General features: G+C 69.9%; 51 protein-coding genes, 1 pseudogene and 1 riboswitch (1 of these 53 running past the window's edge). Of the genes and pseudogenes, 17 read left to right on the plus strand and 35 right to left on the minus strand.

Annotation, left to right across the window (positions count from 1 at the left end):
- Window positions 1-313: the 3' end of a formate--tetrahydrofolate ligase gene (locus OXS27_RS12935; protein WP_267356524.1), read on the plus strand. The gene continues 1,361 nt to the left of window position 1, outside the view; only the last 313 of its 1,674 coding nucleotides appear in the window; its start codon lies off the left edge, out of view; the stop codon is at window positions 311-313.
- A 126-nt stretch (window positions 314-439) separates the two neighbouring features.
- Here the strand turns inward: OXS27_RS12935 and OXS27_RS12940 are convergent, their stop codons facing one another.
- Together OXS27_RS12940 and OXS27_RS12945 are read right to left on the minus strand one after the other, a co-directional pair.
- Window positions 440-1,807: an 8-oxoguanine deaminase gene (locus OXS27_RS12940; protein WP_267356525.1), complete on the minus strand. Its 1,368-nt coding sequence runs from the start codon at window positions 1,805-1,807 to the stop codon at window positions 440-442.
- 151 nt (window positions 1,808-1,958) lie between these two features.
- The gene (locus OXS27_RS12945) at window positions 1,959-2,141 is read right to left on the minus strand and encodes a DUF305 domain-containing protein (RefSeq protein WP_267356526.1); all 183 of its coding nucleotides are present in this window, start codon (window positions 2,139-2,141) and stop codon (window positions 1,959-1,961) included.
- 82 nt (window positions 2,142-2,223) lie between these two features.
- Here OXS27_RS12945 and OXS27_RS12950 point away from each other — a divergent pair, with 82 nt between their 5' ends.
- Window positions 2,224-2,736, plus strand: coding sequence for a MarR family transcriptional regulator (locus tag OXS27_RS12950; protein ID WP_243923048.1), 513 nt, complete (start codon window positions 2,224-2,226; stop codon window positions 2,734-2,736).
- Window positions 2,733-3,440: a response regulator gene (locus OXS27_RS12955; RefSeq protein WP_243922992.1), complete on the plus strand. Its 708-nt coding sequence runs from the start codon at window positions 2,733-2,735 to the stop codon at window positions 3,438-3,440. The genes OXS27_RS12950 and OXS27_RS12955 overlap by 4 nt, the downstream gene beginning before the upstream one ends.
- 137 nt (window positions 3,441-3,577) lie before the next feature.
- Here the strand turns inward: OXS27_RS12955 and OXS27_RS12960 are convergent, their stop codons facing one another.
- From OXS27_RS12960 to rho, 11 genes are all read right to left on the minus strand, one after another.
- Window positions 3,578-5,281, minus strand: coding sequence for an EAL domain-containing protein (locus tag OXS27_RS12960; protein ID WP_346733004.1), 1,704 nt, complete (start codon window positions 5,279-5,281; stop codon window positions 3,578-3,580).
- Between the two features lie 572 nt (window positions 5,282-5,853).
- Window positions 5,854-6,090: a hypothetical protein gene (locus tag OXS27_RS12965; protein ID WP_243922995.1), complete on the minus strand. Its 237-nt coding sequence runs from the start codon at window positions 6,088-6,090 to the stop codon at window positions 5,854-5,856.
- A gap of 110 nt (window positions 6,091-6,200) precedes the next feature.
- On the minus strand, window positions 6,201-7,028 hold the full coding sequence (locus tag OXS27_RS12970) for a hydratase (protein WP_267356528.1): 828 nt from the start codon (window positions 7,026-7,028) through the stop codon (window positions 6,201-6,203).
- Window positions 7,029-7,073: 45 nt separating this feature from the next.
- Window positions 7,074-7,952, minus strand: coding sequence for a TIGR01459 family HAD-type hydrolase (locus OXS27_RS12975; RefSeq protein ID WP_267356529.1), 879 nt, complete (start codon window positions 7,950-7,952; stop codon window positions 7,074-7,076).
- Between the two features lie 131 nt (window positions 7,953-8,083).
- A complete protein-coding gene (locus OXS27_RS12980) occupies window positions 8,084-9,274 on the minus strand; it encodes a PHB depolymerase family esterase (protein WP_267356530.1) in 1,191 nt (396 codons plus the stop codon).
- 175 nt (window positions 9,275-9,449) lie between these two features.
- Complete coding sequence (gene dnaQ / locus OXS27_RS12985) at window positions 9,450-10,172, minus strand: DNA polymerase III subunit epsilon (RefSeq protein WP_267356531.1); 723 nt, start codon at window positions 10,170-10,172, stop codon at window positions 9,450-9,452.
- A gap of 365 nt (window positions 10,173-10,537) precedes the next feature.
- Entirely contained in the window at window positions 10,538-11,176 is a 639-nt protein-coding gene (coaE, locus tag OXS27_RS12995; protein WP_267356533.1) for a dephospho-CoA kinase, read from the minus strand.
- 26 nt (window positions 11,177-11,202) lie between these two features.
- Window positions 11,203-12,051 carry a shikimate dehydrogenase gene (locus tag OXS27_RS13000; RefSeq protein WP_267356534.1) on the minus strand — a complete coding sequence of 283 codons (849 nt, stop codon included), beginning with the start codon at window positions 12,049-12,051 and terminating at the stop codon, window positions 11,203-11,205.
- Complete coding sequence (locus OXS27_RS13005) at window positions 12,048-13,049, minus strand: cation diffusion facilitator family transporter (protein WP_267356535.1); 1,002 nt, start codon at window positions 13,047-13,049, stop codon at window positions 12,048-12,050. Before OXS27_RS13005 ends, OXS27_RS13000 begins: the two co-directional genes overlap by 4 nt.
- 12 nt (window positions 13,050-13,061) lie before the next feature.
- On the minus strand, window positions 13,062-13,673 hold the full coding sequence (locus OXS27_RS13010; protein WP_243923011.1) for a Maf family nucleotide pyrophosphatase: 612 nt from the start codon (window positions 13,671-13,673) through the stop codon (window positions 13,062-13,064).
- Between the two features lie 346 nt (window positions 13,674-14,019).
- On the minus strand, window positions 14,020-15,369 hold the full coding sequence (gene rho, locus OXS27_RS13015) for a transcription termination factor Rho (protein ID WP_267356536.1): 1,350 nt from the start codon (window positions 15,367-15,369) through the stop codon (window positions 14,020-14,022).
- Between the two features lie 431 nt (window positions 15,370-15,800).
- Here rho and OXS27_RS13020 point away from each other — a divergent pair, with 431 nt between their 5' ends.
- The 3 genes from OXS27_RS13020 to OXS27_RS13030 all read left to right on the plus strand — a co-directional run bounded on the left by OXS27_RS13020 (window position 15,801) and on the right by OXS27_RS13030 (window position 18,470).
- Window positions 15,801-16,304, plus strand: a complete 504-nt coding sequence (locus tag OXS27_RS13020) for a DUF3429 domain-containing protein (protein ID WP_267356537.1) — start codon at window positions 15,801-15,803, stop codon at window positions 16,302-16,304.
- Between the two features lie 302 nt (window positions 16,305-16,606).
- A complete protein-coding gene (gene hisS / locus OXS27_RS13025; RefSeq protein WP_243923017.1) occupies window positions 16,607-18,154 on the plus strand; it encodes a histidine--tRNA ligase in 1,548 nt (515 codons plus the stop codon).
- Window positions 18,155-18,221: 67 nt separating this feature from the next.
- Complete coding sequence (locus tag OXS27_RS13030; protein ID WP_243923019.1) at window positions 18,222-18,470, plus strand: hypothetical protein; 249 nt, start codon at window positions 18,222-18,224, stop codon at window positions 18,468-18,470.
- 163 nt (window positions 18,471-18,633) lie between these two features.
- On the opposite strand, the gene OXS27_RS13035 is transcribed toward OXS27_RS13030, so the two are convergent.
- Entirely contained in the window at window positions 18,634-19,917 is a 1,284-nt protein-coding gene (locus OXS27_RS13035) for a histidine-type phosphatase (RefSeq protein ID WP_267356538.1), read from the minus strand.
- Between the two features lie 467 nt (window positions 19,918-20,384).
- Between OXS27_RS13035 and OXS27_RS13040 the strand changes: the two genes are divergently transcribed.
- Both OXS27_RS13040 and hisG read left to right on the plus strand, forming a co-directional pair.
- Window positions 20,385-21,524, plus strand: a complete 1,140-nt coding sequence (locus OXS27_RS13040; protein WP_243923023.1) for an ATP phosphoribosyltransferase regulatory subunit — start codon at window positions 20,385-20,387, stop codon at window positions 21,522-21,524.
- The gene (gene hisG, locus OXS27_RS13045; protein ID WP_267356539.1) at window positions 21,521-22,516 is read left to right on the plus strand and encodes an ATP phosphoribosyltransferase; all 996 of its coding nucleotides are present in this window, start codon (window positions 21,521-21,523) and stop codon (window positions 22,514-22,516) included. Before OXS27_RS13040 ends, hisG begins: the two co-directional genes overlap by 4 nt.
- 37 nt (window positions 22,517-22,553) lie before the next feature.
- On the opposite strand, the gene OXS27_RS13050 is transcribed toward hisG, so the two are convergent.
- The 3 genes from OXS27_RS13050 to OXS27_RS13060 form a co-directional block, all read right to left on the minus strand.
- Window positions 22,554-22,901 carry a lysozyme inhibitor LprI family protein gene (locus OXS27_RS13050; RefSeq protein WP_243923027.1) on the minus strand — a complete coding sequence of 116 codons (348 nt, stop codon included), beginning with the start codon at window positions 22,899-22,901 and terminating at the stop codon, window positions 22,554-22,556.
- Between the two features lie 83 nt (window positions 22,902-22,984).
- Window positions 22,985-23,416, minus strand: a complete 432-nt coding sequence (gene hemJ / locus OXS27_RS13055) for a protoporphyrinogen oxidase HemJ (RefSeq protein ID WP_243923029.1) — start codon at window positions 23,414-23,416, stop codon at window positions 22,985-22,987.
- A gap of 7 nt (window positions 23,417-23,423) precedes the next feature.
- Window positions 23,424-24,551, minus strand: coding sequence for a uroporphyrinogen decarboxylase (locus OXS27_RS13060; protein ID WP_243923031.1), 1,128 nt, complete (start codon window positions 24,549-24,551; stop codon window positions 23,424-23,426).
- Window positions 24,552-25,015: 464 nt separating this feature from the next.
- Here OXS27_RS13060 and OXS27_RS13065 point away from each other — a divergent pair, with 464 nt between their 5' ends.
- Complete coding sequence (locus tag OXS27_RS13065) at window positions 25,016-25,846, plus strand: pyruvate, water dikinase regulatory protein (protein WP_243923033.1); 831 nt, start codon at window positions 25,016-25,018, stop codon at window positions 25,844-25,846.
- A 133-nt stretch (window positions 25,847-25,979) separates the two neighbouring features.
- Here the strand turns inward: OXS27_RS13065 and crcB are convergent, their stop codons facing one another.
- The 10 genes from crcB to OXS27_RS13115 form a co-directional block, all read right to left on the minus strand.
- Entirely contained in the window at window positions 25,980-26,369 is a 390-nt protein-coding gene (crcB, locus tag OXS27_RS13070; protein WP_243923035.1) for a fluoride efflux transporter CrcB, read from the minus strand.
- 85 nt (window positions 26,370-26,454) lie between these two features.
- Window positions 26,455-26,527: riboswitch (Fluoride riboswitch) on the minus strand.
- Window positions 26,528-26,590: 63 nt separating this feature from the next.
- On the minus strand, window positions 26,591-27,100 hold the full coding sequence (locus tag OXS27_RS13075) for a hypothetical protein (RefSeq protein WP_267356540.1): 510 nt from the start codon (window positions 27,098-27,100) through the stop codon (window positions 26,591-26,593).
- A gap of 176 nt (window positions 27,101-27,276) precedes the next feature.
- On the minus strand, window positions 27,277-27,702 hold the full coding sequence (locus OXS27_RS13080) for an EF-hand domain-containing protein (RefSeq protein WP_243923039.1): 426 nt from the start codon (window positions 27,700-27,702) through the stop codon (window positions 27,277-27,279).
- Window positions 27,703-28,101: 399 nt separating this feature from the next.
- The gene (locus OXS27_RS13085; protein WP_346733005.1) at window positions 28,102-29,331 is read right to left on the minus strand and encodes a hypothetical protein; all 1,230 of its coding nucleotides are present in this window, start codon (window positions 29,329-29,331) and stop codon (window positions 28,102-28,104) included.
- 230 nt (window positions 29,332-29,561) lie between these two features.
- A complete protein-coding gene (locus tag OXS27_RS13090; protein ID WP_243917696.1) occupies window positions 29,562-30,482 on the minus strand; it encodes a tetratricopeptide repeat protein in 921 nt (306 codons plus the stop codon).
- Window positions 30,483-30,495: 13 nt separating this feature from the next.
- Window positions 30,496-31,425 carry a VWA domain-containing protein gene (locus tag OXS27_RS13095; protein WP_267356541.1) on the minus strand — a complete coding sequence of 310 codons (930 nt, stop codon included), beginning with the start codon at window positions 31,423-31,425 and terminating at the stop codon, window positions 30,496-30,498.
- A 292-nt stretch (window positions 31,426-31,717) separates the two neighbouring features.
- On the minus strand, window positions 31,718-32,752 hold the full coding sequence (locus OXS27_RS13100) for a VWA domain-containing protein (protein WP_243917539.1): 1,035 nt from the start codon (window positions 32,750-32,752) through the stop codon (window positions 31,718-31,720).
- A complete protein-coding gene (locus OXS27_RS13105) occupies window positions 32,749-33,225 on the minus strand; it encodes a DUF4381 family protein (protein WP_267356542.1) in 477 nt (158 codons plus the stop codon). The genes OXS27_RS13100 and OXS27_RS13105 overlap by 4 nt, the downstream gene beginning before the upstream one ends.
- Before the next feature lie 24 nt (window positions 33,226-33,249).
- A complete protein-coding gene (locus OXS27_RS13110) occupies window positions 33,250-34,110 on the minus strand; it encodes a DUF58 domain-containing protein (protein ID WP_267356618.1) in 861 nt (286 codons plus the stop codon).
- A gap of 182 nt (window positions 34,111-34,292) precedes the next feature.
- On the minus strand, window positions 34,293-35,294 hold the full coding sequence (locus OXS27_RS13115; RefSeq protein WP_267356543.1) for a MoxR family ATPase: 1,002 nt from the start codon (window positions 35,292-35,294) through the stop codon (window positions 34,293-34,295).
- Window positions 35,295-35,529: 235 nt separating this feature from the next.
- Between OXS27_RS13115 and OXS27_RS13120 the strand changes: the two genes are divergently transcribed.
- The 4 genes and pseudogenes from OXS27_RS13120 to OXS27_RS13135 all read left to right on the plus strand — a co-directional run bounded on the left by OXS27_RS13120 (window position 35,530) and on the right by OXS27_RS13135 (window position 39,063).
- Entirely contained in the window at window positions 35,530-36,240 is a 711-nt protein-coding gene (locus tag OXS27_RS13120; RefSeq protein ID WP_243917545.1) for an MgtC/SapB family protein, read from the plus strand.
- Between the two features lie 355 nt (window positions 36,241-36,595).
- The gene (locus OXS27_RS13125) at window positions 36,596-37,075 is read left to right on the plus strand and encodes a hypothetical protein (protein WP_267356544.1); all 480 of its coding nucleotides are present in this window, start codon (window positions 36,596-36,598) and stop codon (window positions 37,073-37,075) included.
- Window positions 37,076-37,082: 7 nt separating this feature from the next.
- Window positions 37,083-38,267, plus strand: a pseudogene (locus OXS27_RS13130) (HAMP domain-containing methyl-accepting chemotaxis protein); the annotation flags it as partial.
- A gap of 109 nt (window positions 38,268-38,376) precedes the next feature.
- The gene (locus tag OXS27_RS13135) at window positions 38,377-39,063 is read left to right on the plus strand and encodes an SDR family oxidoreductase (RefSeq protein WP_243917549.1); all 687 of its coding nucleotides are present in this window, start codon (window positions 38,377-38,379) and stop codon (window positions 39,061-39,063) included.
- Window positions 39,064-39,075: 12 nt separating this feature from the next.
- Here the strand turns inward: OXS27_RS13135 and OXS27_RS13140 are convergent, their stop codons facing one another.
- The gene (locus tag OXS27_RS13140) at window positions 39,076-39,408 is read right to left on the minus strand and encodes a hypothetical protein (RefSeq protein ID WP_267356545.1); all 333 of its coding nucleotides are present in this window, start codon (window positions 39,406-39,408) and stop codon (window positions 39,076-39,078) included.
- Window positions 39,409-39,694: 286 nt separating this feature from the next.
- Between OXS27_RS13140 and OXS27_RS13145 the strand changes: the two genes are divergently transcribed.
- From OXS27_RS13145 to rnhA, 4 genes are all read left to right on the plus strand, one after another.
- Window positions 39,695-40,540 (plus strand): NlpC/P60 family protein, encoded by an 846-nt coding sequence (locus OXS27_RS13145; protein ID WP_267356546.1) that lies wholly within the window; start codon window positions 39,695-39,697, stop codon window positions 40,538-40,540.
- A gap of 200 nt (window positions 40,541-40,740) precedes the next feature.
- On the plus strand, window positions 40,741-41,742 hold the full coding sequence (gene ispH / locus OXS27_RS13150; protein WP_243917555.1) for a 4-hydroxy-3-methylbut-2-enyl diphosphate reductase: 1,002 nt from the start codon (window positions 40,741-40,743) through the stop codon (window positions 41,740-41,742).
- A 91-nt stretch (window positions 41,743-41,833) separates the two neighbouring features.
- Window positions 41,834-42,799: a homoserine kinase gene (locus tag OXS27_RS13155; RefSeq protein ID WP_243917557.1), complete on the plus strand. Its 966-nt coding sequence runs from the start codon at window positions 41,834-41,836 to the stop codon at window positions 42,797-42,799.
- A gap of 7 nt (window positions 42,800-42,806) precedes the next feature.
- Window positions 42,807-43,280: a ribonuclease HI gene (rnhA, locus tag OXS27_RS13160; RefSeq protein WP_267356547.1), complete on the plus strand. Its 474-nt coding sequence runs from the start codon at window positions 42,807-42,809 to the stop codon at window positions 43,278-43,280.
- An 85-nt stretch (window positions 43,281-43,365) separates the two neighbouring features.
- On the opposite strand, the gene OXS27_RS13165 is transcribed toward rnhA, so the two are convergent.
- The 7 genes from OXS27_RS13165 to OXS27_RS13195 all read right to left on the minus strand — a co-directional run bounded on the left by OXS27_RS13165 (window position 43,366) and on the right by OXS27_RS13195 (window position 55,723).
- Window positions 43,366-43,653 carry a type II toxin-antitoxin system RelE/ParE family toxin gene (locus tag OXS27_RS13165; RefSeq protein WP_267356548.1) on the minus strand — a complete coding sequence of 96 codons (288 nt, stop codon included), beginning with the start codon at window positions 43,651-43,653 and terminating at the stop codon, window positions 43,366-43,368.
- Window positions 43,650-43,937 (minus strand): hypothetical protein, encoded by a 288-nt coding sequence (locus tag OXS27_RS13170; RefSeq protein WP_243917571.1) that lies wholly within the window; start codon window positions 43,935-43,937, stop codon window positions 43,650-43,652. Before OXS27_RS13170 ends, OXS27_RS13165 begins: the two co-directional genes overlap by 4 nt.
- A gap of 122 nt (window positions 43,938-44,059) precedes the next feature.
- Entirely contained in the window at window positions 44,060-45,586 is a 1,527-nt protein-coding gene (gene zwf, locus OXS27_RS13175) for a glucose-6-phosphate dehydrogenase (RefSeq protein ID WP_267356549.1), read from the minus strand.
- A 235-nt stretch (window positions 45,587-45,821) separates the two neighbouring features.
- The gene (locus tag OXS27_RS13180; protein WP_267356620.1) at window positions 45,822-47,336 is read right to left on the minus strand and encodes an efflux transporter outer membrane subunit; all 1,515 of its coding nucleotides are present in this window, start codon (window positions 47,334-47,336) and stop codon (window positions 45,822-45,824) included.
- A gap of 194 nt (window positions 47,337-47,530) precedes the next feature.
- Window positions 47,531-50,989, minus strand: coding sequence for an efflux RND transporter permease subunit (locus OXS27_RS13185; RefSeq protein ID WP_267356550.1), 3,459 nt, complete (start codon window positions 50,987-50,989; stop codon window positions 47,531-47,533).
- Complete coding sequence (locus OXS27_RS13190) at window positions 50,986-54,111, minus strand: MdtB/MuxB family multidrug efflux RND transporter permease subunit (protein WP_267356551.1); 3,126 nt, start codon at window positions 54,109-54,111, stop codon at window positions 50,986-50,988. The genes OXS27_RS13185 and OXS27_RS13190 overlap by 4 nt, the downstream gene beginning before the upstream one ends.
- Window positions 54,112-54,328: 217 nt before the next feature.
- Window positions 54,329-55,723, minus strand: a complete 1,395-nt coding sequence (locus OXS27_RS13195; RefSeq protein WP_243917581.1) for an MdtA/MuxA family multidrug efflux RND transporter periplasmic adaptor subunit — start codon at window positions 55,721-55,723, stop codon at window positions 54,329-54,331.
- Window positions 55,724-56,008 lie beyond the last annotated feature (285 nt).

Genomic DNA, 56,008 nt, shown 5'->3' on the forward strand with positions numbered 1-56,008 from the left:
CAAGCTCTACGGCGCCGCCGACATCCAGATCGAGTCCAAGGCCGCCGGCAAGCTCGCCGCCTTCGAGAAGGATGGCTACGGGAACCTGCCGATCTGCATGGCCAAGACCCAGTACTCGTTCTCCACCGACCCGACCCTGATGGGCGCCCCCGAGGGCCACATCGTCGGCGTGCGCGACGTCCGGCTCTCGGCCGGCGCCGGCTTCGTGGTGGCGATCTGCGGGGAGATCATGACCATGCCGGGCCTGCCCCGGGTGCCCGCGGCCGACACGATCCGGCTGGACGCCAACGGGCAGATCGACGGGCTGTTCTAGGGATCACGCGCGGCCTTCACCAAGGTTGGCTCAGGCCGCGCGGGACCATCCCGGGAGTTCAGCGAGACAATCCGCAGGGCTCTACCCTGCACCTGCAAAAGGTCGAAGACCTTGTGAAACCAGGCTTTATGCGTCCCCGAACAGCGCCACCGCCAGCCGCGAATGATCCTCGCGCAGGCGACCCACATCCACTCCCACGGGCTGGCCGTCGATCACCCGCCAGCGCCCCGCCACCATCACCCGGTCGGCCCGGGTCGCGCCGCACAGCACCAGCGCCGCCAGCGGGTCGTGGGCACCCGAGAAGCGCAGCTCGTCCAGGGTGAACAGCGCGAGATCCGCCTCCCGCCCCACCTCGATCCGGCCGATATCGGTGCGGCCGAGGCAGGCGGCCGAGCCCTCCGTGGCCCAGCGGAGCGCGTCGAGATGCGTGACCGCCTCCGCGCCATAAGTGAGCCGGCTCAGCATCACCGCGTGGCGCACGCCCTCCATCAGGTTCGAGCTGTCGTTCGAAGCCGAGCCATCGACGCCGAGACCGACGGGCGAGCCCGCCGCCTCCAACTCGCAGGTGCGGCAGTGGCCGGATGCCAGCGTCATGTTGGAGGTCGGGCAGTGGCACACGCCGACCCCGGCCTTGCCCAGCCGGGCCACCTCCGCATCGTTGAAATGGATGCCGTGGGCCAGCCAGACCCGGTCGTTCAGCCAGCCGACCTCCTCCAGATATTCCACGGGGCGGCAGTGGAACATCGATTGGCAGTAGGCATCCTCGTCTAGGGTCTCGCCGAGATGGGTGTGCAGGCGGCAGCCGTGGCGGGCGGCCAGATCCGCGCTCTCGCGCATCAGCCGCTGGGTCACCGCGAAGGGCGAGCAGGGGGCGAGACCGATCTGCACCATCGCGCCGGGGGCGGGATCGTGGAACAGGTTCAGCACCCGCTCGCTGTCGGAGAGGATCGTGTCGTCGTCCTGCGTCAGTGCGTGAGGCGGCAGGCCGCCTTCGCGGTCGGACAGGCTCATCGAGCCGCGGGTGATGAAGGCGCGGATTCCGAGGTTGCGGGCCTCGTCGACCTGGACGTCGACTGAGTCCTCCAGCCCCTTCGGAAACAGGTAGTGGTGGTCGCCCGCCGTGGTGCAGCCCGAGAGCAGCAGCTCGGTATAGGCGACCCGTGTGGCCAGCCGGAACGCCTCCGGGGTGATCCGCCCCCAGATCGTGTAGAGCGCCTTCAGCCAGGGGAAGAGCGGCTTGTTGATCGCGATCGGATGGGCGCGGGTGAGCGTCTGGAAGGCGTGGTGGTGGGTGTTGATCAGCCCGGGGATCACCACGTGGCGCGACGCGTCGAAGGTCTCGTCCACCGGGGCCGCCGGCCGGGCGCCCGCCGCCACGAGCTCGACGATCCGGGTGCCCTGCACCACGATCCCGCCTTCCGCGCCCGGGGCCAGAATGGCGAGCGGGTTGCGGATCCACAGGCGGCGGGGCGCCGGTTCAGCTGCTTCGGCCATCCGTAAAACCGCTCCCGCTCACTCGATGTCCCTGCGTAGCGGAGCGGGTGGCCCGCCGGCAACCGGAACGTCGGAGGGCCGGTCTACCGGATACCCGCCCCGGGGGCCCAGGATTGTCCGCGTATTTCCGAGCGGGCCCCGCCTCCGGATCCTAGCTCCGGTAAGACTCGGCCGTCTGGACATGCTGCGGGCCGCCGTCTGGCGGCACCGCCACGCCGCGTTGCCCGAGCCAAGCCTCCATCTCGGCGATCTCCCGCTGCTGCTCGACGATCACCGCCTCGGCGAGTTGCCGGGTCCAGGGTTGACGGGCTCGGGCCGCCTTGAGAAACGTCATGCGGACTGACCTATCACCCGTTGGGAGCGGCCGCGCCGTGACACGGACAGCCCCGCGCCAAGACGTCTTCCTGGAGACGTCCGTGGAGACCTTCGCGGCGAAACCCGTCCCGGGCGCCGCGCCGGCCGCCCTGGGCAGCGACGACCTGATCGAACTGCTGTTCTTCGCCTATCGCGACTTCGTGGGGGATCCCGACCGGATCCTGTCGGCGTACGGCTTCGGCCGGGCGCACCACCGGGTGCTGCACTTCGCCGACCGCTATCCCGGCCTGACCATCGCCGAACTTCTCGACATCCTGCGGATCACCAAGCAGAGCCTCAACCGGGTGCTGAAGGACCTGATCGGCCAGGGCTACGTCGTGCAGAAGCCGGGCGCGAGCGACCGGCGCCAGCGCCTCCTGTACTGCACGGAATCGGGGGCAGAACTCGCGGCCGACCTGACCCGCGTCCAGGCGCGCCGCCTCGCCCGGGCGCTGGCCGCGCCGGATGCCCGGGGCTCGCCGGAGGACTTTCTGATGGCGATGATCGAGCCCGAGGACCGGCCGGCGGTCCAGCGCCTGATGGCGCGGCGCGGAACCTCCGGGGGCGGCGCATGAGCCATCCCGTCCGGGCCGACCTGCCCGACGAGGCCCCACACGTCCTCGTGGTCGACGACGACCGCCGCCTGCGCGAATTGCTCACCCGCTACCTGACCGACCAGGGGTTCCGGGTCACCGCGGCGGCGAGTGCCGCCGAGGCCCGGGCCCGGGCGCAGAGCGTGGTGTTCGACGCCATGGTGCTCGACGTGATGATGCCGGGCGAGAACGGCTTCGAATACGCCCGCAGCGTGCGCGAGACCTCCCGGGTGCCGATCCTGATGCTGACGGCCCGCTCCAACCCGAACGACCGGGTGATGGGCCTGGAAATCGGCGCGGACGATTACCTGCCCAAACCCTTCGAGCCGCGCGAGCTGACGCTGCGCCTCAGCAACATCATCAAGCGCAGCCCGCATCCCCGCGCGGCGGCGGCCGAGACGGTGACCTTCGGGCCGTTCGCGTTCCGGATCGACCGCGGCGAGCTGCGCCGGGACGACGAGATGATCCGCATCACCGAGCGCGAGCGGGAAATCCTGACCATCCTGGCAGCGGCCGGCGGCGCCAACGTGGAGCGCGAACAACTCGCCGGGAGCGGCGGCGCGGCGGCGGAGCGCACGGTCGACGTGCAGATCAACCGCCTGCGCCGCAAGACCGAGGTCGATCCCGCCAACCCGGTCTTCCTGCAGACGGTGCGGGGGGTGGGCTATCGGCTCGCGGTGGATTGAGGCCGGGCCGCGTCCGGACGGCTGATCCATCGAAGCAGACATCGCCGCGGGGATCGTTCGCCAACCTGATCGGACGCGATCGAGGGGCGCCCCGTAACACGCCCATCAGCCTGTCCGATCTCGGTCCGTTGCGTCCTCTATGCCCGGAGCCGATCTGCCGCTTCAACCGGCGTAAGCTTACGAAGTAGATCCTCGAACGGCATCGGCTTGGCGATGAAATAGCCCTGCATGTAGCGGCAGCCCTGCCGACGGGCGGCGTCCAGCTGCTCGGCGGTCTCGATGCCCTCGGCTATGCCTTCGAGGCCGAGGTTCCGGCAGAGATCCAGGATGGTGGAGACGAGGCTACAGCCCAGATCCGTGTCGATGCCGGCCATGAAGCTGCGGTCGATCTTGATCTTGTCCAGCGGCAGGCTGTGGACGTAGCCCAGGCTGGAATATCCCGTGCCGAAATCGTCCAGGGCGACCGCGATGCCCAGGGCTCGCAGCATGCGAATGGCCGCCTTGGCCTGATCGAAGTCGCGCATCAGCGCCGTTTCCGTCAGTTCCAGCGTCAACCGATGCGGATCGAAGCCGCTCGCGCGCACGGCGGCCAGGATTGCCAACACGGTCTCGGGCGAGGCCAGGTCTTGGGCCGACAGATTGAAGGACAGGCCGATCCCGCGCGGCAGCCGGGTGCCGTCGGCGAGCGCCTTGCGCAGGAGCAGGAGCGTCATGTCGTGGATGAGGCCGCACCGCTCCGCCGCGGCGATGAACCGGTCCGGGGACACGCCTCCGAGCTGCGGGCTGGTCCAGCGCGCGAGCCCCTCCACGAGGGCAATCTTGCCCGTGTCCGTATCGAGGATCGGCTGGTAATGCAGCGTCATCTCGGCGGAGAGGTCCGCCGTGCGCAGGGCGGTCTCCACGATCTGCTCGGCCCGGATGGCGTCCTCGTGCTCCTGTGAGAACAGGATCGTCTTGCCGCGACGATGCTCCTTCGAATGGTAGAGCGCGTAATCGGCGCGGTCGAACAGCGCATCCGCGTCGCGCCCGGCCCGGGGATACTTGGCCAGACCACCCGAGCAACCCGTGACGACCTGGATGTTGCCGAGGCGGATCGGCTTCGCCAGCGCGGCGCAGATGGCATCGCAGAACGCGATGATCTCCTCGGGCGGTCCAGGGTTCCGGACGAGGATGCCGAACTCGTCCCCGCCCAGGCGCGCGACGGTGACGTTTTCGTTGGCGAAGGCCGCCAATCGCTGGCCGATCACAGCCAGAACCCGGTCGCCGATGACGTGTCCGTAGGTGTCGTTGACCGGCTTGAAACGGTCGAGGTCGAAGATCGCCAGGGCGAAACGTGCGTCGTTCCCCGCCGAGGCCTGGATGAGCTCGCCGAGTTTCTGGAAGAAATAGCGTCGGCTGGGCAGCTCGGTGAGACTGTCCGTATGGGCGAGGCGCGCATTCTCGTCCGAGAGCCGGTCAGCCTCGGCCTGCGACGCGACCAACTGGACGAAGGCCCGGAAATTGTTGGTGAGGACGCGCACCATCACCACGGTCACGAAAGCGGTGTTGACGGCAATCGCCAGGAACACGTGGTTCTGACTGGTGATGCAGCAGAACAGAAAGACACCCATCACGATGCCGGTCACGAGAAAGGCCGCGACCGGCAGGTGGGTGAGACAGAAGATGCAGGCGATCACCGTGATCGCCACGAAGATCGCCACATGGCCCTGCTCATAAGGGCCGCCGTAGCCGTTCAAGATCATCGCCCAACTGACGAACGCGACAGAAAAGACTGCCGTCAGAACCGTCGTTTGACGAAGTTGGATGGCAGCCTGCTCCTGGCTCATCTCGTCGACGCGCATGCGCCACCACCGGACCGCGCGCAGCACGCAAACGGTGACCAGAACACCGGGAAATCCGAGAGTCAGAAGGACTGGCGCCAATGGATAATGCGTTACCGCGAGCGCACAGCTATTAACGGACAGCAGGACATAAAGAGTCGGGATGTGCTTCCGCAGTTCCGTCAGCTGGCTAATGCATGTGGGGACTTTAGAGTGATGGATCCGCACCAGATGTAGCATTTTATGATCATGCCCGAATATGATCGCTTGCGGTATTTTTGTTTGATCGATGACCGTAGAATGGAATCATTAAAAGCATCTTTCGAATATCTTCGTTTTACCACCTACAGTTAGATCTGAATTTATGTGCACTATTATACAGTTGATTATCGCGGAACGGCACTGACGCGATTGCTTCCGGGCGGACGACTAGGATCGGAGTGCAACGCAAAACGATCTGAAATGCCGGTTCGCCATGGACTGCAATCGGGACCCGCTGGCGCCCTTCGGTATGCCCGGCATGGGTCGCAAGCGGGCCGCGGACGCGCGACCCGATCGGATTCAGACGCCAACGGGATAGAGCCGCGGGTGCATCACACTGCGCGGGGCTCGTCGGGCTTCAGTTTGAGCGCCTTGGCGATCCGGGTCGACAGTCCACCCACCAGGGACACAGCGGCCTGCGGGCCGGCCAGGCCGCGCACCGCCTCGAGCGCCGCCTCGGCATCGGGTTTCATCACCGCGTAGACCAGCGGGCGCGCCGCCTTGCGGGGGCGCTCCGGCGTCACGGCGACGAGGAAGGTGCTGTAGCGTCTCCGAACGCGACCGGGCATGCTGCGGGATGTGGCATGTCGGCTAAGCATCGCCAAGGCCCGCAAGCGCTGATCATCGGAGCCGGCGCGGGATGCGTCGCGAGTCGCGACGATAATCCCTGCCCTCCGCCTCAGATCAAGGCGAGATCGATATCGGGCAGGGGCAATCCGTCGAACCGGGCGCGCCAGGACTTGCCGGGCGCGAGCGGCAACGCATCGGTGAGGGTGCCGGTTGTGATGATCTCGTGCGCTGCGAGAGGCGGTGCTTCCGGATCATTAGCCAGCACATCGACAAGATGGCCGAGGGCGGCAAGGGGCCCTGCGCCCATCACGTTCCGGCCGCCGCCCCGGGCAGCGCATGTTCCGTCCCGCAGCAGATCGACCGAGAACCGTTCGAGCCCGCCGATCCAGGCCGACCGCTCGTCCGCGGCAATCGGCACGCGCTCGCCCACCATCAGCAGCCCGTGCAGCCCGAAGGCTGCGACCGTGTCGGGGGCGGTGAAGCGCCAGCCGGGATAGAGGGATTGCACGATCTCGAATCCGGCGGCCGCCCAGGCGACGCATCCGATCAGGGCCGCGGCGTCCATGCCGGGTTCCAGGGTGCGGGCGAGCCCGAACACGATCTCGGGCTCGATGCGCGGCTCGACGAAGGCGGCGAGCGCCACGGGGTCGGCCGATACGACGTGCGCGCGCAGGGTCGTGTCGTAGACGTAGCCCCAGATCGGCGCGCGAACGCCGTACCGGTCCCAGAGGGTCGTGTTGGTGAACCCGATCTTGCGGCCGACCACCCGCTCGCCGCGGGCCGCCCGCAGATCGCGGATTTCCGCGGCCACCCGGTAGGCGGCCGGCAGGTCGAGGGTCGGGTCCCAGCCGGTCAGCGGCGCGATCGAACGGCGATGCTCGTGGGCGGCCAGGATGGTCCGGGCGTGGGTGGCGGCGGGGACGGGGTCGGCTATCATGACCCGGTTAGCATCCGGCATGCCGGAGGCGAGGTCCAGCGCCGGCTACCAGCTCAACCGCTCGATCACCGCATCCGGATGCACCGCCTGCCGACCGAGCCAGTCGGCCACGTCGCCGAGGCGGTGGTGCTCGGCCGTGACGCCGAGTTCCTCCGCGTGGATGCCCCGGGCAACCAGCAGGCTCGCGATGCCGAAGCCGCGGGCCCCCGCGATGTCGGTGCGGATCGCGTCGCCGATCGCCAGGACCCGGGCCGGATCGACCGGGGCGCCGGTGAGGTCGCCCCCCTTGGCGAGCGCCGCCTCGTAGACAGGCCGGTGCGGCTTGCCGGCATAGACGACATCGCCACCGATCTCCGCATAGGCCGCCGCCAGCAGGCCCGCGCAGGGAATCAGCCGGTTGCCGCTCTCCACCACGAGGTCGGGGTTGGCACAGATCATCGTCAGCCCGCGGGCGGCGAGCCGCGTCAGCTCCGGCCGGTAATCCTCGGCGGTTTCGCTGCGGTCGTCGAACAGGCCGGTGCAGACCACGAGGTCGGCCTCCGCCTCCGGCACGAGGCTGAGGTCGAGGCCCTGGAAGATGCCGAGGTCCCGCTCCGGCCCGATATGGCGGATCCGGGCACCGGGCCGCGCCGCGATCAGGCCGCGGGTGAGGTCGCCCGAGGTGAGGATCGCGTCGTAGGCCTCGCGCGGCACCCCGAACCGATCGAGAATCCGCCCCACGCCGTCGCCGGGCCGCGGGGCGTTCGAGACCAGCACCACCCGGCGCGGCCGTGGACCCGGCAGGCCGCGGAAGCGGATCAGCGCTTCGCCCGCGGGCGCGTGGGCCTTCTGACCGTCGTGCAGCACGCCCCAGACGTCGCAGAGGATCAGGTCGTACCGGTCGGCGATGGCGCCGAGGCCGTTCAGGGTCGGGATAGCGGTCATCACAAGTCCTGGTTTCAAAAGGTCCGGGACCTTTTGCGGGTGCAGGGCGGAGCCCTGCTGGGCTCGGGCAAAGCCCAACATCGGAGCTGCGCCCCGATACCCCGCCAAAGGGCTCGCCCTTCGGGAACCCCTTACCGGCGTTTCGGGCCTAACCGATGTTCGGCGAAGAAGTCGAGCATCGCCCGTGAGGCGTCGGGGCCCTCGCGGTCCGTGTAGCTGCCCTCCGGGCGGCCGCCCGACCACGCGTGGCCGGCGCCGCGCACGCGCCAATCCTCGACCACCACCCGGCCGGACGAATCCCGGTAGCGGGTGCGGGTGAAGGGATGGCCGCGGCCTTCCATGGTTTCGGACCGGGCGGTCAGCCTCGCCACGTCGGCCTGCGCCAGGACCTGATCGGCGTTGCGGACGCTCACCGTCCCGTCATCCTCGCCGTGGAAGACGATCGTGGGCACGCGGGTCGCCGTGGCGGGCGCCCCGAACGGCGTCGCCGTGCCGAGCCCCGGCGCCCCGACCTGCATGGCCATCAGGGCCGAGCCGAGGTCGCGGGCGCAGCCGGCCGCGAGGCCCGAATGCACCCCCACGGCGGCGTAGAGGTCCGGATAGGCTCGGGCGATGTTGAGGGCGGCCGCGCCCCCGGCCGAGAGGCCCGCGATGTAGACCCGGGCCGGATCGATCGGGTGCTCGGCCATGATCGCGCGGGTGAGGCCTGCGATGATCGCCGGCTCGCCCGAGCCGCGGGCCTGATCGCGGGGGTCGTACCAGTTCCAGCAGCGTTGGGCATGGGCCTGCCGGCTCTGCGCCGGGTACGCGACGAACACGCCGGCGCGCTCGGCCAGGGTGTTCATGCCGGTGCCGGCGGCGAAATCGTCCGGATTCTGCATGCAGCCGTGCAGCATGACGACGAGCGGCGCCCGGGCGTCCGGACGGCTCGGGATGAACAGCTTGTAGTCGCGGCTGCCGGCGGACTCCGCGTGGCTCAGGGCCACGAAGCGGCCCCCCGGAGGAACGGAAAGGTCAGTGGGCGGCGCGGGCTGCCGCAGAGGCTTGCCCAAACCCTTCAGGCCGCGCACGACCTGCCCGACGACCTCGCGCACCCGCGGTCCGGATTCGGACGAATCCCGATCCGTGCCGGGACGCGCGTCAGGGGCCGGTGCGTCACGGCGGGCCTGCGGGGCGCCGCCGAGGCTGCGCTGGATCAGCGCGGTGGCCTCGTCCAGGCGGCCAAGGCCGGTGAGGCGGGTCGCCTCGATCATGTCGGCCCAGGGCGAGGTGCCGGACCCGCGCAACGACTCTCCATCGCGGCTGCCGAGATCGTCGGTCATGCGTGCGCGCCTCGCTGTCTCAGCATTCCTGTCGCGGCTGGGACCGAGGCGACGAAGCCACCGCATGGACCATCCTCACCATCCGATCGATGGTACGCCGAGCTTGGATTGTGCGCTGCAATAAACCGCGCCGTGCTGCGCCGCAACACCCGGCGACGCGGGTCTGCCGGGCGTATCAGGCCGGCTCGTCGGTGCCGATATAGTCGGACCAGATCGCGGCGGCACCGAGGCTCGCCCGGAACGCATCATGGCGGATGCGTTCGCCCTCCGTCAGCCGGCTTCGGTACGGGCGCGGCGCCGCTGCGGTCGCCTGACGGGCGGCCGATCCCGCGATTGGGGCGGCGATCGCCACCTCCGTCAGCCCGAGACTGGTCTGCTTGCCGCCGAGCAGCTCGACATAGACCTCGGCCAGGATCTGGGCGTCGAGGAGCGCCCCGTGCCTGGTGCGCTTGGTGTTGTCGATGCCATAACGGGAGCACAGGGCGTCGAGGTTGTTGGCCGCCCCCGGGTGCTTGCGCCGGGCCATCGGCAGGGTATCGACCACGTCCTCCAGCCGGATCGGCGGCGGGGCGCGGTCCCCGAGCCGGGCGTATTCCATGTTGAGGAAGCCGACATCGAAGGGCGCGTTGTGGATCACGAGCCGCCCGTCGACCAGGAAATCCAGGAGATCGCCGACGATCTCGGCGAAGAGCGGCTTGTCGGCCAGGAACGCGTCCGACAGGCCGTGGACGTTGAACGCCCCCTCGGAGACCGCCCGCTGCGGGTTGCAGTAGCGGTGGAAGGTGCGGCCCGTCGGGATGTGGTTGAGCAGTTCCACCGCGCCGATCTCGATCAGGCGATCACCACCCTTCGCTTCCGTGCCGGTGGTCTCGGTGTCGAGGACGATCTCGCGCAGCATGGGTCTCGCGGCTCGGCGGGGTGAACAGAGCGAACCCTAACGCGATACGCCGGGGCGGTTAACCCGCCCTACTCGCTTGCTCACCGCGACATGTTGCGGAAGACGCAGACGCGTCCCTGGTCCTCATATCCCGCCGGGCAAGCGGCGACGCAGGCACCGGCCGCGATCTTCTTCGGCGGTGGGCAGGCCCCAGCGACTTGCGCTTCGGCCGGCACGGCCCAGAGCAGCGCGACCGCCATCCCAGCGAGAAGGCGGCCGGGCCGGATTGAATCGAAGAGTCTGAGACGCCGCCTCATCATATCCACCCCGTGGTTCGCTCGCTCCCGCGCAAACGAAAACCGCAGATATGAAACTGCACGACTGCATCATCCGTCGCCTGGGTGCGACGGCGCACGGTCCCCCGTCAGCCGGGCGATGATCCGCGCCACCTCGGCCTCGGCCGCGGGAAAACCTTGGCTCGTGTCGATGACGAAATCGGCCCGGGCGCGCTTCTCGGCATCGGGCATCTGCTTGGCCAGGATCGCCGCGAAAGTCGCCTCATCCATGCCGGGGCGGGCCAGCACCCGGGCGCGCTGGATCTCGGGCGGCGCGCTCACCACCGCGACCGCGTCGCAGCGGCCTTCGCCGCCGGTCTCGTAGAGGAGCGGGATGTCGAGGACGACGAGCGGGGCGTCCGCGTGCCGGGCCAGGAACTCCGTGCTGGCCGCCCGGACCCGCGGATGGACGATCTGCTCGAGTGCCGCCATCCGGTCGGGCGCATCGAGCACCGCCGCGCGCAGACGCGTCCGGTCGACGCCGCCTGCCGCGTCGCGCACGCCCGGAAAGGCCTTCTCGATTGCCGCCGCAGCCGCACCGCCGGGGCCGTACAGGGCGTGGACGGCGGCGTCGGCGTCGTGGACCGGGACACCGCGCTTGGCAAACAGCGCCGCGGTGGCCGACTTGCCCATGCCGATCGAGCCGGTGAGCCCGAGCACGACGGGTCCGGACCCGGCCTTCGGCCTCATCGCTGTCTCAGATCCGGCCTTCGGCCTCATCGGACGAGATCCGCCACGATCCGGTCGCGCAGGGCGGGGGTGACGGTGGGGCGAGGGCCGAACCAGGCCTCGAAGCCGGGCACCGCCTGGTGCAGCAGCATGCCGAGCCCGTCCACGGCGGCCAGCCCTCGGCGGCGCGCCGCCGCCAGGAGATCGGTTTCGAGCGGCGCGTAGACGATGTCGGCCACAGCGGCCCCGGCCGGCATCGGGGCGAGGTCGATGACGAGGGGCGGCTGGCCCTTCATGCCGAGCGACGTGGTGTTGACGAGGAGACCGGTCTCGGCGAGCGCCGCCGGCAGGTCGTCCCAGGCGAGGGCGTCGGCGATGCCGGGGGCGAGGGCCGTCACCGCCTCGGCCCGGGCCGGGGTGCGGTTGGCGACCAGGATGCGCCGCATGCCCCGCTCGGCCAGCCCGACCACGATCGCCCGGGCCGCGCCGCCGGCGCCCAGCACCACGGCGGTACCGTTCCCGCGCGCGGGCCAGTCCGTCCCCAGGCTGTGGTCGAGATGGGCGCAGAAGCCCGGCGCATCGGTGTTGTCGCCCCGGATCCGCCGGTCGGGCCCGACCACCAGGGTGTTCACGGCCCCGATCTTTTCCGCCCGCGGCGTCAGGGTGTCGGCGAGCGCGCAGGCCGCCTCCTTGTGGGGGATCGTGACGTTGCCGCCCCGGAAGCCCGAATCCGGCAGCGACCGGACGAACTCCGGAAAGGCCTCCGGGGCCACGTCCAGCCGCTCGTAGGAGCCGGAGATCGCGTGCTCGGCGAGCCAGTGGCCGTGGATCAGTGGCGAGCGCGAATGGGCGATCGGGTGGCCGACCACGAAGGCACGAGGCACGGGGCTGCTCACGCCGCGCAATCCTGCGCCAGTCGACAGGCCGGGCCGCCGGCCTCCTCGATCTGTAGCGTGGCATGGCCGATGCCGAAGCGCGCCCGCAGGCCCTCGGCGGTCTCGGTCAGGAATCCGTTGCCGGACAGGCGGTAGCCTTCTTCCATCACGAGATGGACCGTCAGGGCGACGCTGGTGGTGCTCATCGGCCAGATGTGCAGGTCGTGCAGGTCGGCGACGCCGGGTCGCCCGCGCAGGAAGCCGGTCACGGCCTCCGGCGAAATCTCCTGCGGCACGGCATCGAGCGACATCGCCAGGCTGTCGCGCAGGAGCCCCCAGGTCGCCCAGACCACCAGGCCGGCGATGACGAGGCTGACCGCGGGGTCGAGCCACGCGAGCCCGGTGAGCTGGATCACGAGGCCGGCGATCACCACCCCGGCCGAGACCGCGGCATCGGCCGCCATGTGCAGGAAGGCGCCGCGGACGTTGATGTCGCCCTTGGCGCCGCTGGCGAACAGCCACGCAGTCAGGCCGTTCACCAGGATCCCGATGGCGGCCACCACCATCACGGTGGTGCCGGCCACGGGCTCGGGATGGGCCAGCCGGACCAGAGCCTCCCAGATCACCGCCCCCATGGCGATCAGCAGGAACACGGCGTTGAACAGGGCCGCCAGGATCGAGGAGCTGCGATAGCCGTAGGTGAAGCGCGCGGTGGCCTGCCGGCGCACGAGGATCGCGGCGACCCAGGCGGCGGCGAGACCCAACACGTCCGACAGGTTGTGGCCGGCATCGGCGACAAGCGACATGGAGTTGCTGAGATAGCCGTAGATCGCCTCCACCACCACGAAGACGGTGTTGAGCGCGATGCCGATCGCGAAGGCCGGCCCGAAATCTTTCGGGACATGCGCGTGGCCGCCATGGCCTCCATGGGAATGCCCGCCATGGGAATGGCTACCGTGGGAATGGCTACCGTGGGAATGCCCCCCGTGGCCGCCGTGCGAATGGTCGTGTCCCGCCAAGGCGGTACTCCCTCAGAAAGCCAGAAGCCCGGCGGCGCGCAGCCGCGCGAGGAGCGGCAGCAGCGGCAGGCCCAGCACGGTGCTGTGATCGCCTGCGACCGATTCGAACAGGTGGATGCCCGGCCCCTCGAGCTGGTAGCCGCCGACGCTCGCCCGCACGCGATCTTCGCCCGCGCAGTCCACATAGGCCGCGATCGCCCGAGCATCGAGGGGGCGCAGGGTCAGCCGGGCGGTCTCCACGAAGGTGTCGCGGACGGATCCGGCCAGCGCCACGGCGGAATGCAGGGCGTGGGTCCGGCCGGCGAGGCGGGCGAGCTGCGCCCGGGCCGCCGCGGCATCGGCCGGCTTGTGGAACACGGTGCCGTCGCAGTCGAGCACCTGATCGGCGCCGATGACGACGCGTCCGGGATGCCGGGCCGCCACCGATTCGGCCTTGGCGCGAGCGAGGTGCAGGGCGAGATCGGGCGGGGACAGGCCGGCGCTCTGCGCCTCCAGGGCGCGCTCGTCGACCTCGGGGGACGCGGTCTCGACCGGCAGCGCGGCGCTCTCCAGCAGGAGGCGTCGGGTCGGGCTGGTGGAGGCGAGGAGGAGCGGGGCCGAGCCGGTCCAGGGCGAGCGGAGCATCGCGCCAGTGTCACGGATCCGGCGCAGGGCGCAAGACGGCGATCGTATCGGGGGCTGCGACGAGCCCCGCCGTCGGAATGGACCGGCGGGCGGGGCTGTCGCGGGGCCGTTACGCAACCTGGCGCCCGAGATGACCTTGGCACGGGTCGGTTAGGGGAAGGTCAACGGCCGGGACAGGGAACTTGTCCATTCCGTGCCGAGAAGGGACAGGCACCGTTTATCTCCCTCCCCCGCAGAGGGGGGAGGGTGCGCGCGCGTCAATCGAAGTTCAGGATCGAGGCGAGGCGGAACTGCGTCCCGGGCTAGGCTCCGGGACTATCGCAGCGCCGCCGGGGAGGCGTGCGCCTCAGGTGTTCATCGAGTCGAAGAAATCGCCGTTGCTCTTGGTCTGGCGCAGCTTGTCCATGAGGAACTCGATCGCGTCGGTGACGCCCATCGGGTTGAGGATGCGGCGCAGCACGTAGGTCTTCTTGAGCGCGTCCGGCGGGACCAGCAGCTCCTCCTTGCGGGTGCCCGAACGGGTGATGTCGATCGCCGGGAAGATGCGCTTGTCGGAGACCTTGCGGTCCAGGATGATCTCGGAGTTGCCGGTGCCCTTGAACTCCTCGAAGATCACCTCGTCCATGCGCGAGCCGGTGTCGATCAGCGCGGTGGCGATGATCGAGAGCGAGCCGCCCTCCTCGATGTTGCGGGCCGCGCCGAAGAAGCGCTTGGGCCGCTGCAGGGCGTTGGCATCGACACCGCCGGTCAGCACCTTGCCGGAGGACGGCACCACCGTGTTGTAGGCGCGGCCGAGCCGGGTGATCGAATCGAGCAGGATCACGACGTCGCGCCCGTGCTCCACGAGGCGCTTGGCCTTCTCGATCACCATCTCGGCGACCTGCACGTGGCGGGTGGCCGGCTCGTCGAAGGTCGAGGCGATGACCTCGCCCTTCACCGAGCGCTGCATGTCGGTGACCTCCTCGGGCCGCTCGTCGATGAGCAGCACGATCAGGTAGCACTCGGGGTGATTGAGGGTGATCGACTGCGCGATGTTCTGCATCAGCACGGTCTTACCCGTGCGCGGCGGCGCCACGATCAGGGCGCGCTGGCCCTTGCCGATCGGCGCCACGATGTCGATGATCCGCGGCGAGAAATCCTTCTTGGTCGGGTTGTCCAGCTCGAGCTTGAACCGCTTCGTCGGGAACAGCGGCGTCAGGTTGTCGAAGTGGACCTTGTGCTTGATCTTCTCCGGGTTCTCGAAGTTGATCGTGTTGACCTTCAGAAGCGCGAAATACCGCTCGCCGTCCTTGGGGCCGCGGATCGGGCCCTCGACGGTGTCGCCGGTGCGCAGGCCGAAGCGGCGGATCTGGGTCGGCGAGATGTAGATGTCGTCGGGGCCGGGCAGGTAGTTCGAGTCCGAGGAGCGCAGGAAGCCGAAGCCATCCTGCAGCACCTCGACGGTGCCCGAACCGATGATCTCGATCTCCTTGGCAGCGAGCTGCTTCAGGATCGCGAACATCAGCTCCTGCTTGCGCATGGTCGAGGCGTTCTCGACCTCGACCTCCTCGGCGAAGGCCGTCAGGTCGGTGGGCGTCTTCACCTTGAGATCCTGGAGCTTGACCTCGCGGACACCTTCAAGGGCGGCGGGGAGGGCCGGCGCATCGGCCGGCTCCTCGGTCTCGATCTCGGCGAGGGCGTCGGGATGTGGCGTCATGGGGTGTCTTGCAACCGACGGAGAAGGTGGGAGGGCCGGTTCTGTGCCACGCACCCGGGGGACGGGCGGCGATGGGCGGGCCGCGCTGCGGCGAGGGGCCCGAGGATCAGGGTGGCGAAACCGTTCTGGCAGGACCCTCACAGGCGCGCTACGGCGCAGACCGTGTGATGAGGGCCCGGTACGGATAACGCGTTTCGCCCCCACACTCAAGTGCCTTGCACGGAAGGCACGGCGAGGGCGCGCTAAAGGCCCTCGCGGACGGGTTGCGTCAAGGTTAGACAGGCGACGCCGCGGACGGACTTGGAACCGGGTCCGATCGGGATCGTTCCCCGTCCCGGTGCTGCAGCGCAGCAGACCGTGAACCTGTTTCAGACCCGCAACCCGTTTTTGATCCGCCATCCGTTTCAGACCCGAAAGCCCATTAGACCACCATGCGCGACGATGCCGCCGGACGCACCATCACCGCCCACGAGCCGCGCCGGATCCCATGGCTCGACGTCGTGTTCGGCTTCGGCCCGATGGTGCCGATCGTGGTCGGTGCCGCGGCGGCCTGGTGGCTGAACGGGCAGCCGCTCGACTATCTCGTGGCCCTGTTCACCCTGCTGTACGCGGCCTCGATCCTGCTGTTCCTCGCCGGCGTCCACCGGGGCGTCAGCTTCCGGACCGAGGGCGGCCCGCGGCTGTCGCAGATCGTCACGATGCTGGTGATCTACGCGCTCGGGCTGTTCAGCTTGTTCTCCGCCGTGATGGGCAAAGCCGTTCCGGCTCTGGCGATGCTGATCCTCGGCTACGCCCTGGTCGGGATCTTCGATCCGATCGCGGCGCGCTCCGGTGCGGTGCCCCTGGCGCATGCCCGCCTGCGTCCGCTCCAGATGCCGATCGCCGTGGTGAGCCTTGCGGTGCTGCTCTGGCTGAAGCTGACGGCGCCGTACTGACGTCGTCCGGCGGCACGCGGCACAACGCGCCGTCGGATGCAGCATGTTCTCACCCGGACTAACGGGTTCCTCGATCACGGTTGGAGAAGGCGAGCGGTATCAGAACACGCGCCTCTCCCTCCTCTGCGGGGGAGGGAGAGGCGCGTGGTGGATCCAGCCGAGCGCAGGGTCGCATCCGCAAACCGAATTCCCCTTTCGCACCGCATGCTCTAGAGCCCGGCCGCAGGATCCCCGCCTGGCGGGGACGATTCAATCCGATGCCGGATCCGCGCTCCGGGTCCGCGAGAAGCGAACGCGCCCCCATGTCCAAGGCCGATACTCCCAAGGCCGAGAAGGCCGACATCCTTAAGCCCCGCCTGCCGCGCGGCTTCGTCGACCGGCGCGCCGGTGAGATCGCCGCGCAGCACCGGATGCTGGAGACGATCCGGCGGAGCTTCGAACTCTACGGCTTCGAGGCGCTGGAGACCCCGTTCGTCGAGTACACCGAGGCGTTGGGCAAGTTCCTGCCCGACCTCGACCGGCCGAACGCGGGCGTGTTCTCGTTCCAGGACGACGACGAGGCGTGGCTGTCGCTGCGCTACGACCTGACGGCGCCGCTCGCCCGGTTCGTGGCCGAGAATTTCGACGCCCTGCCCAAACCCTATCGCAGCTACCGGGCCGGCTACGTCTTCCGCAACGAGAAGCCGGGGCCGGGCCGGTTCCGCCAGTTCATGCAGTTCGACGCCGACATCGTGGGCGCGGGCAGCATCGCGGCCGATGCCGAGATCTGCATGCTGATGGCCGACACGCTGAACCGGCTCGGGCTCGGCGGCCAGTACGTGGTCAAGGTCAACAACCGCAAGGTGCTCGACGGCGTGATGGAGGCGGCGGGCCTCGCGGGCGACGACCGGGCCGGCCAGCGCCTGACCGTGCTCCGGGCGATCGACAAGCTCGACCGGCTGGGCGTCGACGGGGTGCGCCAGCTCCTGGGCGCCGGCCGCAAGGACGAGAGCGGCGACTTCACCAAGGGCGCGGGCCTCGACGAGGCGGCGATCGGGCGGATCCTGGCCTACGTGTCGTTCCAGGCCAGCGCCGCGGACGGCGCCGACAAGGTGGCGTTCTGGGAAAAGTTCTTTGCCGGCTGGCACGACGCGGTCGGCGATTCGGAGACCGGCCGGGAGGGCATTGCCGAACTGCACGCGATCATGCGCCTCTGCGCGGCCGCCGGCTACGGCCACGACGTGATCCGGGCCGATCCGAGCGTCGTGCGCGGGCTCGAATACTACACCGGCCCGGTCTACGAGGCCGAGCTGACCTTCCCGGTGACCAACGAGGACGGGCAGACGGTGCGCTTCGGTTCGGTGGCGGGCGGCGGGCGCTACGACGGGCTGGTCGGGCGGTTCCGGGCCGAGCCGGTGCCGGCGGCCGGCTTCTCGATCGGCGTCTCGCGCCTGTTCTCGGCCCTGCAGCTCGTGAATAGCCCGCTGCTCGCCGGCACCGAGACTCCTGGGCCGGTGGTCGTGCTGGTCCTCGATCGGGAGAACATGGCCGATTACCAGCGCCTCGTGGCGCTGCTGCGTGCCGACGGCATCCGGGCCGAACTCTATCTCGGCGCCGCCGGCATGAAGGCGCAGATGAAATACGCCGACCGCCGCCGCGCCCCGGTGGCGATCATCCAGGGCTCGAACGAGCGCTTGGCCGGCGAGGTCCAGATCAAGGACCTGATCGAGGGCGCCCGGGCGGCGGAGTCCATCGCCAGCAACGCCGAGTGGAAGGCCGCGCGGCCGGCGCAATTCTCCTGTCCGGAGGCCGATCTGGTGGCGCAGGTCCGTGCCGTGCTGGCTCGGCACTTTCCGTCGACCGCGGGTTGAAACGCACAAGCCTCCGCGGCGTTGTTCCCGGTCGATGCCGCGACCTTGTCGGCAGGGAAATCCGGGGATGCGCTTCAAGACGCCCACGCTGATCCTGCCGGCCGTGCTGCTCCTTGCCGGCGCAGTACCGGCTTCCGCAGCCCGCCCGGTGCCCGGTCAACTGCCCAGCGCCGTGGCATCGGCCACGCCGGGAACCGGCAGCGCGCCGGTCCTCAGCGCCGGCGTCGCGGGCGCCCCCGCACTCGCTTCCCTGACCCGGAAGAAATCCGCACGGCGACCCCGCGGTGCCCGCCTCGGCAGCGCCCGCCCGCTCTGAGACCGCAAGCGAGTCCGGGTTTCCCAAGGGCGAGCCCTTGGGCGGGGGTTCGGGGGCGGAGCCCCTGAGACTTGGGCTTCGCCCAACACCGGGTGGAACCCGGCACCAGGGCTCTGCCCTGGACCCGCGAAAGGTCTCGACCTTTCGAAACCGGGACGTTGCTCTACCGCACGCAGACCGGCGGCAGCGCGGCGCGGACCTTGGCGGCGAATGTCGCGAGGTCGCAGCCGCCATCCCGCGCCGGACAGATCCCGATCGCCAGTGGCAGCGAGACCGGCGGGTCGCGGGGGCCGAGCGGCCGGGCGGTGCGCAGTTGATCGAGGGTCTGGGCGTAGATCTTGACCCGAACCGTCCGCGCCCCGGTCTCGGGATGGCCCCAGACCTCGAAGGCCAGGGTCGTGTCCGGGGCCGTCGGGTCCGGCTGACCCGGGAGCGACCAGCCGACCCCCAGGGCGCCCGACAGGTTCGACAGGGTGGTGTCGTGACCGGCCAGCATGACGAGGCGCGCGCTCGCCCCGAGCGGTGGGACGCCGAGACCCCGGGGCGCCTCGCCCTGCAGCAGGTCGGCGAGCATCCGCAGCAGCGTCGCCGCGCGGAACTGGGCGATCTCGGGCGTCCGCCGCAGGAGGTCGGCCGAGCGCCGGTGGGCGGGCAGCAGAGTCGCCAGGGTCTCGGTCGAACCCTGCCCCCAGGCGACCTGTTCGGCCGGCAGGCCCTCCGCGTATTCCAAGAGCAGGTTTTCCGACACCGTGGCGGCGAGCGCCAGCGGACCGGCGATCTTCAGCCCATTCGGCTCGGCGACTAACGTGCTCGGGCCGTCCAGGCAGGCGGCCGGGACCGCCGCGCAGGCCTGCGGGCCGAGGATCCGTTTCAGCGCCGCGATCGCCTTCTCGGACGGCTTGTCGGTCACCGCGATCCCGCCCACCGTCCGGCTCTGGATCGCCGCCAGGGCCACGACCGGCTCCAGGGGGCAGATGCGCCCGCTGTCGAAGACCGGATCGACGGCACCCACCGGCCCATGACGCGCCACGAGGCCGCAACCCGGGAGGACGGCGTCGGCCAGGATCTGGCCGCTCCGGCGGGTGCGGTTCGCGGCGCCGTCCGCCCAGACCTGTACGGCGTTCGGCGCCGGGCAGCCGGTCGCGGGCAGCAATTCCGCCGCGGCATAGACCGTCCGCAGGTAGGCCCCCATCTGCGTCAACGCCTCGGCCCCGTGCGGGGTCAGCTCGCCCGGCTCGACCGGGAAGGCGGGCCAGGGCCGGCCGGTCTTAGCCTCCAGCGCGGCCGGCGAGGCGGTCGGCGCGCGTACGCCGTGGCGGGTGACCGTCACCACCCGTTCGAGCTTGGGCTCGGCCCGGGCGGGCGCCTGCGCCGCCAGGATCAGGCTCAGCGCCGCGGCGAGGCCCACCTGCCGCCGACCGGGAATCTGAAAGACGCGCCGAGTCATCCCGGGATCTGCTCCACATCGCCGCCGGATGATCCGACCACCCGACAATGCTCAAGCTCATGCGAAGAAGCAATCCATCCGCTTTCTAAGTCTTAACCTGCTGGATTTCGGATCGTATCGACTTCATTTTTGGTTCGTATGATCCATAAACCACAATCTAACGCTTCATTTTATCGGTTCACACATTGAATGTTCTGGTTTCGAAAGGTCGAGACCGTTCGCGGGTGCAGGGCAGCGCCCTGCTGTCGGGCTGTGCCCGATGGTCGGCCTCTGCCCGCACCAGGGCTTCGCCCGATCTGTCAGGGCTCTGCCCTGACGACCCGCCAAAGGGCGAGCCCTTTGGAATCCCCTGATCGGCGTGACGATCGGGCCGGACGGCCCCTGCGCAGTCCCGCGCGCCGGACCAGCGCGGGGTGTGTCGCCAAGCCCGGCCGTGGTTGCTACAGAGCGCCCGCGAGGTGGACACGATGACACGACCGGAGGCGGGTGAGACGGGGGCGGGGGACGCGGCGCGGACGCGTCTGCTCGCCCATCTGACGGCGGCGGGCTACCGGCCGGTGACGCCGCCGGTGCTGCAGCCGCTGGAGCCGTTCCTGGAACTGTCCGGCGAGGATATCCGCCGCCGGATCTTCGTGACCCAGGATGCGGCCGGGGCCGAGCTGTGCCTGCGCCCGGAATTCACCATTCCGGTCTGCCGCCTGCACCGGGCCGAGGCCGACGGGCGGGTGGCCGATTACAGCTATTGCGGCCCGGTCTTCCGGCTGGCGGCCGACGAGCCCGACGAGTTCTTCCAGGCCGGGATCGAATCGATCGGGCGCACCGACACGCCGGCCGCGGACGCGGAGGTGCTGGGCCTCGCCCTCGAAGGTCTCGCGCTGTTCGGCCGGCATGATCCGGCGGTGCGGCTCGGCGATATGGGCCTGACCGTTGCGCTTCTCGACGGGCTCGCGGTTCCGCCCGCCGCCAAGCGGCGGACCCTCCGAGCGCTCGCCGCCGGGCGCTCGCTCGACGCCGTGACCAATGGCGCCGGGGCGCGGCCCGAGGATCCGCATGCCGGCCTGCTGGCGGCGATCCAGGGCCAGGACCCGCGGGGCGTGCGCGCCTTCGTGGAGGACGTGCTGGCGATCGCCGGGATCTCGGCGGTGGGCGGGCGCAGCGCGGGCGAGATCGCCGAACGCTTCCTCGCCAAAGCCTCCGCGCAGGCCCATGGCGGGGCCGGGCTCAACACCGAGAACCGCGCGATCCTCGACCGCTACCGGGCGATCGCCGGCCATCCGGACGCGGCAGCGCGTGATCTGCGAGCGCTGGTCGCCGACGCGAACTTGCGCCACGACGCCCTCTCGGCCGCCCTCGACCTGTTCGAGGAGCGCACCGGCTTCATCGCGGCCCGGGGCCTGCCGATCGAACGCTTCCGCTTCCAGGGCGGCTTCGCCCGCAACCTCGACTATTATACCGGCTTCATCTTCGAGGTGACCGAGCGCGACGGCCCGATCCTGGTCGGGGGCGGGCGCTACGACGGGCTGCTGGGGCATCTCGGCAGCCCGGTGCCTCTGCCCGCGGTGGGCTGCACCTTCTGGATCGAGCGCGTGGCGGGAGCCGGACAATGAGCGCTTCCGAGCCCCTCAACTTCGAGCCCCTCATCTTGGCGGTTCCGTCCAAGGGACGCCTGCAGGAGAATGCCAGCGCGTTCTTCGGCCGCGCGGGCCTCAAGCTCGCGCAAGGCGCGGGCGCCCGCGATTACCGGGGCAAGCTGCTCGGCGTGCCAGACGTCGAGGTGCGCTACCTCTCGGCCTCCGAGATCGCCGCGCAGCTCGCCTCCGGCGCCGCCCATCTCGGGGTGACCGGCGAGGACCTGATCCGCGAGACCCTGCCGGACGTGCGCGGCCAGGTGGAATTGCTGACGCCGCTCGGCTTCGGCAACGCCACCGTGGTGGTGGCCGTGCCCCAGGCCTGGATCGACGTGCGCGACATGTCGGATCTCGACGAGGTCGCGGCCGGGATGCGCGCCCGCCACGGCCGGCGCCTGCGGGTCGCCACCAAATACGTGAACCTGACCCGCCGGTTCTTCGCCGAGAAGGGCGTGGCCGATTACCGGATCGTCGAGAGCCTGGGTGCCACCGAGGGGGCGCCCGCCGCCGGCTCGGCCGAGATCGTGGTCGATATCACCACCACGGGGGCGACGCTCAGCGCCAACGCCCTGAAGGTGCTGGAGGACGGGATCATCCTGCGCTCGGAGGCGAACCTCGTGGCCTCGCTCAAGGCGCCCTGGGGCGCGGGCCAGCGGGCGGCGCTGCGCACCGTGCTCGGCCGCATCGCCGCCGAGGAGCGCGCCCGCACGACCCGAGAGGTGCGCGCCGCCCTGCCGGAGAGCGGCACGATCGACCTCGCCACCCTCGCAGGGCTGCACGAGGCGGAACTGCCCTACGGTGCTCCGCGGGGGCCGGAGGGTGAGATCGTGCTGCGCTGTCCGGAGGGCGCGGTGTTCGACCTCGCCGGCGCGCTGGTCGAGGCCGGGGCACGGGCCGTGACGGTGCGGCGGGTGGACTACGCCTTCGCGGCCGAGAACCCGCTGGCGGAGCGGTTGCTGGCGCGGTTGTAAGGGCGTTCGTCGGGCCTGCACGCGTGATCGCTGCGAGCTATTGCGGCCCCTGCTTGGCGAACTCCGAAAGCACGCCGCGCAGCACCTTCAGCCGCCCGTCATACGCGGCCGTCAGGCAAGCTACGTCGGCGCCGCAGGTCCGGCGCTCCTCGAGCCACGCTTCCTGATCCTCGCGCAGCTTCCCCTGGCCACCCATCGGCAGCACGGCCTTCAGGATCTCGAACCGGGTCGCCATCTCGACGTCCCGGTCGTTGAGGGGAAGATGCGCGCAGATCGCCTTCTCGTCGGCCGCCGTGGCCTTGTCGCAGGGGAAGCTCGCCGCGTAGGCCGGGGCGTTGGCCCCGAGGGCGGCGAGGAGCAGGGCGAGGACGAGCGGCTTCGACATAGCCTGCCAACGAGCCGGTGGCGGAAAGGCTCCCGCGCGCCGACAGCGTGGCGAAACGCGCCCGGGATCACAGGATCCCCGGATCAGAGGCCCGGCTTGACCACCACCAGGATGACGATGACGATCATCAGGAGCGTCGGCACCTCGTTGAGCACCCGGTAGAACCGGTGGCCGCGGGTGTTCCGGTCGGCGGCGAAGTCCTTGACCATCCGGGCGAGCCAGCCGTGGATGCCCGACATCGCCAGCACCAGCACGAATTTCGCCTGCAGCCAGGGGGCCGCGTAGTAGCCGCTCATCCAGGCGAGGATCAGCCCGAACACCCAGGTGGCGATCAGCGCCGGAGTCATGATCGCCTTGAGCAGGCGGCGCTCCATGACCTTGAAGGTCGCCGATTGCCCCTCGGAGCCCGGCGGCAGGCTCGCGTGATAGACGAACAGCCGGGGCAGGTAGAGCATGCCCGCCATCCAGGCGATCAGGCTGACGATGTGCCCGACCTTGATCCAGTCGTACAGCACGGCCGGCTCAGCCCCGCAGCCGTGCGAGCATGCGCTCGACATGGGCGACCGGCGTCTGCGGCGTGATGCCGTGGCCGAGGTTGAAGATGTGCGGCAGGCCTGCCGTCGCGGCCAGCACGGTGTCCACCGCCGCGTCGAGGGCCGCGCCGCCCTCGATCAGCGTGTCCGGATGCAGGTTGCCCTGCGTGACCGTGGAGGCCGGGACCCGGGCGCGCAGGGCCTTCAGGTCCACACCCCAATCGACCCCGATGGCGTCGGCAGCGGTCTCGGGCACCACCCGGGCATGGCCGTCGAGCCCGGAGCCCCGGGCGAATACGATGATCTTGGCCCCGGGCACCCGGGCACGCACGCCCGCGATCATCCGGGCGATCGGCCGCAGCGACCAGCGGGTGAGGGCATCCACGCTCGCGTCCGGAAGCGCGCTCTCGGCCACGTCGCCAACGGGCTCGACGGTGCCGCCCGCGGCGGGAACCGCCAGCGGCAGGGTGCCGGCATGGGATTCGAAGATCTGCACCGCATCGGCGCCGGCTTCGAGCTGCCGCACGAGGTAGTCGGTCTGCACGGTCACGAGGCGGTCGATCAGGGTGTCGACCAGGGCCGTGTCGCCCTCGGCCAGCGCCCGCGCCGGGGCGAGGTCCGGGGTACCGCGCCCGCCGATCATGTAGCTCGCCACCGTCCAGGGGGCGCCGCAGAAGCCGAGCAGCGTGGTCTCGCGGGGCAGTTCGGCACGCAGCCGCTTCACCGTCTCGAAGACCGGGGCGAGGTGGGTCATCACGGCCGGATCGCCGGCCTCGCGCAGCTGCGAAAACGCCTCGCGCCCGTCGAGGGGGTCGAGGCGCGGCCCCTCGCCCTCCACGAAGCGCACGTCCTGACCCAGCGCGTGCGGGACGACGAGGATGTCCGAGAACAGGATCGCGGCGTCGAAGCCGAAGCGCCGGATCGGCTGAAGGGTAACCTCGACGGCGAAATCCGGATTGTAGCAGAGGTCGAGGAACGAGCCCGCCTCCGCCCGGCTCGCCCGGTATTCCGGCAGATAGCGGCCCGCTTGGCGCATCATCCAGGCGGGGGGCGGCCCGATGGCCTCTCCCTCGAGGACACGCAGCACCTTGCGTTCCCCCTGCGGCGTCCCCGTCATCTGCGCTCCACCCCCGCTTGTCCGATCCGGAATGCCTGTCGGCGTGCCTCCTGTCGAGTCGCGGCACGCCGATCCCCACACAGGCCCCTTCGAAAAGAAAAGAGAGATTCTAGGACTCTGTTTTTTCTATTGGGGGGGCGAGGATCGGGCGCGCAATCGGGTCCACAGGCCGTCCCCGCCGCCGCGCCGTTAACGAGGCTTTAAAGGATTCGCTCCATATTGCGAGAACCGGATGGTCCGACAGCGCCTTGGCTACGCCGAGTCGTGTACGCACCCCCCGTGTGTCCCGGATTGTCCCACGGGGCCGGATTCCGCCTGCCCAAATCGCGGGCCTGTGAACGGCGGAGTCGATAACCGAACACCGTCCTGTTCTGGACCGGCCCGGTCGGGCATCCTATCCACACTGATCGACTCCCCTGGCGGCCGGCGGTGGATAACCCGGGCCCCGTGACGAAGGCGACCAGATGGGCCGCAGCTATTTCCACCTCCACCTCGTCTCCGACTCGACCGGCGAGACGCTGATCAATGTGGGGCGGGCGGCGGCCGCCCAGTACGAGGGGGTGTCGGCGATCGAGCACGTCTACCCGCTGGTACGCTCGGCGGCGCAGCTCGACCGGGTCATCTCGGAGATCCGGGCCGCGCCGGGCCTCGTGCTCTACACCCTGGTGGGCGGCGATCTCGGTGAGCGGCTGGAGGAGGTCGCCCGGGAGACCGGGTCCCCGTGCCTGTCGGTGCTGCGGCCGGTCCACGACCTGCTGCGCGCCTATCTCGGTGCCGAGACCACGGCCCGGCCGGGCGCCCAGCACATGCTGAACGCGGAGTACTTCAAGCGCATCGACGCGATGAACTTCACGTTGGCCCACGACGACGGCAACCTGCCGGAGGATCTGGAGCAGGCCGACGTGATCCTGCTCGGGGTCAGCCGCACCTCGAAGACGCCGACCTCGATCTACCTCGCCAATCGCGGCCTCAAGACCACCAACCTGCCGCTGGTGCCGGGGATGCCGCTGCCGCCGGCGATCGAGCGCGCGCGCAAGCCGCTGGTGGTGGGCCTGTTCGCGTCACCGGAGCGGATCGTGCAGATCCGCCAGAACCGGCTGTCCAGCCTCAACGCCGACGAATCGTCCCTCTACGTCGACCGCTCGGCGGTGGCCGACGAGATCACCATGTCGCGCCGGCTGTTCGTCAAGAACCGCTGGCCGACGATCGACGTCACCCGTCGCTCCATCGAGGAGACCGCGGCCGCGATCGTCGACCTCTACCGCGACCACCGCCTGAAGTTCATCGCGGATTGAGTCCGGGGTTCCCAAAGGGCAAGCCCTTTGGCGGGGTGTCGGGGCAGCGCCCCGACGCTCGGCCGAAGCCCGACAGAGCAGGGCGCTGCCCTGCACCCGCAAAAGGTCGGGGACCTTCTAAAACCGGGATTTTTCAGCTCCCGCTCAGGACCGCACGCACCAGGGCGAGGCCGGCCAGCAGGCCCACCAGACCGGTTGCCACCGAGGCCAGCACGTAGAGGGCGGCCATGGCCGTCTCGCCGCGCTCGTACAGGCTGATCGCGTCGAGCGAGAAGGTCGAGAAGGTGGTGAAGCCGCCGAGAATTCCGGTGGTCAGGAACAGCCGGGCCGGGTGGCTGGCCGCGCCCCGCAGGGCGAAACCCTCGGCCAACACGCCCATCAGGAACGAGCCCAGCACGTTGATGATCAGCGTGGCCAGCGGAAAGCCGAGACCCGGCAGCAGCCGCGCAACCGCGACGTTGACGCCGTGCCGGGCACCGCCTCCGAGTCCGGCGCCGAGGATGACGATGAGGGTCTTGATCATGCCTGCCCTTCCTGTTTCGGTCGGGCGGACCTCACGCGTCGCGGCTTCGGCGCACGGCCCCACCGCGGACCGCGAAAAGCGCGCCCGTGCGGTAGGAGCCATCAGCCCGGCATGCGGATGCCGGGCGGTTGTCGGGGAGCTCCATCCCCATCACCGACAGATCTAGCGCAGGACGGTGCAGGGGGGAACCGGGTTTCCCGGCCCCCATGCCGGTTCGGGGATCAACGCGCGAAGGTGAAGTGGCTGCGCTGCGCGATCTGGGCGGCGTAGAAATCCTCCACCACCTCGCGGACCACCTCGGCGAGCTCGTCGCCCCGGTGCTCGTCGAGCTGGATGTCGCTGCCCACCGTGCGCCCGCTGGCGCAGTGCGCCGCGCCGGGCATGAGGCGCTCGTTGTAGCGCTGGTTCAGGCCCGAGACCGAGATGAAGTTGCTGCCGCCGAGTTCTGGCCCGTACTTGATCTTGATCTTCTGCTCGGCCTCGAGCCCGCGCAGCTGCGCGCAGAGGCTGATGAAGTTGTCCTGATCGATCCTGGCCTCGAGGCCCGTGATGCTGCCGTGGACGTTATCCTCCTCGTTGAGCACTTCGGCCATGAGGTTCAGGACGCCCACGACCGGCTGCAGAGCCCGGCTGCCCTCGTCCAGCAGCTTCTGGCGAAACGCGTTGCTCCGGGCATCGGCTTCCTGCAGCCGCGCGCGGAACCGATCCTTGACGTCATTCGCGCGTGCCATCGCGCTCCTCCCTCGTGGTTCACCCGGTTCTTGTTCGTCCGGATACTGGGAACCTATGGAGGTTTTTCAGATGACGCAACATCGTGCAAAATATTGATGCCTGCCCGGATCTTAAGCCATTGCACAGGAATAGTACTTGCCTAGGGACTGTGCAATGGCCTTCGATCAGGCGGTCGTCACTTCAGAAGCTGCAGCAGGCTCCGGCCGGCGGGGGTCTTGAGTTCCTTGGCGTCGAGCTTGCCGTCGCCGTCCGGATCGGCCGCCTTGAAGCGCTGCTCGACCAGGGCGAGGTATTCCTTCCGGTCGAGGGTGCCGTCGGAATCGGGGTCGGCCGCCTTCAGATCCTTCTTGCTGACCCGGCCCTTCAACTCCTTGGCGTCGACGGTGCCATCCTTGTCGGTCTCGGCGGCGTCAAAAACCTTCCCGGCCGCCGCCTGGGCCTCGGCGAGGTCGATGGTGCCGTCCTTGTCGGTGTCGACCATCTTCAGCGTGCGCTCGGCGCCGGACGACCGGGCCAAGGCCGTGGTCGGAAGTGTGGCCGGCAGGACCAGGGCGGCACTGAGCGCCGCGGCGAGGATGGGTCGGATCAGGGGCGTGGACATGTCGAGCGGGTCTCCGTGGCGATCTGCGCCGGCGACCCAAATCATAACCGCGGTGGCTGTTCCCGAACCGTCCTTCACAAGCCGAGGATCGCCAAGATCCACGGGACTCGACACAAGACCGAAAGCCTTCGATCGGTCATCCCACCCTCTCCCTCATCCTGAGGTGCCGGAGCGCAGCGGAGGCCTCGAAGGAGCCCTCCAGGGATCGCGCGGCTGGCTGGAGCCCTCCTTCGAGGCTCGCTACCCTCGCACCTCGGGATGAGGGGGATTGGGTGGGATCGCTCATGACCCAGCCACGGGATGCTGTCGTGTACCGTGGCCAAGACCCCGGCGGCTCTAAGCCTTTGGTGTGACGCGCTCTCGTGCGCCGAACCGGCGTCCACTTCGGCGGAGAGCGCTCTAGCGGGCCGGTCCGTCGAGGGGCGCCAGCCGGTCCGGCCCCGGTGCGGCGGCCACCGGTTGGGCGCGTGACAGGCTGCGCGCCAGGGCCGGCAGATCCGGTCCGGCCGCGCCCGCGGCGCCGAACACCGACCGGTCGAGGGCCGCGAAGGCGGCGGCGAGGTCGGGCTGCGCCCGCCAGATCCGGGCCAGCTCCGGCGCCTCGCGCATCGCCGCATCGAGGGCGGCGCGGAACCCGGCCGGATCGTCGGCGCGGGCTGCCGCCCGCAGGCGCCGCCGGATCGGCCCGGACAGGCGCAGGGTCGGCCGGCCCAGGCCGAAGCCGATCAGCGCCAGCCCGAGCCCGAAGGCGGCGAGCGCCGCCGCGGCGACCGCGAGGGGCGCGGGGACCGGCGGGGGCGCCCGGTCGGTCTCGCGGTCGGGCAATCCGCCGCCGATCTGCCGGGCCGGGATCTCGGTCTCGCGCATCGTGCGGGTGTTGGTGTCGAACCAGGGGATCGCGATCGCGTCGAGGGGGATGATTTCCGGCACGCCGGGCTTCACGTCCCACTGGTAGGTGGCCCGGGCCACGGGGCCCGAGGGGGTCAGCAGGGTCTCGCGGGTGACGGGGCCCGCGAAGGTGATGATACCGCGGGTGCGCATCACCGGCCGGGGCGGCAGGCCCTCGGCCACCATGCCCTGGACCTCCAGGGTGACGATCCGACGGGCGGTCTCGCCGACCTTGATGGTCTCGGGATCGGGGCTCCACGAATCGGTGACCGCCACGTCCCGGGCGGGCAGCCACCAGGGCTCCTTGGCGTCCGGGCCGCCCGTGGCGGCGGTCCAGGGCGCCACCGGGAAGGGGATCGGCTGCGAGTGGATCTCGACCACCCGGCGCTCGCCGACATCGTTGACGGTGAGCTTGTGGGTGAACGGCTCGATCGTGAACTGGCCCGCATGATGGGGAAAGATCGCCACGGTGCGGTCGAACGCGATGGCGCTCTGGCCGTCCGGGAGCTTGGCCTTGCTCCAATGATCGCGGCCGAGCTGCGTCCAGGAGAAGTTGGCGAGCGAGGGCTGAACCACCTCCTCCAGCAGGATCGGCTGCTTGTAGACCCCGTGGATCTTCAACAGCACCATCTCGCGGGGGAAGGGGGCGCTGTTGCCGTTGCGCTCGGCGGTGACCGTGAGGGTGAGGTCGCCGGGCTCGATCTCGGCCTGGGCGGCGAGGGGGGTGAGGGCGAGGAACAAACCCGTCAGCAGAATGCGGCTCCTCCCTCCCCCCCCTGCGGGGGAGGGTGGCCCCCGAAGGCGGTCGGGTCGGGACGAAGTCCCGCAAGGGGGGAGCGCCGGTGCCGGAGAGGTCGCGACGGGCGTGAAATCCTGCAGCGTCGCGCTGCCCCTCTCCCCCCCTGCTGCGCAGGGTACCCTCCCCCACAGAGGGGGGAGGGAGGGCACGCGGTTCGGAAACGCCAAAAAACTCACCACGGGTTGCTCCCGGCGGGGATCGCGGTGCCGGCCTCGACCCGGCGGGTCTGCTCGGCGCGCAGGCGCAGCTTGAGATAGCGGCCCGGATCGTCCGGCAGGGTCTGGAGCCAGAGCCGGTCCGGGCGGATCTCGTGGGCCTCGAAGCTCTTGGTCACCCGGCGAACCTCGCGCTCGGGCGCCTCGGCCACCATGGCGGAACCGCCGCCGGTCCGGCCGCGGCCGGCCGCGTCGCCGGCCGACCCCCGAGCCTGGCCCTTTCCGGCGTCGATCGATTGCTGCTCGGCCTTGCCGCGGCGGGCGACCTTGCTGTTGCCGGGCAGCGACGCGCTGGCGTTCGACTCCTTGTTGCCGGCCAGACCCTCGCCGCTGGAGGCGGCGTTGATGTCGTTGTTCTGGTCCTGGTTGGCGGTGTTGTTGTAGCGGGCGCCGTACTGGGCCGTGCCGTTGGCGATGCCGCCGCCGGGGCCACGGTCGATCACCTCGGCGCGCATCCGGGCGATCAGCGAGCGGTTGGCCTGGGCGTCGGCGTCCCTGGGGTTGAAGCGTAGGGCCTCGTCGTAGGCGGCGAGTGCCCCGTCGAGATCGCCGGCCCGCGCCAGCGCGTTGCCGAGATTGTAGCTCGCCCGGCGTCCCCCGGAGCGGAACAGCGCGATCGCCGCGTCGTAGCGGCCGGCCTCGTAGAGCGCGGCGGCCCGCCAGGCCGGATCAGCGAACACCTCTGCGGCAAGCCCCGGTAGGCCGATCCCCATCAACAGGCGCCCGAACCCGGTGCGGGGCTGCGAGACCGCGAGCAGTGCAAGCAGGCCGAGGCCGGCGAGCGCCAGGCCAGCGATCCGGGCCAGCCGCCGCCAGCGCGGCGGGAGGCCGGCGCGGAGTGGAGCGGAAAAGCCCGTCTCGGGCAGGGTCAGCCGCATCACGCGCGCCTCATCAAGCACTCCTGCGGAACAGCATCAGGGCCGGCAGGGCCGCGATCAGCAGCAGCCAGCGCCCGAGATCCGCGTAGGCCAGCACGCCGTAGCCGCCCGCCGCGAGGTGCTGGGCGAGGCCAGCCCCGACCGCGTCCAGCACCGGGCCGGGGGCCGCGATGTCGGCGGTCGTGCCACCGCCGGCCCGGGCGAGGGCGTCGAGGGCGGCCCGGTCGGGCTTGGGCGCGTTCGACGGCAGCGGCTTGTCGGCGGGGACGAACAGGGCCTGGAGCCGCCAGCCCTGCCCGGCGATCGCGCGCGCCTCGCGGGTGGCGGCCTCGCCGATGCCGTCGCCGTCGCTGATCAGCACCACGTCGGCCGACACCACGTTGGCCTCCGCGAGGGTGCGGCGGGCCAGCGCCAACCCGCGCTCGGGATGGGAGCCGCGGTCGGGCACCGTGTCGGCGTCCAGCGCGAACAGGGTGGTGCCGAAGCTGTCGCGGTCGGTGGTCGGGGAGGCGGCGAGGTAGGCGTCGCCCGCGTAGACCACGAGGGAGACCGCTCGGGTCCCGGCGGCCTCGGCGACCGCGGCGGCGGCCTGCCGGACCCCCTGGAGATTGCCGCCCTCGGTGACCGAGCGCGACAGGTCGACGACGATCACGGTCTCGTCGAGGTTGCGGAAGGTGCGTGCGTCGGCGCGCTCCACCGCGGGTCCGGTCAGCGCCAGGGCGATCAGCCCGGCCGCAAGGGCGGCGGCGAGGTTGGCCTGCCGCCGTCCGCCGAGCACCGCGCCGGTGCGGGCGAGATGGGCCATCAGCGCCGGATCCACCGCCCGGGCCCAGTCGCCGAGCGGTGCCGAGCGCGACGCGGCCCGCAGGACCAGCAGAACGACGACCGGGATCGCCAGGAACCACCAGGGGCGCAGGAGCGCGAATGCGTCGAGGGCGCTCATCGCGGCGACCCGGAGATGGCGCAGCCTTCCTGACGATCGAAGCCGAGCCCTTTCCCGGACAGGTGGAGCGCCAGCGGAACCTGATCCGGGACCCAGCACAGGACGCGCCGCGATCGCGACGCGGGTTGATCGAGACGGGCGCTTCGCAATGTCCCATGCTGGGTCCCGGGTCGCATTCCGCTGACGCTGCATGCGCCCGGGAAAGGGACCGCGCGGGAACGAACGCGCGATATCGCATCGGATTCGTGCCGGACACCTGGAGAAAACTGCGTCAAAGCCCTTCCCTGTCCCATCACGCCCCCCTCCGGCTGGCGAGCAACAGGGCCGCGCTCAGGAGCGCCAAGGCCGCCGGCCACGGCCAGAGGTCCCGGCGCAGCGGCAGGGGCGGTGCCAGGGCGCGGCCCCCCTCCAGCCGGTCGATGGCGTCGGCGACGCGGACGAGATCGTCGGTGGTGCGCACCCGGAACGCCTCGCCGCCGCTGGCCTGCGCCATGTCGCGCAGGGTCTCGGTGTCGACCACATCCTGCTCCCCGTCGGCATCCGCCATGTCCCGGGGACCCAGCGCGATCGTGTAGACCTTGATGCCGAGTTCCTTGGCGAGCTCGGCCACGTCCTTGGGGGCGGTCTGGCCGGCATTGTTGGCGCCGTCCGAGAGCAGGATCACGGCCTTGGCGGCCTTGCCGCCCGCGGGGACGGAGGGGGCGTCGTCCCCGGCATCCCGCGGGTCCAGCCGCCGCAGGGCGAGACCGAGGCCGTCGCCGATGCCGGTGGAGCGGCCGCTGATGCCGATCGTCGCCTCGTCCAGCGCCCGGGCGACCGCCGCAGTGTCGAAGCTCGGCGCGGCGGCCACGTAGGCCTGATCGGCGAAGATCACGAGGCCGATCCGGTCCCCGGCCCGGCGCCGGATGAAGTCGGTGCCGACGCGCTTGACCGCGGTGAGCCGGTTCACGGTCTCGCCGTCGAGGGTGAAGTCGCGCCGCTCCATGGAGCCCGAGAGATCCATGGCGATCATGATCTCGCGGCCCGAGGCCGGAAGCGCGGTCGCCGGCATGACGAGGCGCGGGCCGCTCAGCGCCGCCACCAGGGCGACCCAGAGCGTCCAGGTCAGCGCGGCCCGGCGCCGGCCGCGGGCGGCAAGGTCGGCGCCGGAGCGACCTTCGCCGACCACCGTGCCGGGGACGCGCAGCGCCCCGCTGCCGCCCTCCGGCTCGGCCGGGATCAGGCGCGTGGCCAGCAGCGGCAGGGGGAGGGCCAGGAGCGCCCAGGGCGCGGCGAAGTCGAAGGCCGACAGAAGTGCGCTGAGCCAGGCGGGCAGAACACCATTCATGTCCGCAGCCGTCCGATCAGGCGGCCGAGCTCGGCATCCAGGGCGTCGAGATCCGGCGTCTGCCGGCGGTACAGACCATCGGCGAGCACCCGCCCGGCGCCCCGCGCGAAGAAATCGGTCCGGAACAGCCCGTCGAGGCGGGCCGCCCAGTCCGCCCCCACGGCCCGGCTCTCAACGTCGCCGCCGAGCGTCCGGCCGAGGCGGCGCAGCAGACGGGCCTGGGCCAGCAGCCGCGCCTCCGGATCGAGGCTGCGGCTCCGGGTGAGTTCGGTGAGCGCCGCCCGGCGTACCGTGGCCCGGGACCGGCTGCGCCCATAGCGCACCAGCCCCACCAGCAGGGCGGCGAGGAAGCCCAGGAGCGCCGCCGCGACGATCTCGCTCTGCACGGCTCCGGCGGCACCGCCCGGCAGATGGAGACCGCGGAGCTGATCGAGGCCGAGCGGGGTCTCTGTGGGGATCGTGGCGGGGTTCATCGCGGCGATCCGCCGGGTCCGGCCTCACAGCACCGCATCGAGGCGCTCCATCAGCGGCGCGTAGGCCTCAGGCCCGGTCTCGACGTCGAGGCGCACCCCCGCGATGCCGCGGCGGGCATAGTCGGCGAGCCGGGCCTCGGCCTGTCCGGTGGCCGTCGCCGACAGGGCGGTCCCCCAGTGCCCGTCCGCGAGGGCGAAGGGGTAGTAGCCTGGCGGCCGGGCGCGCTCGAAGGCGTCGCTCACCAGGATCAGCCGGATCGCGATCCGCTCGGCCAGCAGGGTCAGGAGTTCGTCGAAGCCCGGGCCCGGATCGTCCAGGGCACTGGCGACGACGAGATGGCCCCCGGCCGGCAGCAGGCCGCGGGCGAGGCCGAGCGTCGTCTCCAGCGGGGGCTCCGTGCGGGTCGGCGAACCGGTTTCGGCCGCCAGCGCGTCGGCATGGGCCTGGGCCAGCGCCCCGGTCACCGCGATCATGGCGCGCTCGCCGCCCGCCGGCCGCAGCACCGTGGGGGCGCCGGCGGAGGCCACAGCCAAGCCGACCCGGCCGCCATCGGCCGCGACCCGCCAGCCGAGCAGCGCCAGGGCCTCGGCGGCCGCCACCGAGCGGAGCGCCCGGCGGGTGCCGAACAGCATGGAGGGCCGGAAATCGGCGAGCAGCACCACGGCCCGGTCGCGCTCGTCGTGGTGGGTGCGGACATGCAGCTGCCCGGTCCGGGCCGTGGCGTTGCGGTCGATGAAGCGGCGGTCGTCGCCCTCCGACCAGAGCCGGACATCCTCCGGCTCCGAGCCGCGCCCGCGGCGGCGGGTGACGATGCCCCCCGGCAGGCCCGCCAGCGTCCGCGTGGCGGGCGCCGAGCCTCGCCGGGCGAGGTGGCGCAGGCCCATCAGGGCCTCGCCCGAGAGATGGATGCCGTGATCGGTGCCGGAAAGGTCGCGACGCGTGCCGAAACCCGCACCGTCGCTCCCCTCTTGGCGGGCGTTGTCCCGGCCCCCCCAGCTGCGCAGGGTACCCTCCCCCGCAGAGGGGGGAGGGGGCGCGCGGCGCGGGATCTTCAGCCCGAACACCGTCAGAGCGCCCGCACCCGCTGCACCAGCTCGCCGACGACGCCGCGCGCCGTCTTGCCCTCGGCGGCCGCCCGCCAGGTCAGGCCGATCCGGTGTGCGAGGGCGTCGCGGGCGAGTTCGGTCACGTCCTGGGGGGTGACGTGGTCGCGGCCCCGCAGCCACGCCCGGGCCTTGCCGGCCATCATCAGCGCCAGGGTACCGCGCGGCGAGGCCGGATGCTCGATCAGGGCGCGCAGGTCCGGCGCCGCCGCATCGGTGCGGGTCGCCGCCACCAGCCGGACGAGATAATCCTTGAGCGCCGGCGACACGTAGGTGGAAAGCGCCGCCTCCCGGGCCGCGCGCACGTCCGCCAGCGACAGCCGCATCGTCATGGCGTCGACGTGATGGGTGATCTCGCCCTCCACGAGGTCGAGGATCGCCCGCTCGGTGGCCTCGTCGGGCATGTCGACCACGACGTGCAGGAGGAAGCGGTCGAGCTGCGCCTCCGGCAGCGGGAAGGTGCCGGCATGCTCGATCGGGTTCTGGGTCGCCACGACCATGAACGGGTCGGACAGCCGGTGCGTCGATCCTGAGACCGTCACCTGACCCTCGGCCATGGATTCGAGCAGGGCCGACTGCACCTTCGGGGGCGCGCGGTTGACCTCGTCCACCAGCACGAGGGCGTGGAACAGCGGCCCGGGCAGGAACTCGAAGGTGCCGCTGTCCTGCCGCCAGACGGTGGTGCCGGTCAGATCGGCCGGCATCAGGTCGGGGGTGCACTGGATGCGCGCGAAGGAGCCGTCGAGCCCGTCGGCGAGCCGCTTGACCGCGCGGGTCTTGGCCAGCCCAGGCGCGCCCTCGATCAGCAGGTGGCCGCCGGTGAGGAGCCCGATCAGCAGGCGCTCGACGAGGCCGGCGCTGCCGATCAGGCCGCGTTCCAGCCCCTCGCGCAGCGCCATGACGCGGCCGTGCAGGGCGGCATCCGGGATCGTCTCGGGCCGGCGTTCGGCGAGGGCGCCGCTCATGAGCGACAAGATTTCGCGTGGAGAGATCCTGCGCGGACCGTATCCGCCGCCTGGGCTCTGTCCTGCATCCTGCACGCCTCCTCGGCCGGGTCCCGAATTCTTAAGGGATCCTCAGTCTGTTGCCGGTGTGCCTGCTGCCCGGTACGGCCGTCAATCCCGGTTTCCTTGGGCTTTCGGGCCCGGGCCGGTCCACGATGTCACGGTTTCGTCACCGCCCCGCTCGCAAGAACCGCCGATGACCAGCTACGCCGCTCTCCCCGAAGAAGCGAAATCCGCGATCGGCCTGCTCGTGGCCTTCGTGCTGGGCACGATCATCGGGGCCGAGCGCCAGTACCGGCAGCGCACCGCGGGCCTGCGCACGGCCGTGCTGGTGGCGGTGGGGGCCTCGGCCTTCGTCGATCTCGGCATGCGGCTGAGCGGCCCGGACGGGGGTGTCCGGACCGTCGCCTACGTGATCTCCGGCATCGGCTTCCTCGGGGCCGGCGTGATCATGAAGGAGGGCATGAACGTCCGCGGCCTCAACACGGCCGCGACCCTCTGGTGCTCGGCCGCGGTGGGCGCGTTCTGCGGCGCCGACCTGCCCCTGGAGGCGGTGTTCGTGATGGTGACGGTGCTGGCCTGCAACACGGCGCTGCGGCCGCTGGTGAACGCCATCAACCGCGCGCCGATCCGCGAATCCGCCACCGAGGCGACCTACGAGGTCCAGGTCACCACCGCGCCCGGCGAGGCCGGCCCGGCGCAGGACCTGCTGGTGGAACTCCTGGAGGCGGCCAACTACCCGGTCGGCAACGTCGAGGTGGAGGAGCGCGGCGAGAGCGCGGTCGACGTGGTGGCGACGCTCACGGCCAGCGCCGTGAAGGCGGATGAACTCGACGCCGTGACCAACGCGCTCGCCCGCGCCCCGGGCATCCGCCACGCCACGTGGTCGGTGCAGACGGCGGATTGATTTTTTTCGAGGTTTGGTCTGCTCGACCGTAGCGGAGGTGGCTCTCGCTCTGGAGCCGTCATTCCGCACCCGATCGTGTCGATCGGGGAGCGGAGGCTGCGGCTTGAACGTCAGAGCGCCTGCCGACACCGTTCAGCCGCAGGCCGCGCTTTCATGAGTGAACGATGTAATTCAGATCTGACGGTGGCATCATAAAATCAATGTGCTTGTAAATCGAAAATATGAACCGCAGTAAGAATAAATTGGAAGTAAGGCGATAGAGCCTTGCCGCAGCAAAACAGTGTCACATAGTCAGTACATGAAGTGCTTATCAGCGCCACTATGGAGAACATCGACTCCCGTCTGAGGCAGCGCCATGGCATTCACGGTCAAGCACATTCTCATCGCGCTTGTTTGTGCGCTCGTGGCCGCCATCTCGGCGCAAGGTGTGCTCGGTGTTTCTCAGCTGCGATCGGTTCACGACAATGCGCTCGATTTATCGACGAACTGGTTACCAAGCGTATCAAAACTTGGTGAAATCAAATATAAAATAACGCGCTTGCGTCTTGTCGATGCGCGCCTGGTTACCGCGGTCGAGCCCGTCAACGATCTGGTCGAGATCTCGGATCACCGTCTCGGTGAAGCCGAAGCGGTTGCGGCGGGTTACGTCTCCCTGATCTCCAGCACGGAGGAAGGGGGCCCTCTGGACCGGGTTCAAGCAACACTGGAGCGAATACCAGGGGTATCGCGCGAAACTGATCGCGGCGGCGCAAGCCAAGGATCAGCCTGCCCTCAACGCATTGTTCCAGGCCTCGCGCATACCCTTCGAGAAGGCCCTGGATTGTCTCGACCGTAACACCGCCCTGAACGTCGCGGGCGGCGAGCAGTCCACGGCGAGCGCCGGTGAGACCTATGCGCGTTCGATCGGGCTCACGACGCTCCTCTGCTGCCTTGCCCTCACCGTCGGCATCGGTTCACTCGGATACCTGATCGCACGCGTCACGCGTCCGATCGACCGCCTCATCCAGCGCATGAAGGACCTCGCCGCCGGCGACCATCAGGCCGAGATTCCCTATACCGGGCGGGCCAACGAGATCGGCGCGATCGCCCTCGCCCTGGAGGCATCGCGCGCAAGTTCGATCCGCACCCTTCAGCTCGAAGCCGAGACCGTTCAGGCGCGACGCACCGCCGAGGAGCAGCGCAAGGCGGCCCTGCGCCAGATGGCCGACGGCTTCGAGGCAGCGGTGGGTGGCGTCATCGGCATGGTGTCGTCGTCCGCCACCGAGTTGCAGACGACGGCAGAACAGATGACCTCCACGGCTACCGAGACCACGAGCCGGTCGACCGCCGTCGCGGCCGCGTCCGAACAAGCCGCCGCGAACGTGAACATGGTCGCCTACGCCGCGGAGGAGTTGGGCATGTCGGTGCAAGAGATCGGCCGGCAGGTCCGGGGCTCGGCGACGCTGGCCCAGGCGGCCGTGGGCGAAGCGGACCAGACCGCCACCCTGGTTCAGGCGCTGCGTCAAACCTCGGCGCGGATCGGCGACATGGTCGGGCTGATCTCGAACATCGCGAGCCAGACCAACCTGCTCGCCCTGAACGCGACCATCGAGGCGGCCCGCGCCGGCGAAGCGGGGCGCGGCTTCGCGGTGGTGGCGGCCGAGGTGAAGGACCTGGCCGGCCAGACCGCCAAGGCGACGGAGGAGATCGCCGGCCAGATCGGCGAGATCCAGGGCGTGACCGATCAGGCCGTCTCGGCCATCGGTGGCATCACGGGCCGGATCCGCGAGATCAACAGCGTGGCGACCTCGATCGCGGCGGCGGTGGAGCAGCAGGGCGCGGCCACGCAGGAGATCGTGCGCAACGTCGCCCAGGCCTCGACCGGCACGAACGAAGTGACCGGCAATATCGCCGGCGTCGCGCAGGCTTCGGAGGAGACGGGGGCGGCGGCGAGCCAAGTCCTGTCCGCCGCCTCCGAACTGGCGCGCCAGTCCGAGCATCTCCGCGCGGAGGTCGGGCGCTTCCTCGCCACCGTGCGGGCGGCCTGACTGTGCCGGCTTGCATCCCGCGCGGTATCGGATTTCGCCCGAATCCCGGCCCCGCGCGAAACCTCCGGACCCAATCCCCTCTTATCCGCCCGATATCCGGAGGCCGACCATGACCCAGTCTCAAAAAAACGCGCTGATCGTCGGAGCCTCCCGGGGCCTGGGGCTCGGCCTCGTCGAGACGTTCCTGGCGCGCGGCTGGTCCGTTACTGCGACCCAGCGCACCCCATCCCCCGACCTCGCCCGCCTCGACGCGAAAACGCTGCGCGTCGAGACCGCCGATATCGACGACGAGGCGAGCGTCGCCGCCCTGCACGACCGCTTGGCGGACCAGCACTTCGACCTGATCTTCGTGGTGGCCGGCGTTGCCACGCAGGCGCATGACCCGCTGCATGCGGTGCCGCGGGATGTCGCCGCGCAGGTCTATCTTACCAACGCGGTCAGCCCGATCCGCTTCGCCGAGGCGTTCCTAGATCGCTTGGCGCCGGGCGGCAGCCTCGCGCTGATGAGCTCGATTCTCGGCAGTGTCAGCCTGAACGAGACCGGCGGCTGGGAGAACTACCGGGCCAGCAAGGCGGCGCTCAACACCCTGGCGCGCAGCTTCGAGATCCGCCACCGGGCGGAGAACGTCTCGGTGCTGATCCTGCATCCGGGCTGGGTGCGCACCGACATGGGCGGCGCGGAGGCCGATATCGACGTCGCCACCAGCGTCACGGGCCTCGCCGACGTCATCACGGCCCGGCTCGGCCAGCCGGGCGCGCAGTATCTCGATTACCGGGGCGCGACGCTGCCCTGGTAGGGCCGGATCCCGTCAGCGCGGGGGCGCGAGGGGCCGGGTGCGGCGCTCGATCACCACGGTCGGGCGGGTGCGGCGCTCGACCACGACGGTGCGCGGGGCCCGGCTCGGGCTGGCCTGGGTCATGATCCGCTCCGGCATGCGCTCGGGCTTCACCTTCTTGGCCGCCAGGACATGCGGGCGGACCTCGTCGACGGGCAGGCCGATCAGGCCGGCCGCGATTTCGGCCTGCTGCTCGACATCGTCGGCGAGGTCCTGGGCGGCCGCGACCGCCTCGTTCACCGTCGGCGGCTCGCGGCGCACCCGGATCGGCGGGAGGTCGGCGAAGCTCTTCTGTGTCTTCTTCACGGGGCGACTCGCGGTCTTCATGGGACAGACATAGCGCTTTCCAGGGCGGTTGTGCAGTGCATCAAAGATCTGTGACGGATCATGACGGCGCATGGCTGATCAAGCTTTGCCCCCCGCGACGCATCGGTTCGGCGGGGCCGTCGAGCACGCGAAAACCTCGGACCCGCATCCTTTCCCATTGGGCATCCCGTGCGACATAGAAGCGCAGACGGGATTGCGCAACGGATTCCCGCCCATGCCGCCGGGCGTTCATCCCATCGTGAACCCGTTCTGGTAGCATTTCCCCATGACCGACTCCCTCGATTCCCGGCTGACGCCCGCCCGCTCCGACATCGCCGATGAGCGCCTGCGCGGCCGGGTGGCCGCCGCGCGCTTCGTGGCCGGCAGCCCCCGCCGGGTGACGGCGCCCTTCGCTCCCCTGCGGCGCGCGCCTGCCCCGGATGCCGGGCTCGACACCGAAGCGCTGCTCGGCGACGCCGTCACCCTGTACGACGCGGCAAACGGCTTCGCCTTCGTGCAGCTCGCCCGTGACGGCTATGTCGGCTACCTGCCCGCCGACAGCCTCGGCCCGGCCGGGCCGGAGCCGACCCACCGGGTCACGGCTCTGCGCACCTTCCTGTATCCGGAACCCGACCTGAAGCGGCCGGTTCTCGCCCATCTGAGTTTCGGGGTGCGTCTGGTGGTGACCGGAGCGACGGGCGCGTATCTGGAGACCCCGGGCGGCTACGTGTTCGCCCGGCACTGCGCCCCCGTGGCGGACCATGCGCCGGACTACGCCGGCACGGCCGCGCGCCTCGTGGAAACACCCTATCTCTGGGGCGGCCGGACGACGCTGGGGCTCGACTGCTCGGGCCTCGTGCAGCTCTGCCTGGATGCGGCGGGGCTCGCCTGCCCGCGTGATGCCGACCTGCAGGAGCGGGATCTCGGGCAGGCGCTGCCCCTCGCTCTGACCGGCCTGCGCCGGGGCGATTTCGTGTTCTGGCGCGGCCATGTCGGGCTGATGCTCGACCCGGAGACGCTGATCCACGCCAACGGCCACCACATGGCGGTGGCGGTCGAGCCCCTGGCCGGGGCGGTGGAGCGGATCCAGGCGAACAGTTTCGGCGCGGTGACGGGAATCCGGCGGCTCTGACAGGCTGCCGCAGGCGCCCGTGCGGCCTCGCTCCCCGCGCAGGGTCGGGACCGGTCTCGCGGCACCCCGTGAGGTTCGGAGCGGACGCGGCTCCAATTCCCGCGGCAAACGTGCTACAGAGCCCGTCCGCTTCCCTGTTCTGCCCGGTTCGTAGGGCAATCCTGTTGACAGGACAGCCCCACCCTCGCCACATCGCCCGCATGACCGCTACGATCACGCCTTCCGAGCCCGTCGCAGGCACCACCGGCAAGCCGCCGCTGGAGATCCTGCTCTGTGCCCCACGCGGCTTCTGCGCCGGCGTGGTGCGGGCCATCGACGTGGTGGAGCGGGCGCTCGCGATCTACGGGCCGCCCGTCTACGTCCGGCACGAGATCGTGCACAACAAGTACGTGGTCGAGAGCCTGAAGCGGAAGGGCGCCGTGTTCGTCCGCGAACTCGACGAGGTGCCGGATGGCGCCGCCCCGGTGATCTTCTCCGCCCACGGCGTTGCGAAGACCGTGCCGGCCAACGCCGATTCGCGCGGGCTGACCACGATCGACGCCACCTGCCCGCTGGTGACCAAGGTCCACCGCGAGGCCGAGATCCATCACAAGCGCGGCCGCCATGTGCTGCTGGTCGGCCATTCGGGCCACCCGGAAGTGGTGGGCACGATGGGCCAGTTGCCCAAGGGTTCGATCACCTTGGTGGAGGATCTGGAGCAGATCAGCGCCCTGAACCCCGAGAATCCCAACAACCTCGCCTGGGTGACCCAGACGACCCTGTCGGTGGACGACACCCGGCACATCGTCGAGGCGCTCAAGCAGAAATTCCCGACCATCACCGGGCCGCACAAGGACGACATCTGCTACGCGACCACCAACCGCCAGGAGGCGGTGAAGCAGGTGGCGCCGCTGGTCGATGCCCTGATCGTGGTCGGCTCCTCGAACTCCTCGAATTCGCAGCGCCTGCGCGAGGTCGCCGAACGCGTCGGCTGCCCGATCACCCGCCTCGTGCTGCGCGCCGAGGAGATCGATTGGCCGGCCTTCGAGGGGATCCGCAAGCTCGGCCTCACCGCCGGCGCCTCTGCGCCCGAGGTGCTGGTGGAGGAAATCATCGACGCCTTCGCGGCCCGCTACGACGTGGTGGTCGACACGGTCTCGACCGTGATCGAGGACATGGTGTTCCCGCTGCCGCGGGAACTGCGCAGCGAGGCCGCCGAATAGGCAGCCTGGACACAGGCGCAGCAGGCTTTATGCGGGGGCGCTTCGGCGCCCCTCGTCGTATCGAAGTTCCAAAAATTCAGAGCGCGAACACGTGGCCGTCTACACCGAGGTATCCGACACGGCGCTCGCCGATTTCCTGTCGGCTTACGCGATCGGAAGCCTGCTCTCCTTCAAGGGCATCGCCGAGGGCGTCGAGAACTCGAACTTCTTTCTCCAGACCACCGGCGGCTCCTACATCCTGACGCTCTACGAGAAGCGGGTGCGGGAAGCCGACCTGCCGTTCTTCATCGGGCTGATGGAGCATCTCTCGGCCCGCGGTCTCGCCTGCCCGCAGCCGGTGCGGGACCGGGCCGGCCAGGCCCTCGGGCAGCTCTGCGGCCGGCCCGCCGCCATCGTCAGCTTCCTGGAGGGCGTCTCGGTCAAGACCCCCGGCGTCGAGCATTGCCGGGAACTCGGCCGGGCGCTCGCCGCGCTGCATGCTGCCGGCCGCGATTTCCCGATGGTGCGGGACAACAGCCTCTCGGTCTCGGCATGGCGGCCGCTCTTCGCGCAGGCCGAAGATCAGGCCGACACGGTCGAGCCCGGTCTCGCGGCGCGCACCCGGGACGACCTCGCCTTTCTGGAGGCACACTGGCCGAAAGGCCTGCCGGGGGGCGTGATCCACGCGGATCTGTTCACCGACAACGTGTTCTTCATCGGTGACGCCCTGTCGGGGCTGATCGACTTCTACTTCGCCTGCACGGACGCCTTCGCGTACGACATCGCGGTGTGCCTGAACGCGTGGTGCTTCGACCCCGACGGCACCTTCCACCACGACATGGCGACAGCCCTGTTTGCCGGCTACGAGGCTGTCCGCCACCTTGAGCCCGCCGAGGTCACGGCCCTGCCGATCCTGTGCCGGGGGGCGGCGCTCCGGTTCATGCTGACCCGGCTGGTGGACTGGCTGAACGTGCCGCCCGGCGCCTTGGTGAAGCCGAAGGATCCGCGGGAATTCGATCGCCGGCTCACCTTCCATCGCCAGGCGCGGGACGCGCGGGATTACGGGCGGCAGGGCTGAGGACCGGATGAGCACCGACGTGACCGAACCCGCCGCCGAGCCGACGCGCGTGAAGATCTACACGGACGGCGCCTGCTCGGGGAATCCCGGGCCGGGCGGCTGGGGCGCGATCCTGATCTTCGGCGATACTCGGAAGGAACTCTCCGGGGGCGAGGCCCACACCACCAACAACCGCATGGAGATCCTGGCGGCGATCGAGGCGCTGGAGGCGCTGAAGCGTCCCTGCCGGGTCGACCTGTTCACCGACTCCCAGTACCTGCGCCAGGGCGTCACCAGTTGGATCCACAACTGGAAGGCGCGGGGTTGGCGCACCGCCGACAAGAAGCCGGTGAAGAACGAGGATCTCTGGCGCCGCATCGACGCCGCCCGGGAACGCCACGAGGTGGCGTGGCACTGGGTCAAGGGCCATGCCAGCGACCCGCTGAACAACCGGGTCGATGCGCTGGCGGTGGCGGCGATGCTGCCGTTCAAGCGGCTCTGAGATCGAGACTGGCGAGGACTCCCAATCGCCAAAATCCTTCCTCCCGTACGCGGCAACGATGCCCCCGAAGCTTCCGGAGAAGCTTTCAGCTCGACCAGGGCGGCCATTGCAAAGCGACGTGCAAGATCCGAAGGATCCGCACGGCAGTCTCGTCCACGTCGTAGACGATGATGTACCGCCGGTGGACGATCAGCTCACGGGTATCCGTGACGCGGCCCGGCCGGCCAAGGGCTGGATGCTCCACCAGGCACGCGGCGCGCTCGGCGAACCGCTTGTCGAGCGTCAATGCAGCGGCTGGATTATCGGCCTCGATATAATCGTAGATTGCGTCGCGGTCCTGAAGCGCTTCAAGCGTCCAGACCAAGGCCCTCATTTCAAGGCATTAAGCCGTCGCTGCGTGGCTGACCGCTTGGCGGCGAACCGGGCTTCGACATCCTCGGTGGGGATCACGCGGCCACTCTTGGCAGAGTCCAGGCCGATCTGAACTTGCCGACGAAACCAAGCGTCATGCTGGGTTTCGTCCCGTTGCTGCTGAACGTATGCGTGCATGAAATCACGCAACAGCTGAGCGTCATTGCGGTCGCGCTCCCGCGCGACCTGAGAGAACGCAGTCTTCAGGGCTTCATCGACCTGGAAGGTGAACGTGGCCTCGCCCAAAGTCACCGTCCCCTGCCTGATGGAAGATCTTCAGGATGGTTGGAGATTACCATGCCGCGGTGGGCCGGAAAATAGCCGCATTCGAGCCCTCGGTCGTCAGATCCGGCACGGCTCTTCGGTTCTCAATCCGTCGTCCCGTCTAGCCCCAGCCAGTGCCGGCCATCGCGGGCCAGGAGATCGTCGGCCTCCTTCGGACCAGGACTGCCGGCGGCGTAAAACTTCACATCCGCCTGCGGCCAACCCTGGAGCAGCGGGTCCACCGCCGCCCAGCCGGCCTCGATGTTGTCGGCCCGCTGGAACAGCGTCGCGTCGCCGGTCATGCAATCGTACAGCAGGGTCTCGTAGCCGACATTCGGCGTGTCGGCGAAGAAATCCTTGTAGCGGAAGCCGGAGCGCACGCGGCCGATCTTCATCTGCGGCCCCGGCACCTTGACGTTGAATTCGGTGCTCACCCCGTGATCCGGGTCGATCTGGATCCGCATCACGGTCGGCCCGAGATCGGCGGTCGGCGTGTCCTCGAACATCTTGAACGGGGCCGGTTTGAACAGAACCGCGATTTCGGTGCGCCGCCCGGTCATGCGCTTGCCGGTGCGGATGTAGAACGGCACGCCGGCCCACCGCCAGTTCTCGATGTGAAGCTTCAACGCGATGTAGCTCTCGGTAACCGAGTCCTTGGCGACATGCGGCTCGTCCCGGTAGGCCGGCACGTCGCGCCCCTCGGAGGTGCCGGCCGTGTACTGGCCGCGCACCGCATCCTCCGGCGGAATCGGCCGCACGGCCTCAGCGAGCTTGGCCTTCTCGGTGCGCACGGCCTCCGCGTCGAAGGAGTTCGGTGGCTCCATGCCGACCATGCAGAGGAGCTGGAACATGTGGTTCGGCACCATGTCGCGCAGCGCGCCCGTGGGCTCGTAGAACCCGCCGCGCTCCTCGACGCCGACCGTCTCGGCCGCCGTGATCTGGATGCTGTCGATATATTCGCGCCGCCAGACCGGCTCCAGCAGCCCGTTGGCGAAGCGGAACGCCATGATCGACTGGACCGTCTCCTTCCCGAGGAAGTGGTCGATCCGGTAGAACTGGCTCTCGTCGCCCTGCTTGAGGATGCGGGCGTTGAGCTCCCGGGCCGAGGCGAGATCGGAGCCGAACGGCTTTTCGATCACCACCCGGCGGAAATTGTCGCCCTCCTGCTTGAGCAGGCCGGCCTGCCCGAGCCCGTCCACGATCGTCCCGAAGAACCGGGCCGCCACCGCACAGTAGAACACCGCGTTGCCCGTCACCTTCGCCTTGATGGCGGCGAACGTCTCCGGTTTCTCGAAATCGCCCTTCAGGTAGTGAAGGCGCTCCCGGATGAAGCCCCAGCTCTTCGGATCGATATGGTCGGCGTGGAACTCCGAGGTCGGGTCCTTGCTGAACGCCTCCAGGGTCTTGGTGAGGGTGTCGCGCAGGCCCTCGTCGGTGCCGTCGTTGTGGTCGACGCCGAGGATCGAGAAGCCCTCCGGCAGCAGCCCGGCGCCCGAAAGGTTGTAGAGCGAGGGCATCAGCAGGCGCTTGGTCAGGTCGCCGCCCGCGCCGAAGATCACCAGCGTGCAGGGCGGTGCCGGCTTGGTGCCGCAGGCCGCATCGTTCTTGAGGGCTGTCGTCTGCTCGGCCATCCCCGACTCCCGTCCATCTGCGGTGCAGCAAACCGGCGGGACAACCCGTCCTGCCGGAGGTCCGTTCCGATCAAGGGGATCCCAAAGGGCTCAGCCCTTTGGTGGGGAGCCGGGGTGAAACCCCGGCATACAGATCCCGGACCCCCGAGAGGGGGGCCAGGATCCGTACAGCAGAGCTCTGCCCTGCACCCACAAAAGGGATTCATCCCCTTTGAAACCCATGACCTGCCGAGCCTTATTCGTCGGGGCGGACCGCCTGGCCGCCCCGGTCGATCGGCAGGCTCGGGCCCTTCAGCTCGGAATCGCTCGGCAGCGACCGCACGTCCCAGCCGCCGCCCAGCGCCCGGATCAGCGTCACCGCCGCGGTAAAGCGGCTCAGCCGCACCTGCAGGGCGTTGATCTCGTTGGACACGAGCAAGCCCTGCGCGGTCACCACGGTGGTGAAGTTCTGCGTGCCGGCCCGGTACTCGTTGAGCGTGATCTCCACCGCCTTGCGCGACAGCTCGACGGCCTTGTCCTGCGCGGACTGCTGCTGGCCGAGGATGCGCAGGGCCGCCATCTGGTTCTCGACCTCCGCGAAGGCCGCGAGCACCACCTGCCGGTAATTGGCCACCTGCGCGTCGTAGGCGGCCTCGGCCGAGCGCAGGGCCGCGGTGCGGGCACCGCCGTCGAACAGCACCTCGCTGGCCGAGCCCGCCACCGACCAGAACTGGTTGGCCGCCGAGAACAGACCGTTGCGGGTGAGTCCCGAAACGCCGCCCTGGGCCGAGATCGTCACGGTGGGGAAGAAAGCCGCCACCGCGACGCCGATGCGTTCGCTCTGGGCCTGAACCAGCCGCTCGGCCTGGGCGACGTCCGGGCGCCGCTCCAGCAGATCGCCCGGGATGCCGACCGGCACGGCCGGCGGATTGCGGTTGATGCCGCCCACGGGGACCGACACCTCGGAGGGCGGGCGCCCGATCAGGGTGGCGATGGCGTTCACGTATTGCACCCGGGTCAGCCGCACCGCGATGGCCTGGGCCTCGATGGTCTGGACCTGGGTCTGCGCGGTGATGACGTCGGAGCGGGCCGCCACGCCGGCGGCATACTGGTTCTCGGTGATCGCCGCGGTCTTCTTGAAGTTCTCGACATTCTCGTCGAGCACCTTCTGGAGCGAGTCGGCGTAGCGGACCGTCAGGTAATCGGCCGCCACCTCGGCCTGGATGGTCAGGCGGGTCAGCGCGATGGTGGCGGCGTCGGATTGCGCCAGCGCCGCCTCGCTCTCGATGGTGCGGCGGGTTCCGCCGAACAGGTCCAGCTGCCAGCTCGCCTGACCGACCAGGGACTCGCTGGTGCGGACGGTGCTGCCGCTGCCGGCGCGGGTGATACTCGGGGCGCCGATCACCGTCGGGTACAGGGCGGCCTGGGCCGAGGCGACGAGCGCCCGGGCCTGCCGGTAATTCGCCACCGCCTGCCGCAGGGACTGGTTGTCGACATCGACGAGGCGGATCAGCCGGTCGAGATTCGGATCCCGGAAGACCCGCCACCAGTCACCGCGCTCGACGGCATCGCTCGGCCGCGCCTCGCGAAACCCCTTCTTGCGCGCCGCGACATAGGCCGGGCTGTCCTCCCGGACGCCGCCTTGCTTGTAGCCGAGCGGCGTCTCCACGGAGGGCCGGGAATAGTCGGGGCCGACCACGCAGCCGGTCACCAGGGGGGCGGCGAAGAGGAGGGTGGCGAAGATGGGGAGCCGACGATTGTTGGCGGACACACGTCCCAACCGTACCCTCATCCTGGGGTGCCAGAGCGCAGCGCAGGCCTCGAAGGAGCCCTCCAGAAGACGCCGCGATTCTCGGAGCCCTCCTTCGAGGCCCGCTGACTCGGTCACCTCAGGATGAGGGCGCGGGCTGGACAAACCCTCGCGCACGACCGCGGCCGCCGATGTTTCACGTGAAACCTTGACCATCATTCTCCGGCCGGCAGGGCCGCTTCTCCGCCCCGTCCGGCGCGCCTGCGGCGGTCGAGCACCCTGTGCCTGAGTCGGTCAAGGGTGAGATAGACGACGGGGGTGGTGTAGAGGGTCAGGATCTGGCTCACGATCAACCCGCCCACGATGGCGATGCCGAGCGGCCGGCGCAGTTCAGCGCCCTCGCCGTTGGCCAGGATCAGCGGCACGGCGCCGAGCATGGCCGCCAGCGTGGTCATCATGATGGGCCGGAAGCGCAGGAGACAGGCCTCCCGGATCGCATCCACGGGATTCGCGCCCCGGGTCCGCTCCGAATCGATCGCCACGTCGATCATCATGATCGCGTTCTTCTTCACGATGCCGATCAGCAGGAACACCGCGATCAGCGCGATGATGGTGAAGTCGGTCCCGGTCACCAGCAGGGCCAGCACCGCGCCGACGCCGGCCGAGGGGAGGGTGGAGAGGATCGTGAGCGGATGCACGAAGCTCTCGTACAGGATTCCCAGCACCGCGTAGACCGCCAGGATCGCCGCCAGGATCAGCAGCGGCTGGCGCGAGGCCGAGGCGACATAGTTCTTGGCCGCGCCCGCATACTCGCCGTGGATCGTGGCCGGCAGGTGCAGGTTGGCCATGGCCCGGTCGATCGCCTCGGTGGCGTCCGACAGGCTCTTGCCCGGGGCGAGGTTGAATGAGATCGTGGTCGCCACGAACAGGCCCTGGTGGCTCACCTGCGTGGGCGCGTTGCCGGGCTCGATCCGCGCGAAGGCCGAGAGCGGGACCATGGTCTCCTTGGCGGCCGAGACCGGGGCGCTCGACGAGGCGCCGCCCTTCGAGGCCGCGATGGCGTTGGCCGAGGCGTTGCGGGCGGAGTCAGACGCGATGGCGGCGGCATTCGAGGCGGTGTCGGCCGTACTCGCGGAGGCGGCAGCCGTCGCAGCCGCGCCGCCGCCGGGACTGCCGCCGACCGCGCCGGATCCGGTGGTCGCCCCCGCGACGGTCGCCGACGACCCGCTGCCCGGGCTGCTGGTGCCGGTCGCCGCATTGGTGTTGACGCCGCCCGCCGTCGCCACGGTACCGGCCACCGCGTTGGTGGTCGCCGAGCCGGCCGCGTTGCCACCCGAGGTCGAGACGTAGATCTGCTTCAGCGTCTCCGGCGTCTCCAGGTAGCGCGGCGCGATCTCCATCACGACGTGGTACTGGTTCAGCGGGTTGTAGATCGTCGAGACCTGGCGCTGGCCGAAGGCGTCGTAGAGCGTGTTGTCGATCTTGTTCGGGGTGATGCCGTAGCGGAAGGCCGTGTTGCGGTCGATCACCACCCGGCTCTCCAGGCCGCCTTCCTGTTGGTCGGAGGTCACGTCCGCGAAGGTCGGGTCCTTCTGGAGGGCCGCCACCAGCTTCGGGGCGGCGGCGAACAGCTCCTCGGGCGTGTCGCCCTGGAGGGTGTACTGATACTGGGCGAAGCTCTGACGGCCGCCCATCTGCAAATCCTGCCGGGGGAAGACGTAGAGCCGCGCGCCCGCGACTTGCGCGAGCTTCGGCCGCAGCCGCGCCATCACGGCCGAGATCGGCGCCCGCTCGTTGAGCGGCTTCAGGCCGATGAACACGTTGGCCGAGTTGGTGCCGCGCCCGCCCGTGAAGCCGACGACGCTCTCCACCGCCGGGTCGGCGCCGACGATCGCGGCCGCCTGCTTGAGCTTCTGTTCCATGGACTGGAACGAGATGCGCTGGTCGGCCTGGACGCCGCCCATCATCTGGCCGGTATCCTGCTCGGGGAAGAAGCCCTTCGGGACGATGATGTAGAGGTAGACGTTGAGCCCCACCGTGGCGAGCAGGGTCAGCAGCACGAGGCGCGGATGGGCGAGCGCCACCTCCAGCGTCCGCGCATAGGCGCCGAGCAGCCGGGAGAAGCCGCCCTCCAGCATCCGGATCAGAAGGTTTGGCCGGCGGCCCGCCGGGGATTCGCCGTGGGGGCCGTGCCCCTCGGCCCGGAGCAGCCGGGCGCACATCATCGGCGTCGTCGTAAGGGACAACACCAGGGAAATCAGGATCGACAGCGACAGGGTGACGGAAAATTCCTGGAAGATGCGGCCGACGAGGCCGCCCATCAGCAGGATCGGCAGGAACACCGCGATGAGCGACAGGCTCATCGAGATCACCGTGAAGCCGACCTCCCGGGCGCCGATCAAGGCCGCCTGGAGCCGGGGCTTGCCCTCCTCAATGTGCCGCTGGACGTTTTCCAGCACCACGATGGCGTCGTCGACCACGAAGCCGGTGCCGATGATCAGCGCGGTCAGCGACAGGATGTTGAGCGAGTAGCCCAGCAGATACATCGCCGAGAAGGTACCGATGATCGAGATCGGCACCGCCACCGCCGGGATCAGCGTCGCCCGCCAGGAGCGCAGGAAGCCGAACACCACCAGGATCACGAGGCCGACCGCCACCAGCAGGGTCTCCTCGGTGGCCGAGAGCGAGGCGCGGATCGTGGCGCTGCGGTCGCCGGTGAGCTTGATGTCGATGCCGCCGGGGAGCGAGGCCGTGATCTGCGGCAGCGCCTGCTTCACGGCGTTGATGGTCTCGACCACGTTGGCGCCCGGCTGCTTGTAGACGAACAGCAGCACGCCGGACTTGCCGTTGACGATACCGAGGTTGCGCTTGTCCTCGACGCCGTCGAGCACCTGCCCGACATCGGTGAGCTTCACGGCAGCCCCGTTGCGGTAGGCCACGATGATGTCGCGATAATCGGCGGCCTTGCGGCCCTGGTCGTTGGCGTAGAGCTGGTAGCGGCGCTCACCCGCGTCGATCTCGCCTTTCGGCGAATTGGCATTGGCCGAGGCCAGAGCCGCCCGGATGCCTTCGAGGCCGATGCCGTAGTTGAACAGGGCGGTGGGATCGAGCTCGACCCGCACCGCCGGCAGGGAGGAGCCGCCGATATCGACGTTGCCGACCCCGGGGAGCTGCGACAGCTTCTGCTGCACCACCGTGGCGGCGGAATCGTAGACCTGGCCACGCGTCAGCGTCTCCGAGGTCATGCCGAGGATGATGATCGGCGTGTCGGCGGGGTTGAACTTCCGGTAGGTCGGGTTCTGCCGCAGCGCAGTCGGCAAGTCGGCGCGGGCCGCGTTGATGGCCGCCTGGACGTCGCGGGCCGCGCCGTCGATGTCGCGGTTCAGGCCGAACAGCAGCACGATCCGGGTCGAGCCCAGCGTGTTGGTCGACGTCATCTCGTTGACGTCCGCGATGGCGCCGAGCCGCCGTTCCAACGGCGCCGCCACGGTGGTGGCCATGGTGTCGGGGGAGGCGCCGGCCATCTGGGCCTGGACCAGGATGACCGGGAAGTCGATCTGCGGCAGCGGCGCCACCGGCAGCTTCAGGAACGCGAACAGCCCGGCAAGCAGCACCCCGATGGTCAGCAGCGTGGTCGCGACCGGGCGCCGGATGAACGGCTCGGAGATGTTCACGGCAGCGCCTCGCCGCCTGCCAGATCAGGATCGCGCCGACCGGAAATCCGCCGCTCCAGCCGGTCAAACGCCAAATAAATCACCGGTGTCGTGAACAGCGTCAGCACCTGGCTGACGATCAAACCGCCTGCGATGCAGATGCCGAGCGGCTGGCGCAGCTCCGAGCCCACCCCGGTGCCGAGGATCAGCGGCACCGCGGCGAACAAAGCCGCCAGGGTCGTCATCAGGATCGGCCGGAAGCGCAGCAGGCAGGCTTGGAAGATCGCCTCCCGGGGATCGAGCCCGTCCTCGCGCTCGGCCTGGAGCGCGAAGTCGATCATCATGATCGCGTTCTTCTTCACGATGCCGATCAGCAGCACGATGCCGATCACCGCGATGATGTCGAGCGACAAGCCGAACAGCATCAGGCCGAGCAACGCCCCGATCCCCGCCGACGGCAGGGTCGAGAGGATCGTGATCGGGTGGATGAAGCTCTCGTAGAGCACGCCCAGCACGATGTAGACCGTGACGATCGCCGCCAGCACGAGGAACAGCTCGTTGCCGAGCGCCGACTGGAAGGCGAAGACTGAACCCTGGGGCACCACCCGGAACGAGGGCGGCAGCCCGATCTCGGCCTTGACCGCGTCGATCGCCTCGACTGCCTGTCCCAGGGCCGCGCCGGGGGCGAGGTTGAACGACACGGTGGTGGCCGGGAACTGGCCGAGATGCGAGATCAAGAGCGGCGCCCGCCGCTCGCTGATCCGCGCCACCGCGGAGAGCGGCACCTGCCCGTTGGTCGCCGTGGAGGAGGGCAGGTAGATCGAATCGAGGCTGCGGAGCGTCGTGTGCAGCTTCGGATCGGCCTCCAGGATCACCCGATACTGGTTGGACTGGGTGAAGATCGTCGAGATGATCCGCTGGCCGAAAGCGTCGTAGAGGGCGTTGTCGATGGTCGCCGGGGTGATGCCGTAGCGGCCGGCTGTGGGCCGGTCGATGGTCACGTAGGCGGCGAGCCCCTCGCCCTGGTGGTCGCTGGCCACGTCCCGCACCACGGGCGATTGCGCCAGCGCCTCGGTGAAGCGGGGCACCCAGGTCTCGAAATCCTCGATGTTCGGGCTTTCCAGGATCACTTGGTACTGGGTCGCCGAGACCGCCGTGTCGATTGTCAGGTCCTGGACCGGCTGCATGTAGAGCCGCATGCCGGGCTGGTTGGCGGCCGCTGCCGAGATCCGCCGGATGATCGCGCTGGCGGACGCCGTGCGCGCGTCCCGGGGCTTCAGGTTGATCAGCATCCGGCCGGAATTGAGCGTGACGTTCTGGCCGTCGACCCCGATGAACGACGACAGGCTGGCGACGTCCGGGTCCTTCAGGACGAGCTCGGCCATGCGCTGCTGGCGCTCGGCCATGGCGGCGTAGGAGACCGATTGGTCGGCCTGGGTGATGCCCTGGATCACGCCGGTATCCTGGACCGGGAAGAAGCCCTTCGGGATCACCGCGAACAGGTAGACGGTCAGCCCCAGCGTCCCCACCGCCACCAGCAGGGTCAGGCCCTGGTGGTTCAGCACCACCCGCAGCGCCCGGCCGTAGGCCTCGATCGTGCCGTCGATGGCGCGCCGGCCCAGCCGGGAGATCGCACCCTCGCGACGGCGGACCTGCGCCTCGGGCACGTGCTTCAGGAGCCGGGCGCAGAGCATCGGCACCAGGGTCAGCGACACCACCGCCGAGATCACGATGGTGGCGGCCAGCGTGATGGCGAATTCGTGAAACAGCCGCCCGACCACGTCGCCCATGAACAGAAGCGGGATCAGCACGGCGATCAGCGAGACGGTCAGCGAGATGATCGTGAAGCCGATCTCGCGGGAGCCCTTGAGCGCCGCCTCGAGCGGTGAATCGCCGGCCTCGACGTGGCGGGCGATGTTCTCGATCACCACGATGGCGTCGTCGACCACGAAGCCGGTGGCGATGGTCAGCGCCATCAGCGACAGGTTGTCGAGGGAGAAGCCGTACAGGTCCATCACCGAAAGGGCGCCGACCAGCGACAGGGGTACCGACAGGCTCGGGATCAGGGTCGCCGACAGGCTGCGCAGGAACAAAAAGATCACCAGCACGACGAGCGCGATGGCGAGGCCCAGCTCGAACTGCACGTCCTCCACGGAGGCGCGGATCGTGGTGGTCCGGTCGGTGAGCGGCGCCACCGCCACGGCGGTCGGCAGGCTCGCCTGCATCTGCGGCAGCAGCGCCTTGATCTTGTCGACCGTGGCGATGACGTTGGCGCCCGGCTGGCGCTGGATGTTGAGGATCACCGCCGGGGTCGCGTCGGCCCAGGCGCCGAGCTTGGTGTTCTCCGGCCCCTCGACCACGTCGGCCACCTCCGAGAGCATCACCGGGGCGCCATTGCGATAGGCAATGATCGCCGCATTGTAGGCCTTCGGGTCTCGGATCTGGTCGTTGGCGTTGATCGCGTAGGATTGCTTGGGCCCGTCGATCGTGCCCTTCGGCGTGTTGACGTTGAGGTTGGTGATGGTGGTGCGCAGGTCGTCGATGTTGAGCCCGTAGGCGGCGAGCGCCCGCGCGTTGAACCGCACCCGGACGGACGGGCGCTGGCCGCCCGAGATGCTCACGAGACCGACCCCTGCCACCTGACTGATTTTTTGCGCCAAGCGCGACTCTGCGAGGTCGCGCACCTGGGTCAGCGGGAGCGTCTTGGAGGTGAGCGCCAGGGTCAGCACCGGCGCGTCGGCCGGGTTGACCTTGGCGTAGATCGGCGGCGCCGGCAGGTCCGAAGGGAGCAAATTACCGGCGGCGTTGATCGCCGCCTGGACCTGCTGCTCGGCGATATCGAGGGACAGGTCCAGGCTGAACTGCAGGGTGATGACCGAGGCGCCCGCGGAGGATTGCGAGGTCATCTGGTTGAGGTTGGCGAGCTGGCCGAACTGCCGCTCCAGCGGCGCGGTGACCGAGGAGGTCATCACCTCGGGGCTGGCGCCCGGATAGAAGGTCTGGATCTGGATCGTCGGATAGTCGACGGCCGGCAGCGCCGAGACCGGCAGGTTCAGGTAGGACACGCCGCCGACGATCAGGATCGCCAGCATCAGCAGTGTGGTGGCGACCGGGCGGAGGATGAAGAGGCGGGACGGGTTCATGGGCGGGACCCTTCCCTCCCCCCTCTGCGGGGGAGGGTACCCTGCGAAGCAGGGGGGGAGAGGGGAGCGACGGTGCAGAACAGGACGCGGGCCTTCATGAAGGTTGCGCCCATTTTGTAAGCGTCGCTCCCGTCTCCCGACCCCTGCTGTCGCAGGGGCCACCCTCCCCCGCAGAGGGGGGAGGGAATGAAGCGGCTATCGCGTACCAACCGCGCCCTCACTGCGCCTGACGGCGCCGGTGCCGACGACCGCCCTCCGCTGTCCCTTGCGAATCCGTCGTCGTGCCATCGGCCGGCGCAGCGGACTTCACGTCACCCTTGCCGTCCGGCTTCGCCTCGGCGGCCTTGCCGTCGCCGGCAGCCGCGGCGCCCTCGGTGATCCGCACCGGCGCGCCGTCCTTGAGCCGGTCGGTGCCGTCCGTGACGACCCGATCCCCCGGCTTCAGTCCCGAGGCCACCACGGTGTTGGTCCCGTCGGTCTCGCCCGTCTTGATCGGCCGGACCGTGACCTTGTTGTCCCCGTCCATCAGGTAGACGTAGGTGCCGGGCGTGCCCTGGAGCAGGCTCGCATTCGGCACCAGTGTCGCCTCCCGCACCGTGTCGACCGTCAGCTTGGCGTTGACGAACTGGTTCGGAAACAGCTCCTCGTCGGCGTTGTCGAACAGGGCGCGCAGCTTCACCGTGCCGGTGGTCGTGTCGATCTGGTTGTCGACCGTGTCGAGCCGGCCGGTGGCGATCTCGTGGGCGTCGCCGCGGTCGTAGGCTCGCACGGTGAGCTTGGTCCCGGCCCGCACCTGCCGCATCACCCGGGCGACGTCGTCCTCCGGCAGGGTGAAGATCACCGAGATCGGGTGGAGCTGGGTCACCACCACGATCGCCGTGGAGGCGGCCGAGATGTAGTTGCCCTGGTCGACCTGCCGGAGGCCGACCCGCCCGTCCACCGGCGCCGTGATGTGCGTGTAGGCGATGTTGAGCTTCTGCTGGTCGACGAGCGCCTGGTCGGCCGCGATCGTCCCTTCGTTCTGCTTCACCAGGGCGGCCTGGGTGTCGACGTTCTGCTTCGAGATCGAATCCTGACGGTTCAGCGTCTGGTAGCGCTGGAGGTCGAGCTTCGCGTTCTGGAGGAGCGCCTGATCGCGGGCGAGCTGGCCCTGGTACTGGGCGAGCAGCGCCTCGTAGGGCCGGGAATCGATCTGCGCGAGTTCGTCGCCGGCCTTGACGGTCTGGCCCTCGCGGAACTTCACCTGCATGAGATAGCCGCTGATCTGCGACTTCACCGTCACGGTGGCGAGCGGCGTCACCGTGCCGAGGCCCTGGAGGATCACCGGCATGTCGCCGGTCGTCACCGAGGCGATCCCCACCGCCTGCGGCATGTCGGCCCCGCCGCGCCGGCCGCCATGGCCGCCGGTATGCTGCGCCGTCGCGGGCTCGGCCCCCTTGGTGGTCCGGGCCTCGTACCAGCGATGGCCGATCGCCCCGGCGCCGGCGAGCAGCACCAGGATCACGAGCCAGCGGATTGGCCGGAACCGCCGCCGCCCGACATCGCGCGCGGGCGTCTCACCGGGCTGGTAGGCGCGGGCGGTGTCGGTCCGGATCGGTGAACTCTCGTTCATGTCTGACTCGTGTCTGACGGCAGCCCGGGCCCGCCGCACTGGCGACCATGGAAGGCCCTAGCCCCGCGTGTCCAAACCCCTGTGCCGGCCCCCGCGACGCCGGTCCCGGAGGCTGAGTCTGAGATCGTTGCCGATTCGTGTCGTGGCGCGGCGGAAACGACACCTGACGCGGAGTCCAAGCCCATGATGTTATCTGGGGCCTGTACGGCTCCTGACTGCGGCGACATCTTCGCCACCAGGACAGTGTCGAAGCGTTGCCCGCCCAATGCGCCGTCACTAGGGCGG

Source organism: Methylobacterium sp. GC_Met_3, from assembly GCF_026540775.1.
Taxonomy (GTDB): Bacteria; Pseudomonadota; Alphaproteobacteria; order Rhizobiales; family Beijerinckiaceae; genus Methylobacterium.

What these genes read in the sequence shown, in the direction of transcription:
- OXS27_RS12940 (WP_267356525.1), bottom strand. Translation starts at nt 1,807, where the DNA reads ATGGCCGAAGCAGCTGAACCGGCGCCCCGCCGCCTGTGGATCCGCAAC.
- OXS27_RS12945 (WP_267356526.1), bottom strand. Translation starts at nt 2,141, where the DNA reads ATGACGTTTCTCAAGGCGGCCCGAGCCCGTCAACCCTGGACCCGGCAA.
- OXS27_RS12955 (WP_243922992.1), top strand. Translation starts at nt 2,733, where the DNA reads ATGAGCCATCCCGTCCGGGCCGACCTGCCCGACGAGGCCCCACACGTC.
- OXS27_RS12960 (WP_346733004.1), bottom strand. Translation starts at nt 5,281, where the DNA reads ATGCGCGTCGACGAGATGAGCCAGGAGCAGGCTGCCATCCAACTTCGT.
- OXS27_RS12965 (WP_243922995.1), bottom strand. Translation starts at nt 6,090, where the DNA reads ATGCCCGGTCGCGTTCGGAGACGCTACAGCACCTTCCTCGTCGCCGTG.
- OXS27_RS12970 (WP_267356528.1), bottom strand. Translation starts at nt 7,028, where the DNA reads ATGATAGCCGACCCCGTCCCCGCCGCCACCCACGCCCGGACCATCCTG.
- OXS27_RS12975 (WP_267356529.1), bottom strand. Translation starts at nt 7,952, where the DNA reads ATGACCGCTATCCCGACCCTGAACGGCCTCGGCGCCATCGCCGACCGG.
- OXS27_RS12980 (WP_267356530.1), bottom strand. Translation starts at nt 9,274, where the DNA reads ATGACCGACGATCTCGGCAGCCGCGATGGAGAGTCGTTGCGCGGGTCC.
- dnaQ (WP_267356531.1), bottom strand. Translation starts at nt 10,172, where the DNA reads ATGCTGCGCGAGATCGTCCTCGACACCGAGACCACCGGCACGGAAGCG.
- coaE (WP_267356533.1), bottom strand. Translation starts at nt 11,176, where the DNA reads ATGAGGCCGAAGGCCGGGTCCGGACCCGTCGTGCTCGGGCTCACCGGC.
- OXS27_RS13010 (WP_243923011.1), bottom strand. Translation starts at nt 13,673, where the DNA reads ATGCTCCGCTCGCCCTGGACCGGCTCGGCCCCGCTCCTCCTCGCCTCC.
- rho (WP_267356536.1), bottom strand. Translation starts at nt 15,369, where the DNA reads ATGACGCCACATCCCGACGCCCTCGCCGAGATCGAGACCGAGGAGCCG.
- OXS27_RS13020 (WP_267356537.1), top strand. Translation starts at nt 15,801, where the DNA reads ATGCGCGACGATGCCGCCGGACGCACCATCACCGCCCACGAGCCGCGC.
- hisS (WP_243923017.1), top strand. Translation starts at nt 16,607, where the DNA reads ATGTCCAAGGCCGATACTCCCAAGGCCGAGAAGGCCGACATCCTTAAG.
- OXS27_RS13030 (WP_243923019.1), top strand. Translation starts at nt 18,222, where the DNA reads ATGCGCTTCAAGACGCCCACGCTGATCCTGCCGGCCGTGCTGCTCCTT.
- OXS27_RS13035 (WP_267356538.1), bottom strand. Translation starts at nt 19,917, where the DNA reads ATGACTCGGCGCGTCTTTCAGATTCCCGGTCGGCGGCAGGTGGGCCTC.
- OXS27_RS13040 (WP_243923023.1), top strand. Translation starts at nt 20,385, where the DNA reads ATGACACGACCGGAGGCGGGTGAGACGGGGGCGGGGGACGCGGCGCGG.
- hisG (WP_267356539.1), top strand. Translation starts at nt 21,521, where the DNA reads ATGAGCGCTTCCGAGCCCCTCAACTTCGAGCCCCTCATCTTGGCGGTT.
- OXS27_RS13050 (WP_243923027.1), bottom strand. Translation starts at nt 22,901, where the DNA reads ATGTCGAAGCCGCTCGTCCTCGCCCTGCTCCTCGCCGCCCTCGGGGCC.
- OXS27_RS13060 (WP_243923031.1), bottom strand. Translation starts at nt 24,551, where the DNA reads ATGACGGGGACGCCGCAGGGGGAACGCAAGGTGCTGCGTGTCCTCGAG.
- OXS27_RS13065 (WP_243923033.1), top strand. Translation starts at nt 25,016, where the DNA reads ATGGGCCGCAGCTATTTCCACCTCCACCTCGTCTCCGACTCGACCGGC.
- crcB (WP_243923035.1), bottom strand. Translation starts at nt 26,369, where the DNA reads ATGATCAAGACCCTCATCGTCATCCTCGGCGCCGGACTCGGAGGCGGT.
- OXS27_RS13075 (WP_267356540.1), bottom strand. Translation starts at nt 27,100, where the DNA reads ATGGCACGCGCGAATGACGTCAAGGATCGGTTCCGCGCGCGGCTGCAG.
- OXS27_RS13080 (WP_243923039.1), bottom strand. Translation starts at nt 27,702, where the DNA reads ATGTCCACGCCCCTGATCCGACCCATCCTCGCCGCGGCGCTCAGTGCC.
- OXS27_RS13090 (WP_243917696.1), bottom strand. Translation starts at nt 30,482, where the DNA reads ATGCGGCTGACCCTGCCCGAGACGGGCTTTTCCGCTCCACTCCGCGCC.
- OXS27_RS13095 (WP_267356541.1), bottom strand. Translation starts at nt 31,425, where the DNA reads ATGAGCGCCCTCGACGCATTCGCGCTCCTGCGCCCCTGGTGGTTCCTG.
- OXS27_RS13100 (WP_243917539.1), bottom strand. Translation starts at nt 32,752, where the DNA reads ATGAATGGTGTTCTGCCCGCCTGGCTCAGCGCACTTCTGTCGGCCTTC.
- OXS27_RS13105 (WP_267356542.1), bottom strand. Translation starts at nt 33,225, where the DNA reads ATGAACCCCGCCACGATCCCCACAGAGACCCCGCTCGGCCTCGATCAG.
- OXS27_RS13110 (WP_267356618.1), bottom strand. Translation starts at nt 34,110, where the DNA reads ATGGGCCTGCGCCACCTCGCCCGGCGAGGCTCGGCGCCCGCCACGCGG.
- OXS27_RS13115 (WP_267356543.1), bottom strand. Translation starts at nt 35,294, where the DNA reads ATGAGCGGCGCCCTCGCCGAACGCCGGCCCGAGACGATCCCGGATGCC.
- OXS27_RS13120 (WP_243917545.1), top strand. Translation starts at nt 35,530, where the DNA reads ATGACCAGCTACGCCGCTCTCCCCGAAGAAGCGAAATCCGCGATCGGC.
- OXS27_RS13125 (WP_267356544.1), top strand. Translation starts at nt 36,596, where the DNA reads ATGGCATTCACGGTCAAGCACATTCTCATCGCGCTTGTTTGTGCGCTC.
- OXS27_RS13135 (WP_243917549.1), top strand. Translation starts at nt 38,377, where the DNA reads ATGACCCAGTCTCAAAAAAACGCGCTGATCGTCGGAGCCTCCCGGGGC.
- OXS27_RS13145 (WP_267356546.1), top strand. Translation starts at nt 39,695, where the DNA reads ATGACCGACTCCCTCGATTCCCGGCTGACGCCCGCCCGCTCCGACATC.
- ispH (WP_243917555.1), top strand. Translation starts at nt 40,741, where the DNA reads ATGACCGCTACGATCACGCCTTCCGAGCCCGTCGCAGGCACCACCGGC.
- rnhA (WP_267356547.1), top strand. Translation starts at nt 42,807, where the DNA reads ATGAGCACCGACGTGACCGAACCCGCCGCCGAGCCGACGCGCGTGAAG.
- OXS27_RS13165 (WP_267356548.1), bottom strand. Translation starts at nt 43,653, where the DNA reads ATGAGGGCCTTGGTCTGGACGCTTGAAGCGCTTCAGGACCGCGACGCA.
- zwf (WP_267356549.1), bottom strand. Translation starts at nt 45,586, where the DNA reads ATGGCCGAGCAGACGACAGCCCTCAAGAACGATGCGGCCTGCGGCACC.
- OXS27_RS13190 (WP_267356551.1), bottom strand. Translation starts at nt 54,111, where the DNA reads ATGAACCCGTCCCGCCTCTTCATCCTCCGCCCGGTCGCCACCACACTG.
- OXS27_RS13195 (WP_243917581.1), bottom strand. Translation starts at nt 55,723, where the DNA reads ATGAACGAGAGTTCACCGATCCGGACCGACACCGCCCGCGCCTACCAG.